71 protein-coding genes (2 of these 71 cut by a window edge) are annotated in these 51,029 nt (G+C 66.9%); 12 read left to right on the top strand and 59 right to left on the bottom strand.

All coding sequences use genetic code 11. The features are described from left to right. From ACFVU2_RS19510 to ACFVU2_RS19360, 31 genes are all read right to left on the bottom strand, one after another. On the bottom strand, positions 1-437 hold the 5' end (the start) of the coding sequence (locus ACFVU2_RS19510) for a hypothetical protein (protein WP_387877961.1). 493 nt of this gene lie to the left of the window's left edge; the window shows 437 of its 930 coding nt (coding positions 1-437); the start codon lies at positions 435-437; its stop codon lies beyond the left edge, outside the window. Between the two features lie 55 nt (positions 438-492). Beyond that, a complete protein-coding gene (locus ACFVU2_RS19505; RefSeq protein WP_387877958.1) occupies positions 493-1,116 on the bottom strand; it encodes a hypothetical protein in 624 nt (207 codons plus the stop codon). A 216-nt stretch (positions 1,117-1,332) separates the two neighbouring features. Further along, positions 1,333-1,713, bottom strand: a complete 381-nt coding sequence (locus tag ACFVU2_RS19500) for a hypothetical protein (protein WP_387877955.1) — start codon at positions 1,711-1,713, stop codon at positions 1,333-1,335. Positions 1,714-1,969: 256 nt separating this feature from the next. Then, positions 1,970-2,755, bottom strand: coding sequence for a CPBP family intramembrane glutamic endopeptidase (locus tag ACFVU2_RS19495; RefSeq protein WP_387877952.1), 786 nt, complete (start codon positions 2,753-2,755; stop codon positions 1,970-1,972). Positions 2,756-2,763: 8 nt separating this feature from the next. Then, the gene (locus ACFVU2_RS19490; protein ID WP_387877949.1) at positions 2,764-4,716 is read right to left on the bottom strand and encodes a DHH family phosphoesterase; all 1,953 of its coding nucleotides are present in this window, start codon (positions 4,714-4,716) and stop codon (positions 2,764-2,766) included. Between the two features lie 109 nt (positions 4,717-4,825). Next, positions 4,826-5,431: a hypothetical protein gene (locus tag ACFVU2_RS19485; RefSeq protein ID WP_387877946.1), complete on the bottom strand. Its 606-nt coding sequence runs from the start codon at positions 5,429-5,431 to the stop codon at positions 4,826-4,828. A 90-nt stretch (positions 5,432-5,521) separates the two neighbouring features. Then, the gene (locus ACFVU2_RS19480) at positions 5,522-6,226 is read right to left on the bottom strand and encodes a hypothetical protein (protein ID WP_387877944.1); all 705 of its coding nucleotides are present in this window, start codon (positions 6,224-6,226) and stop codon (positions 5,522-5,524) included. A gap of 2 nt (positions 6,227-6,228) precedes the next feature. After that, a complete protein-coding gene (locus ACFVU2_RS19475) occupies positions 6,229-7,518 on the bottom strand; it encodes a replication-associated recombination protein A (protein ID WP_387877942.1) in 1,290 nt (429 codons plus the stop codon). Further along, complete coding sequence (locus tag ACFVU2_RS19470) at positions 7,515-8,354, bottom strand: hypothetical protein (protein WP_387877939.1); 840 nt, start codon at positions 8,352-8,354, stop codon at positions 7,515-7,517. Before ACFVU2_RS19470 ends, ACFVU2_RS19475 begins: the two co-directional genes overlap by 4 nt. Before the next feature lie 3 nt (positions 8,355-8,357). Then, positions 8,358-8,510 carry a hypothetical protein gene (locus ACFVU2_RS19465; RefSeq protein WP_387877937.1) on the bottom strand — a complete coding sequence of 51 codons (153 nt, stop codon included), beginning with the start codon at positions 8,508-8,510 and terminating at the stop codon, positions 8,358-8,360. 12 nt (positions 8,511-8,522) lie between these two features. Continuing rightward, complete coding sequence (locus tag ACFVU2_RS19460) at positions 8,523-8,957, bottom strand: hypothetical protein (RefSeq protein WP_387877934.1); 435 nt, start codon at positions 8,955-8,957, stop codon at positions 8,523-8,525. A gap of 26 nt (positions 8,958-8,983) precedes the next feature. Then, complete coding sequence (locus ACFVU2_RS19455) at positions 8,984-9,511, bottom strand: hypothetical protein (RefSeq protein ID WP_387877931.1); 528 nt, start codon at positions 9,509-9,511, stop codon at positions 8,984-8,986. Further along, positions 9,508-9,684: a hypothetical protein gene (locus ACFVU2_RS19450; protein ID WP_387877929.1), complete on the bottom strand. Its 177-nt coding sequence runs from the start codon at positions 9,682-9,684 to the stop codon at positions 9,508-9,510. The genes ACFVU2_RS19455 and ACFVU2_RS19450 overlap by 4 nt, the downstream gene beginning before the upstream one ends. Before the next feature lie 16 nt (positions 9,685-9,700). Beyond that, complete coding sequence (locus ACFVU2_RS19445; RefSeq protein WP_387877926.1) at positions 9,701-10,243, bottom strand: hypothetical protein; 543 nt, start codon at positions 10,241-10,243, stop codon at positions 9,701-9,703. Between the two features lie 94 nt (positions 10,244-10,337). Beyond that, on the bottom strand, positions 10,338-11,066 hold the full coding sequence (locus ACFVU2_RS19440; RefSeq protein ID WP_387877924.1) for a hypothetical protein: 729 nt from the start codon (positions 11,064-11,066) through the stop codon (positions 10,338-10,340). Next, positions 11,063-11,269, bottom strand: coding sequence for a hypothetical protein (locus tag ACFVU2_RS19435; RefSeq protein ID WP_387877921.1), 207 nt, complete (start codon positions 11,267-11,269; stop codon positions 11,063-11,065). The genes ACFVU2_RS19440 and ACFVU2_RS19435 overlap by 4 nt, the downstream gene beginning before the upstream one ends. Before the next feature lie 209 nt (positions 11,270-11,478). After that, positions 11,479-11,802, bottom strand: coding sequence for a hypothetical protein (locus tag ACFVU2_RS19430; protein WP_387877918.1), 324 nt, complete (start codon positions 11,800-11,802; stop codon positions 11,479-11,481). Continuing rightward, positions 11,795-12,289, bottom strand: a complete 495-nt coding sequence (locus ACFVU2_RS19425; RefSeq protein WP_387877915.1) for a hypothetical protein — start codon at positions 12,287-12,289, stop codon at positions 11,795-11,797. Before ACFVU2_RS19425 ends, ACFVU2_RS19430 begins: the two co-directional genes overlap by 8 nt. Further along, complete coding sequence (locus tag ACFVU2_RS19420) at positions 12,286-12,630, bottom strand: hypothetical protein (protein ID WP_387877912.1); 345 nt, start codon at positions 12,628-12,630, stop codon at positions 12,286-12,288. The genes ACFVU2_RS19425 and ACFVU2_RS19420 overlap by 4 nt, the downstream gene beginning before the upstream one ends. Positions 12,631-12,653: 23 nt before the next feature. Beyond that, positions 12,654-13,325, bottom strand: a complete 672-nt coding sequence (locus ACFVU2_RS19415; protein ID WP_387877910.1) for a hypothetical protein — start codon at positions 13,323-13,325, stop codon at positions 12,654-12,656. Beyond that, on the bottom strand, positions 13,325-13,576 hold the full coding sequence (locus tag ACFVU2_RS19410) for a hypothetical protein (RefSeq protein WP_387877908.1): 252 nt from the start codon (positions 13,574-13,576) through the stop codon (positions 13,325-13,327). Before ACFVU2_RS19410 ends, ACFVU2_RS19415 begins: the two co-directional genes overlap by 1 nt. After that, entirely contained in the window at positions 13,573-14,052 is a 480-nt protein-coding gene (locus ACFVU2_RS19405) for a hypothetical protein (protein WP_387877905.1), read from the bottom strand. Before ACFVU2_RS19405 ends, ACFVU2_RS19410 begins: the two co-directional genes overlap by 4 nt. Continuing rightward, the gene (locus ACFVU2_RS19400; protein ID WP_387877903.1) at positions 14,052-14,525 is read right to left on the bottom strand and encodes a hypothetical protein; all 474 of its coding nucleotides are present in this window, start codon (positions 14,523-14,525) and stop codon (positions 14,052-14,054) included. The genes ACFVU2_RS19405 and ACFVU2_RS19400 overlap by 1 nt, the downstream gene beginning before the upstream one ends. A gap of 49 nt (positions 14,526-14,574) precedes the next feature. Further along, entirely contained in the window at positions 14,575-14,931 is a 357-nt protein-coding gene (locus tag ACFVU2_RS19395; RefSeq protein WP_387877900.1) for a DUF3846 domain-containing protein, read from the bottom strand. Positions 14,932-14,960: 29 nt separating this feature from the next. Beyond that, positions 14,961-15,125 (bottom strand): hypothetical protein, encoded by a 165-nt coding sequence (locus ACFVU2_RS19390; protein ID WP_387877897.1) that lies wholly within the window; start codon positions 15,123-15,125, stop codon positions 14,961-14,963. A gap of 77 nt (positions 15,126-15,202) precedes the next feature. Then, complete coding sequence (locus ACFVU2_RS19385; protein WP_387877894.1) at positions 15,203-15,610, bottom strand: DUF6283 family protein; 408 nt, start codon at positions 15,608-15,610, stop codon at positions 15,203-15,205. Then, entirely contained in the window at positions 15,607-16,077 is a 471-nt protein-coding gene (locus ACFVU2_RS19380) for a hypothetical protein (protein WP_387877891.1), read from the bottom strand. Before ACFVU2_RS19380 ends, ACFVU2_RS19385 begins: the two co-directional genes overlap by 4 nt. Further along, positions 16,074-16,454, bottom strand: coding sequence for a hypothetical protein (locus tag ACFVU2_RS19375; RefSeq protein ID WP_387877888.1), 381 nt, complete (start codon positions 16,452-16,454; stop codon positions 16,074-16,076). The genes ACFVU2_RS19380 and ACFVU2_RS19375 overlap by 4 nt, the downstream gene beginning before the upstream one ends. Next, entirely contained in the window at positions 16,441-16,719 is a 279-nt protein-coding gene (locus tag ACFVU2_RS19370) for a hypothetical protein (protein WP_387877885.1), read from the bottom strand. The genes ACFVU2_RS19375 and ACFVU2_RS19370 overlap by 14 nt, the downstream gene beginning before the upstream one ends. 96 nt (positions 16,720-16,815) lie before the next feature. After that, positions 16,816-17,313 (bottom strand): hypothetical protein, encoded by a 498-nt coding sequence (locus ACFVU2_RS19365; protein WP_387877882.1) that lies wholly within the window; start codon positions 17,311-17,313, stop codon positions 16,816-16,818. A 2,053-nt stretch (positions 17,314-19,366) separates the two neighbouring features. Then, the gene (locus ACFVU2_RS19360; protein ID WP_387877880.1) at positions 19,367-19,606 is read right to left on the bottom strand and encodes a hypothetical protein; all 240 of its coding nucleotides are present in this window, start codon (positions 19,604-19,606) and stop codon (positions 19,367-19,369) included. A gap of 391 nt (positions 19,607-19,997) precedes the next feature. On the opposite strand from ACFVU2_RS19360, the gene ACFVU2_RS19355 reads away from it, so the two are divergent. Both ACFVU2_RS19355 and ACFVU2_RS19350 read left to right on the top strand, forming a co-directional pair. Further along, positions 19,998-20,267, top strand: a complete 270-nt coding sequence (locus tag ACFVU2_RS19355) for a hypothetical protein (protein ID WP_387877877.1) — start codon at positions 19,998-20,000, stop codon at positions 20,265-20,267. 45 nt (positions 20,268-20,312) lie between these two features. Further along, positions 20,313-20,732 (top strand): hypothetical protein, encoded by a 420-nt coding sequence (locus tag ACFVU2_RS19350; protein WP_387877874.1) that lies wholly within the window; start codon positions 20,313-20,315, stop codon positions 20,730-20,732. Between the two features lie 15 nt (positions 20,733-20,747). Here ACFVU2_RS19350 and ACFVU2_RS19345 read toward each other — a convergent pair whose 3' ends face one another. Further along, positions 20,748-21,191, bottom strand: a complete 444-nt coding sequence (locus tag ACFVU2_RS19345) for a hypothetical protein (RefSeq protein WP_387877871.1) — start codon at positions 21,189-21,191, stop codon at positions 20,748-20,750. 318 nt (positions 21,192-21,509) lie between these two features. On the opposite strand from ACFVU2_RS19345, the gene ACFVU2_RS19340 reads away from it, so the two are divergent. Then, positions 21,510-21,692 carry a DUF1737 domain-containing protein gene (locus tag ACFVU2_RS19340; protein ID WP_387877868.1) on the top strand — a complete coding sequence of 61 codons (183 nt, stop codon included), beginning with the start codon at positions 21,510-21,512 and terminating at the stop codon, positions 21,690-21,692. 9 nt (positions 21,693-21,701) lie between these two features. Here ACFVU2_RS19340 and ACFVU2_RS19335 read toward each other — a convergent pair whose 3' ends face one another. Next, a complete protein-coding gene (locus ACFVU2_RS19335; RefSeq protein WP_387877865.1) occupies positions 21,702-22,352 on the bottom strand; it encodes an HNH endonuclease in 651 nt (216 codons plus the stop codon). Between the two features lie 33 nt (positions 22,353-22,385). Continuing rightward, positions 22,386-23,282 (bottom strand): DUF4429 domain-containing protein, encoded by an 897-nt coding sequence (locus ACFVU2_RS19330; protein ID WP_387877859.1) that lies wholly within the window; start codon positions 23,280-23,282, stop codon positions 22,386-22,388. 84 nt (positions 23,283-23,366) lie between these two features. Between ACFVU2_RS19330 and ACFVU2_RS19325 the strand changes: the two genes are divergently transcribed. Further along, positions 23,367-23,789 (top strand): ABC transporter ATP-binding protein, encoded by a 423-nt coding sequence (locus tag ACFVU2_RS19325; protein WP_387877856.1) that lies wholly within the window; start codon positions 23,367-23,369, stop codon positions 23,787-23,789. Beyond that, positions 23,786-24,382: a hypothetical protein gene (locus ACFVU2_RS19320; protein WP_387877853.1), complete on the top strand. Its 597-nt coding sequence runs from the start codon at positions 23,786-23,788 to the stop codon at positions 24,380-24,382. The genes ACFVU2_RS19325 and ACFVU2_RS19320 overlap by 4 nt, the downstream gene beginning before the upstream one ends. 16 nt (positions 24,383-24,398) lie before the next feature. Here ACFVU2_RS19320 and ACFVU2_RS19315 read toward each other — a convergent pair whose 3' ends face one another. Together ACFVU2_RS19315 and ACFVU2_RS19310 are read right to left on the bottom strand one after the other, a co-directional pair. After that, entirely contained in the window at positions 24,399-25,664 is a 1,266-nt protein-coding gene (locus ACFVU2_RS19315; protein WP_387877851.1) for a Y-family DNA polymerase, read from the bottom strand. Further along, positions 25,661-26,083, bottom strand: a complete 423-nt coding sequence (locus ACFVU2_RS19310) for a LexA family protein (RefSeq protein WP_387878185.1) — start codon at positions 26,081-26,083, stop codon at positions 25,661-25,663. The genes ACFVU2_RS19315 and ACFVU2_RS19310 overlap by 4 nt, the downstream gene beginning before the upstream one ends. 249 nt (positions 26,084-26,332) lie before the next feature. On the opposite strand from ACFVU2_RS19310, the gene ACFVU2_RS19305 reads away from it, so the two are divergent. Continuing rightward, a complete protein-coding gene (locus ACFVU2_RS19305; RefSeq protein ID WP_387877849.1) occupies positions 26,333-26,851 on the top strand; it encodes a hypothetical protein in 519 nt (172 codons plus the stop codon). 59 nt (positions 26,852-26,910) lie between these two features. On the opposite strand, the gene ACFVU2_RS19300 is transcribed toward ACFVU2_RS19305, so the two are convergent. From ACFVU2_RS19300 to ACFVU2_RS19275, 6 genes are all read right to left on the bottom strand, one after another. Beyond that, positions 26,911-27,249, bottom strand: a complete 339-nt coding sequence (locus ACFVU2_RS19300; RefSeq protein ID WP_387877846.1) for a hypothetical protein — start codon at positions 27,247-27,249, stop codon at positions 26,911-26,913. 94 nt (positions 27,250-27,343) lie between these two features. After that, complete coding sequence (locus ACFVU2_RS19295; RefSeq protein WP_387877844.1) at positions 27,344-27,949, bottom strand: hypothetical protein; 606 nt, start codon at positions 27,947-27,949, stop codon at positions 27,344-27,346. A 25-nt stretch (positions 27,950-27,974) separates the two neighbouring features. Next, positions 27,975-28,766 (bottom strand): hypothetical protein, encoded by a 792-nt coding sequence (locus tag ACFVU2_RS19290; RefSeq protein ID WP_387877841.1) that lies wholly within the window; start codon positions 28,764-28,766, stop codon positions 27,975-27,977. A gap of 177 nt (positions 28,767-28,943) precedes the next feature. After that, complete coding sequence (locus ACFVU2_RS19285; protein WP_387877838.1) at positions 28,944-29,222, bottom strand: hypothetical protein; 279 nt, start codon at positions 29,220-29,222, stop codon at positions 28,944-28,946. Further along, a complete protein-coding gene (locus ACFVU2_RS19280; RefSeq protein ID WP_387877835.1) occupies positions 29,203-29,805 on the bottom strand; it encodes a hypothetical protein in 603 nt (200 codons plus the stop codon). Before ACFVU2_RS19280 ends, ACFVU2_RS19285 begins: the two co-directional genes overlap by 20 nt. A gap of 17 nt (positions 29,806-29,822) precedes the next feature. Further along, positions 29,823-30,041, bottom strand: a complete 219-nt coding sequence (locus ACFVU2_RS19275; protein ID WP_387877833.1) for a hypothetical protein — start codon at positions 30,039-30,041, stop codon at positions 29,823-29,825. Between the two features lie 318 nt (positions 30,042-30,359). Here ACFVU2_RS19275 and ACFVU2_RS19270 point away from each other — a divergent pair, with 318 nt between their 5' ends. Both ACFVU2_RS19270 and ACFVU2_RS19265 read left to right on the top strand, forming a co-directional pair. After that, complete coding sequence (locus ACFVU2_RS19270; protein ID WP_387877831.1) at positions 30,360-35,045, top strand: LPXTG cell wall anchor domain-containing protein; 4,686 nt, start codon at positions 30,360-30,362, stop codon at positions 35,043-35,045. Between the two features lie 109 nt (positions 35,046-35,154). After that, positions 35,155-35,775 carry a hypothetical protein gene (locus ACFVU2_RS19265; RefSeq protein WP_387877828.1) on the top strand — a complete coding sequence of 207 codons (621 nt, stop codon included), beginning with the start codon at positions 35,155-35,157 and terminating at the stop codon, positions 35,773-35,775. 64 nt (positions 35,776-35,839) lie between these two features. Here ACFVU2_RS19265 and ACFVU2_RS19260 read toward each other — a convergent pair whose 3' ends face one another. Both ACFVU2_RS19260 and ACFVU2_RS19255 read right to left on the bottom strand, forming a co-directional pair. After that, a complete protein-coding gene (locus ACFVU2_RS19260; protein ID WP_387877825.1) occupies positions 35,840-36,856 on the bottom strand; it encodes a Fic/DOC family protein in 1,017 nt (338 codons plus the stop codon). Position 36,857: 1 nt separating this feature from the next. Continuing rightward, the gene (locus ACFVU2_RS19255; RefSeq protein ID WP_387877823.1) at positions 36,858-37,064 is read right to left on the bottom strand and encodes an antitoxin VbhA family protein; all 207 of its coding nucleotides are present in this window, start codon (positions 37,062-37,064) and stop codon (positions 36,858-36,860) included. Between the two features lie 141 nt (positions 37,065-37,205). Here ACFVU2_RS19255 and ACFVU2_RS19250 point away from each other — a divergent pair, with 141 nt between their 5' ends. Continuing rightward, a complete protein-coding gene (locus ACFVU2_RS19250) occupies positions 37,206-39,227 on the top strand; it encodes a hypothetical protein (RefSeq protein WP_387877820.1) in 2,022 nt (673 codons plus the stop codon). Between the two features lie 42 nt (positions 39,228-39,269). On the opposite strand, the gene ACFVU2_RS19245 is transcribed toward ACFVU2_RS19250, so the two are convergent. The 4 genes from ACFVU2_RS19245 to ACFVU2_RS19230 form a co-directional block, all read right to left on the bottom strand. Beyond that, positions 39,270-39,893 carry an RES family NAD+ phosphorylase gene (locus ACFVU2_RS19245; protein WP_387877817.1) on the bottom strand — a complete coding sequence of 208 codons (624 nt, stop codon included), beginning with the start codon at positions 39,891-39,893 and terminating at the stop codon, positions 39,270-39,272. Continuing rightward, positions 39,890-40,528: a hypothetical protein gene (locus ACFVU2_RS19240; protein ID WP_387877815.1), complete on the bottom strand. Its 639-nt coding sequence runs from the start codon at positions 40,526-40,528 to the stop codon at positions 39,890-39,892. The genes ACFVU2_RS19245 and ACFVU2_RS19240 overlap by 4 nt, the downstream gene beginning before the upstream one ends. Before the next feature lie 98 nt (positions 40,529-40,626). Then, positions 40,627-41,136: an NADAR family protein gene (locus ACFVU2_RS19235; RefSeq protein WP_387877812.1), complete on the bottom strand. Its 510-nt coding sequence runs from the start codon at positions 41,134-41,136 to the stop codon at positions 40,627-40,629. A gap of 29 nt (positions 41,137-41,165) precedes the next feature. After that, positions 41,166-41,444, bottom strand: coding sequence for a DUF4326 domain-containing protein (locus tag ACFVU2_RS19230; RefSeq protein ID WP_387877809.1), 279 nt, complete (start codon positions 41,442-41,444; stop codon positions 41,166-41,168). A gap of 317 nt (positions 41,445-41,761) precedes the next feature. On the opposite strand from ACFVU2_RS19230, the gene ACFVU2_RS19225 reads away from it, so the two are divergent. The 3 genes from ACFVU2_RS19225 to ACFVU2_RS19215 all read left to right on the top strand — a co-directional run bounded on the left by ACFVU2_RS19225 (position 41,762) and on the right by ACFVU2_RS19215 (position 44,404). Further along, positions 41,762-42,166 (top strand): hypothetical protein, encoded by a 405-nt coding sequence (locus ACFVU2_RS19225; protein ID WP_387877807.1) that lies wholly within the window; start codon positions 41,762-41,764, stop codon positions 42,164-42,166. Further along, complete coding sequence (locus ACFVU2_RS19220) at positions 42,163-43,464, top strand: hypothetical protein (protein WP_387877804.1); 1,302 nt, start codon at positions 42,163-42,165, stop codon at positions 43,462-43,464. The genes ACFVU2_RS19225 and ACFVU2_RS19220 overlap by 4 nt, the downstream gene beginning before the upstream one ends. 100 nt (positions 43,465-43,564) lie before the next feature. Then, positions 43,565-44,404 (top strand): class F sortase, encoded by an 840-nt coding sequence (locus ACFVU2_RS19215; RefSeq protein WP_387877801.1) that lies wholly within the window; start codon positions 43,565-43,567, stop codon positions 44,402-44,404. A 309-nt stretch (positions 44,405-44,713) separates the two neighbouring features. Here the strand turns inward: ACFVU2_RS19215 and ACFVU2_RS19210 are convergent, their stop codons facing one another. From ACFVU2_RS19210 to ACFVU2_RS19160, 11 genes are all read right to left on the bottom strand, one after another. Beyond that, positions 44,714-45,160 (bottom strand): hypothetical protein, encoded by a 447-nt coding sequence (locus ACFVU2_RS19210; RefSeq protein WP_387877798.1) that lies wholly within the window; start codon positions 45,158-45,160, stop codon positions 44,714-44,716. Positions 45,161-45,227: 67 nt separating this feature from the next. Next, entirely contained in the window at positions 45,228-45,908 is a 681-nt protein-coding gene (locus ACFVU2_RS19205; protein WP_387877796.1) for a hypothetical protein, read from the bottom strand. A gap of 281 nt (positions 45,909-46,189) precedes the next feature. Next, the gene (locus ACFVU2_RS19200; RefSeq protein WP_387877793.1) at positions 46,190-46,546 is read right to left on the bottom strand and encodes a hypothetical protein; all 357 of its coding nucleotides are present in this window, start codon (positions 46,544-46,546) and stop codon (positions 46,190-46,192) included. 113 nt (positions 46,547-46,659) lie between these two features. Beyond that, positions 46,660-47,070 (bottom strand): hypothetical protein, encoded by a 411-nt coding sequence (locus ACFVU2_RS19195; RefSeq protein WP_387877791.1) that lies wholly within the window; start codon positions 47,068-47,070, stop codon positions 46,660-46,662. After that, complete coding sequence (locus ACFVU2_RS19190; protein ID WP_387877788.1) at positions 47,037-47,351, bottom strand: hypothetical protein; 315 nt, start codon at positions 47,349-47,351, stop codon at positions 47,037-47,039. The genes ACFVU2_RS19195 and ACFVU2_RS19190 overlap by 34 nt, the downstream gene beginning before the upstream one ends. Positions 47,352-47,559: 208 nt before the next feature. Next, positions 47,560-48,117: a hypothetical protein gene (locus tag ACFVU2_RS19185; protein WP_387877785.1), complete on the bottom strand. Its 558-nt coding sequence runs from the start codon at positions 48,115-48,117 to the stop codon at positions 47,560-47,562. Between the two features lie 94 nt (positions 48,118-48,211). After that, positions 48,212-48,517, bottom strand: coding sequence for a hypothetical protein (locus tag ACFVU2_RS19180; RefSeq protein ID WP_387877782.1), 306 nt, complete (start codon positions 48,515-48,517; stop codon positions 48,212-48,214). Positions 48,518-48,697: 180 nt separating this feature from the next. Next, positions 48,698-48,931 carry a hypothetical protein gene (locus tag ACFVU2_RS19175; protein ID WP_387877780.1) on the bottom strand — a complete coding sequence of 78 codons (234 nt, stop codon included), beginning with the start codon at positions 48,929-48,931 and terminating at the stop codon, positions 48,698-48,700. Between the two features lie 170 nt (positions 48,932-49,101). Continuing rightward, complete coding sequence (locus tag ACFVU2_RS19170) at positions 49,102-49,518, bottom strand: hypothetical protein (protein WP_387877777.1); 417 nt, start codon at positions 49,516-49,518, stop codon at positions 49,102-49,104. A gap of 371 nt (positions 49,519-49,889) precedes the next feature. Continuing rightward, a complete protein-coding gene (locus ACFVU2_RS19165) occupies positions 49,890-50,390 on the bottom strand; it encodes a single-stranded DNA-binding protein (RefSeq protein ID WP_387877775.1) in 501 nt (166 codons plus the stop codon). 308 nt (positions 50,391-50,698) lie between these two features. Further along, positions 50,699-51,029: the 3' portion of a hypothetical protein gene (locus ACFVU2_RS19160; RefSeq protein ID WP_387877772.1), read on the bottom strand. It continues 11 nt past the right edge of the window; the window shows 331 of its 342 coding nt (coding positions 12-342); its start codon lies beyond the right edge, outside the window; its stop codon occupies positions 50,699-50,701.

The raw sequence follows: 51,029 nt of genomic DNA, 5'->3' as shown, positions 1-51,029 counted from the left end.
GTCGCGGCGAGGGTGTCGCGAGCGGCGATCACGTCGTTGATCAGCCACGCAGCACTGTGACGGGCCGGCGTGCCGGCCACAGCTGCGACACCGGCGCTGGCGGGGACGGCCTTGACGGCGTCCGCACCAGGGCGCGAGAGGTAGCTTCGGCTCTTCCAGCCCTCGCCACCGGGGAGGTCGACGCTCTTGACCTTGAGCAGGAGCTCGTCGGCGGCCTTGACGTCGGTGGTGACGTTCTCGGTCGCGGTGGCGTCGGACTTGATGGCTGCCGCGCACTCGCGGGCGGTCTCGGCCGATGCCGCGTTGGCGGCGCTGACCGAGCTGACGGTGATGCCGCCGGCGAGGACGATGGCGGCTGCGGCGATGATGGCCACCGTCCGCCTTCTGAGCTTGCGGGTGGGCGGCTTCGTGGTCTGGGTGCTGATCTGTTCAGCCATGGTCATCATCTCCTTCGTGAGGTCGGGTTGATCGGGTGCTAGGGGTCGTGGAGTGCTACTGACCGAAGCCGGGGCAGCTGGCCCAGAGGCCGGTCTTTGCGGCCTTTGCAGCGGTCAGAGCGTCGTAGTTCTGGTTCTTGGGGTTGCCTCCGGGAACGTCGGCCATGCCATTGCTGACCATGGTCGTTCCGTAGGAGCCGGAGATCGTGCGCGCGTCGAGGTGCCCGTAGTGATCGCCGTGGCTGTCGATGTAGTCGCCGTTCGCGCTCGGCCCGTCGTACATGAGGAACCACACCGATCCGGGTGTGATCGTGGCCTTCGCGAGGGCGAGCGCCTGGTCGTACCCGCAGGCACCCTTGGCCGGGGTGGCGATGTCGGTCACGTGGACGATGAAGTCCGTGCCGTAGAGGGAGTCGCCCTTGACGTCAGGGGTAACTTCGACGGTCTGGGCGTCGATGACCTTGACGGCCTTCACCATTCGCTGACCGGAGGTACCGCTGGGTCCCAGCGGGCGGATCTTGGACGCGTCGGTGACCGGGGTGGTCGAACCAGCGGCCGCGGCGGCCGCACCTGTGGTGGACGCGGTGTTCGAGGCGCCCGCTCCGCCGGCGCAGCCCGTGAGCAGGACGGCGACAAGGCCGGTGACGAGGACGGCAGAGGTCTTCTGTGCAAAGTTCATGGTGGTTCTGATCTCCCATTGGATGGCACGATTCCGTTGCTTTACCAGCATTCGAGGAACCGGCTGTGTGCGCTCTAATCATGCCTGAGGATGCCGCCGCAGAACGGCTCCGGCACCCCTATTGGGGGTTAGGACGAGAGGTGCGAGGGGCTCGCTGATGGAGCCCCTCGCGGGGTACCCGGGGCAGCCTCCGCTCGGGAGGCTCGGGGAGTTGGGTCAGGGACGACGAGCGACGTTCGTCGAGGGTGCGCTGTCGCTCTGGGTCTCGGTGAACGCGACGCGAGGCTTGGGGGCACCCTCGGGGGACTCGATGACGTAGAGGACGTCGAGTCCGTACCGGACGTAGCTGTCCATGCGGACGGTGTACTCGCGGAGCGTGAGGCGCATGTAGCCGGGGACCTCTGCCATCTCGGCGAAGAACCGGCGCGCCTTGTCCTCGAGCTCGGCCTGCGTGAGGCCCTCGAACTTGAACTGGTGGTAGAACCCAGGATCCATCGAGGGACGGCCGCCAGGCGTGACCATCGCACGCTCGACGTCGAAGGGACGTGGAGCCATAAGCTCGCCGGCGTCGTTGTAGTGAGTCGGGCTGATCTTCATGGCTCTCACCTCCTTGCACTGGGTCTTGGAAAGATCAGTGAGGAGCCTACAGCTGGACCAGCGGAAATGCCTCCTCACCCACCCACCCGGGTGACCGGCCCTCCCGGTCACCCACAAATCACTGAGACAGCAGGGTGCCGCCGGCATAGCCGGTCGGCTGAGACCCCGCTGTCTGGCAGCACAGCGCTATCGCGTGCAGGTGCCCGGCACCGCACGTCACATCAGACTCCGTCGGCGGGTCGCCCACTGCGACCCCTCAGGCTTGAGCTGGTTCCTCTTCCCGCTCGACCTGATAGCGGCCGGGGGTCAGCGCGAACAACAGCAGGGCCACCGCCACCAGCAGGGAGATGATCGTGGCGGGATTGGCGATGCCATCGACGAGCTTCGTGGGAACGAAGGACGCGGCGAAGTTGAACAGGATGTGCATCAGCACGACCGGCCAAAGCCGCTGGGCCGCCTCGTACACGAAGGCGAGAAGGATGCCGAGCGGCACCGTGAGCACGATCTGCACGAGGTTGCCGTGCAGAATCGCGAAGACCATCGCCGTGACGAACGCGGACGCCAGCGGCGACCAATGGCGCCGCAGCGCCGGGAAGGCGATTCCGCGCATGAGGGACTCCTCGCCGATCGGGGCGAGGATGAGCGCGGTGAGGACGACCAGCCACGCGGGGGAGTCAAGCTTGGCCGCGTTCACGGCGTCGAACTCTTTCGAGCCCCAGGTCGTGTAGACCCAAGCGGCCGCGGTCTGGCCCGCGAACCAGCACGCGAGAAGCCCGGCGGCCGCGGTCACCCAGAAGCTCACCGTTCTAGCTCTGGGTCGCGGCGGCCCCGCAAGCGGTGTCCCCGTCGAGCGCCAACGATAGGTGATCGCGAGTACGAACACGGCCACGTCGGACGCGGCCGCGCCAGCGACGACGTCGCCGGTGAGCACCGTGACCAGGAGGGCCACCGCCACGTATGCGGCGAGTGACCCTCCCAGGATCGCGATGGTCTTGGCCCATGCTCGAGCCCGGGGCGGCAGGGTCGCGAAGAGGCTCTTCATGGTCGAAGTCACTCCTCGCTGTTCGGGTCGTCGATCGGCGCCGCGGTCGGCTCGATCACTCGTTCGACGATTGCCTGGACGGACTCGTTGCCGCGGAACACGTTGACCGACAGCTTGACACGCATCCGCAGCATGCTCTCGCCAGGGATCGGGCTTTCCGCCAGGTCCCGCAGGTCCGCGTAGCGCTCGGCTGCGTTCCACCAGAGCACCTTCATGCCGATCGGCAGGACGATGCGCAGGTGCTGGTCGTCCGTTCCCAGCGTGCCGATCGAGCAGCGCGACAGGTCGACGGCGAACTCGATCTCGGGGCGCTCGAACCCGTGGCCGAAGGGGGCCAGGGAGTCGATGGCGCGGGTGAGGTCGAGCATCTCCTCGACGTCGGTAAGGCCGGCGTCGCAGTCGTCTTCCGGGCCCAGGACCAGGTCGGCGCCTTGGCCGGCCTCCAGCTCGCCGCTGACGAGCAGCTGCGTGTAGATCGACTCGGCGGCCTCGTGCATCAGCTCGGCGAACCGGACGAGCTCCGAAAGGCTCTTCACGCGCACGCCGCAGGCGTTCTCGTGGCCGATCGCGGTGAAGCCGAACGGCGTCATCGTGGAGATGATCGGGAACCACTGGGGGGAGCGGGCCGATCCACCGACCTCCGCAGTCGGGTCCGTCGGGCGACGAACGACGACGGTGGGGATGCCGGTGTCGCGGGAGACCCGCGAGGCGATGAGGCCGAGCATGCCGGTGGGAGCGTCGGTGAAGTAGACGCCGTGTTCGGCAAGCGGCTGGTCCTCGGTCCACAGCTTGGCGAGGTACTCCTCGCTCAGCTCCTTGCGCAGCTCGTTGATGTCGATAACGGCCTTGGCGTGCTCGTACTTCTCGGCCACCGTCGGTGCCGTGAATGCCCCGAAGGCGTCGTGCATGGAGCCGCCCACACGGCGGATCGCGTTGAACGCCGGCGCGAGATAGAACGCGTAGAACTCCTCGTTCAGCTCGTCCCGGGAGCGCAGCTTTCCTGCGGCGAAAGCGGGCTTGCCCTGCCAGTCGAGCTGCTGGTTCCCGTCCTCGTCGAGCAGCGGCTTCCGGTGCTCCTTGAAGGCCTTCATGACCAGGGCGAAGCCCTCGAAGGCGGACACGAATGCCGGGTGGTGAGCCTGGCTGCGCAACAGCGTCATCAGGATGCTGTTCTCGACGTCGTACTCGGTGACGGTGTCCTCGATCGGGATCGAGACGTAGAGCAGGCTCGCCAGCGACAGGGAGTCGCGGACCATCTTGCGGTTCTCGAAGTACAGCGGCATGACGTCGGAGACGGTGCCGATTCCGGCGAACAGCTTGAGCATCGAGATCTCGCCCTGCTTCTCCGGCGCGTAGCGATCGGCGTAGGCGGTGAGCACCTGGTGGAGGACGTATGCCCCGCAGATGCCCGGGTGCGCGTACGTCTCGGCGAGCCGGACGGGGTTGACCGAGATGTCGGCGACGCTCCCAGGCGGGAGCTCCAGGTGGTGGTCGGTGACCAGTGTGATGAGGCCGAGGTTTCGGGCCTCCTGGATGCCGTCGTTGCTGTTAATGCCGCCGTCGCAGGTGATGATCGCCGACGCGTTCGGGAACTGGGCACGCAACTCCCTGACGGCGTCCACGGAGATGTCGTGGCCGCGACGGTAGTCGGGGACGTACAGCTGCGCGTCGAAGCCGAGCTCGTTGAGGCCGGCCCAGCCGAGGACGCCGGAGGTGATGCCGTCCATGTCGAAGTCGGGCAGGACCACGATCTGCTCGCCGGCCAAGCGGATGCGGTGCAGCTCAGCGGCCATCCGGTCGACGTCCTTGAGCTCGTCGTGCGACGGGTCGTTGATCGACATGAGGTAGTCGTCGGTCCAGCCGCGCTTGCGGCACAGGATGCTGAACAGGGACTCGTCACGATATTCGCCGAAGGGCGGTATCCCGTTGACGAGGGTGTCCGTGATTCCGGGGTCGGTCATGGGCGCTCCTTCGCGGAATGGTGGGGGTGTGATGGTTCAATTCTACGACGAAGGCCGCTGTTTCTGCTCGTAAACGAGAAGAAACAGCGGCCTGTTCGAAGCGGGGAGGTCAGTCCTCGTCGGTCGGTTCGCTCACGTGGATGATGTTGCGCTGGTAGATGCCCTCGAAGCTCTGGCGCAGGCCACGCTCGGGGGTGTCGATGATCACGAGCGGCCTGCCGCTCTCCTCGAGCTGGGTCATCACCGCGCCAGGCAGCGTCTCCGGGCTGAAGTCGATGAGCTTCGCGTCGTTGTTGGCCATCGCCGGGATGAGCACGACGTTCGCGTCGACGTCGCCGAGCTCGGCCACCGGAATCTCCACAACACCTTCGGCAAGGGAGCGGAACCGCTCGGCGTCGGACGCGATGAACGGGTTGTGCAGCTCGTTGCGCTCGGACATCCACTCGATGTAGCGGTCGGCCTGGCCGTACTGCAGCGAGTCGTACGGCACCTTCTCCTTCTCGAAGGCCGCCGCGACGGCGAGCCCCGGGAGAGAGGCGAGGTCCACGAGTCCGCGCTCGACACCCAACGCTTCGATGAGGCGCGAGACGGTGTCGGTGAGCAACAGCGTCGACGCCCGGGGGTCGGCGAAGAAGGCAACGGTGCGCTCGGTCTTGACGATATCGGCCTCATCCCGCCCGGAGAGGCCCTCGATGTTTTCAGGGTCGTTCGTCATCTGAGTCCTTTCCTTGCTGGCGTGAGTGCAACACGCCATGTGTAATGCCCGATCTAGTCTGCGGTATCCCGCGGGCTTTTCCGCGCGCTGTCAGTACCAGAAGCCCTCGAAAACGAGCCCTTCGCCCAGTTCTCGTCGTAACCGAGCGAGTGTGGCGTCGTATTCCTCGAGGTTTTCGATGTCGGCATGCTTCCGCACCCAGGGGTGCGGTTGGTCTCCGGTCCCGCTGGCGATGGCGATCGCCTTGTCGTTCGTCGGTGAGCCGATCGTGATCGGCGCGGCGTACTGTCCCGAGCCCGACATGATGCCGGGGACGGTGACGAAGATCCGACTGGCGCCCGCGGCGAAGACCTCGTCGCGCTGCAACCATGCCCAGAGCTCCGGCCGGTCGAAGGTGTGGACCGTCGCCCGGTCGCCTGGGTCCACGAGCACGATGGCGTAGGTCCCGAGGCTCGGCTCGACGGTCTCTTCGACAGGAGGAAGGACAGCCTCTCGCTCCGAGGTCAGGCGCACTGTCAGGTGGTGCCAGTAGACGCCACGCCGAGCGTCGTCGGCCGCGGCCAGCTTCGCCGAGGCCTGGGCGTCATGCACGGCCTGCCGCTGAGCGTCGGAGAAGCCTCCAAGCTCCGTCTGCACGTCGAGCATCTCGTTCGAGCCGGACGCCACTAGCGCGTTGAGTAGCGGGGGTTCGTGGCGCCCAGCGCGCGTGAAAATCGCGCTCCGGTGCGAGGGGAACGCCATCTTCAGCAGCTCGTGGACTTCGTCGAAATGGGCAGCGCTCGCGAATCTCGCCATGGTCATTCCCTCTCGGTCTTCAGGTCCTGGATGATGCTCAGGCGCTTCCCGACGACTTGCTCGAAGCCGTTCGGGGTGGGTTCGTAATACGTGGCCCCAAGGGCTTCATCGGGGAGGTACTGCTGCGCGACGATTCCGTGCGGGAAGTCGTGCGGGAACAGGTAGCCCTGCCCGTGGCCCAGCGCCTTCGCGCCGGCGTAGTGCGCGTCACGAAGGTGCATCGGCACCGATCCGGTCCGACCCGCACGCACGTCGGCGAGGGCCGTGTCGATGCCCATGACGGCGGGCGATTTGGGGGCGGTGGCGACGGCCAGGGCCGCCTGGGCCAGGTTGATGCGCGCTTCGGGCATGCCGATGAGCTGGACTGCCTGTGCCGCGGCGACCGCGACGGGCAGCACGGACGGGTCGGCCATGCCGACGTCTTCGCTGGCGTGCACGACGATGCGTCGAGCGATGAAGCGCGGGTCCTCGCCCGCCTCGATCATCCGCGCGAGCCAGTGCAGAGTGGCCTGGGGGTCTGAGCCTCGCATCGACTTGATGAAGGCCGAGATGATGTCGTAGTGCTGGTCGCCGTCTCGGTCGTAGCGCTGGAGCGCGGCGCCGGTGACCTGTTCCAGGATCGCCCTGTCGAGGATCGGCTGTCCCGCCGCCCGCGCGGTCGCGATCGATGTCTCCAGACGGTTCAGCGCCTGGCGCACGTCGCCGCTGGCGAGGTCCGCGATGGCGTCGAGCGCTTCGTCCTCGGCAGTGACGCCGGCCGCGCTGAGCACGGGGTCATGTTCGAGCGCCCGTTCCAGTAGAGCCACGATGTCGTGGCGCTCCACGGGCCGCAGCACGAGCATGATCGACCGGGAGACGAGCGCGGCGTTGACCGAGAAGCTCGGGTTCTCCGTGGTTGCGCCGATCAGGGAGATGATCCCGGTCTCGACGGCGGGCAGGAGCACGTCCTGTTGCGCCTTGGAGAAGCGGTGGATCTCGTCGATGAACACCAGGGTCTGCGTGCCGTCGGCGTCCAGCGCCTTCTGGGCCGCAGCCAGCGTCTTGCGGACGTCGGCGACGCCGGCGGAAGTGGCCGAGAGCACTTCGAACTGCTTGCTGGTCTGCGCCGCGATCACGCTGGCGATCGTGGTCTTCCCGCATCCCGGAGGGCCGTAGAGGATCACCGACACGGCGCCGCTGCTCTTGAGCAACAGCTCGAGCGGGGAGCCGGGGAAGATCAGGTGCGATTGTCCGACGACCTCGCTGAGCGTGGTCGGCCGCATGCGTGCGGCGAGCGGCTGGTTCTGGTTCACGATTCCTCCTCGGGCGAGTCGCTGAGTTGACGGGCAGCCGCGATGACGTCCTCGGAGAGGGCGATGGGCTCGGGCAGGTCGCCGTACTTGACCCGGAACGACCCGATGGGCGCAGGCAGAAGCGGCGAATCATCGGGGAGCGCGTCGACGTACGTGCGTGCGGTTCGCGCATCCGCGGTTGCGGCTCGGAAGACGCTCCATCCCGCGGTTTGGTCGCGGCTGTTCATCAGTGCGTTGGCGAGCAGCCGACGAAGGCGCTGTCGCGGCTCGATGTACGCGTCGACCGTCTTGGTCTCGTCGAAGAGGATCTCGAAGGAGAAGGTCTCGCGCAGGCTTACAAGCTCCCAGTGCGGCAGGTGACCGAAGGTGTCGTCGGGATCGAGCACGGAGTCCCAGTCCTCGCGACGCTTGCGCCACTGGTCGTTCGAGAGATTCTCCGGCCGGTCGCTGTTGTTCCAGTAGCCGTACTCCTCGAACAGCCCGGTCGCCGCGAGGGCCTTGTCATACTCGGCGTTCATGTGGAACGGAACGGCGAGGACTCTGCCGTCAGACGCCTCGCCGAAGCAGATGGAGAAACGCAGCGGGTCGTTCAGGGCGTGGTGGGTCCCGATTTCGTTCTGCTCACGCAGCCACTGGGCCTCGGCGTCGTCGAAGACCAGGCGGTTCTCCGGTCCGCGCTCGCCCTCGTCGACGATCCTCACGATCTGCTCCGCGACGAGCGGAAGGCGGACCACAGCGAAGCTCGCGCGGATGGCCCGGGAGACGGTCTTCACCGCGTCGTAGATCGAAGTCTCGGGATCGGCGAGCCTGAGGCCGCTGTAGATCTTGGTGGACATGCGTCAGCCTCCTTCGGCCGGTTGCGGTTCTGTGAGGGCAAGCTCGTCTTCTTCGGGCCATTCGGCCCCGCAGCCGCCGCGCTTGTCACAGATCCAGCCGCCGTCGTCGACGGGGTTGCACCAGTGGCGGCAGACGGCACAGCGGTACTTCAGCACGGTGGTCTCCGATCAGTCGATCGCGTCGAAGTCGACCTTGCTGAGGTCCACGGTCACGGTCTTGTTCGTCTCCTCGTCCATGACGTCGAACTCGCAGGCGTCGTCGGGGTTCGCTTCCGTCCGACCGAAGACCTCGCGCCAGACTCGGGCGGCTGCCTGCTCAGGGGTGCTCCCGTTCCCGTCGATGCTCCAGGTGATGAACCACTCGTGCTGGTCGTCGTACGGCTCCTCCTCGCTGATCTGGGTCTCCGCCTCGGGATCGAGGTAGACCGTGCCGTGCTCGGTCTCGAAGGCCATCGTGCCGAAGACGAGGCCGGAGTCCGAGACGTCGCCGGTGATGAGCGAGAGGCCGCCGTGGTCACCGACCAGGCTGATGATCCCGCGCTCGGGATCGGCGATGATCGCCGGGATGTCCGCGACGCGGACGGTGGACTGAGTGCGACGCATGAGCGCTCCTTCGGTGTGGTCGGTGCTCAGGGCACAGGACGTGTGGTGGTGGGTAGGTCGAGCCCGTGATGGCGCGGGTCGAGCGATGCGGTGCCGCAGAAGCGGACCATCTCGCGGGGCACGTCGCACTCGATGACGAAGTGCTCGGGGTTCAGGGGGTCCTGGCGGTGGGGTAGGGATGCCGCGCCGGTGATGGACCAGATGCCCCAGATGGGCTCGTTGATCGCCCAGACGCCGCGCTCGTCGGGTTCGGCCGACGCGTAGACGCCGATCGGCTGGCCCAGCGGGATGGTGAAGCCGTAGTGGCCCTCGGCAGGGTCAGAAGCGAGCAGTCCGCGGGCGGCGATGCTGGCTCGGTTGCGGAGGGCCGAGGTGTGGAACACGATCTCGGGCATCGTCCGCTTCATCGCGGCGGCACGCAGCGCGGCGTAGTCGAGCGACGGGTCGTGCTCGAGCAGCGTCACCATCGCGTTCGCCAGCTCGGGGGCGAGCTCGTTGACGGATGCCTTGTAGTAGATGTGGCGCAGCGTCTCCTCGGGAGTGAGCCCGGTCACTCGCCGGCCTCCCGCCGCTGGTCGCGGATCGCCTGGCGCTCCCGTTCGGTACGGGTGCCCTTCCGCGGCCGCGGCGTGTGCGGCTGCGTCGCGCTGGAGCTGCCGAGGCCGTGCATCGCGCGGTTGAATTCGGGGTTGGCCACGCGATAGGTGTGGGTCTTCTTGTTGCCCATCGCGGGCCTCCTCTCGTCAGGTCAGGGTGTCGACAGGTCCGAGCACGAGCTCGGCGTAGTCGGTGATCAGGTCGATCTCGGCTTCTGTGGCAGCCGACCAGGCGGCGGAGAACTCTTCGGATTCGACGGAGAGCCCGGTCGTCTTCGAGCCAGCGACCAGCGTGGGCGCCGGTGGGTTCACGTGCTGTCGGCGATCGTCACCGATCCAGACCCCGTGCTCGCCGGTCGTCCGCTCGACCCAGGCGAGGGCGTCGAGAATGCAGGTCCTGGTAGGGCACACACGGGTCGATGCGATCGGCCTGGTCTTGTCGTAGCCGTTCGCCTGCGAGGCGTTCGTCACGATCACGTCGCCCGACGAACGGTCGTGATCGCAGCGGGGGTCGTCCTCTGCGACGCCCGTGATCTCGTCGTCGTTCTCGCCGTCCTGGAGGTACCAGTCGGCAAGGCAGTCGGTGGTGGTGAGGTCCTGCGTCTCGTGCGCCCAGTCACGGGCGACCGACTCCGGGACCTCGACGTGGCGGCCGTCGGCCAGGTAGGCGGTGATCGTCTGGGTGGTCATGGCTTCCTTCGTGTTCAATTTCGGTGTCGCGCGGACGCGAAGAGGCGGCCACCGCTTGTGCAGTGACCGCCTCTTCTGGGCTGTTCGTTTCGGTCTAGGAGCCGTATTGGGGCTCGTCGCTGCTCGGGACGCCTTCGTCGTGCCGGAGCTCAGGGAAGCGTCGGTGGAGTGCTTCGGTACGAGCGTCTCCGGCGGGACGATTCTTCTTCAGCTCGTCGCGGATGCTCGTGACGATCTGTTTTGCATGAGGTTTCGTGTCCTCGCGTCGAACGCGCGGGGCACCGTCGCGGAACATGCGGCGGGACAGGTACTGGTAGGTGGCCTGCTGAATGTCGTCTGCCATGTGCGTCGAAAGACGAGGGAGCTGGTCCGGGCGAACGGCCACACGGTGATTCGCGTTGCACCACTCGCGCAACTCGCTGTCACTGCTGACGAGAACGGCCGGGAGCTGAGCGTCATTCTCGGCCGCATCCATCAGGGAGATGATCGTGGAGTCTTCGTAATCCGACTTCCCGTACTTGTCGACCAGGCCGTAGTCGGTCAAAGGGATATGTCCCAAGGTGTGCTTCTCGGGACCGTAGTCGTCGTTGCTCATGATGAGCTCCATGTACTCGCGGACGACCGAGGGGTCGGCGCCGAGCTCGAGCAGCTTGTTGGCCGTCGTCTTGAGCATCAACTCGGAGAAGTAGATCGGCATGCCGTTGTCGTCGCAGAGCGCGCGAACCGCCGACTCGTGATGCCGACTCTGAGGATTGGCAGCGTCGATCAAGACGTTCACGTCGAAGACGACGGCTGCTTTCGGTGCCGCGCCCATGGAGGTCACGACTCCTCGGGCCGGTTCGGTGCCCCATCCGGCCACATGCGCCGGACGATGTCTTCGTGCTTGGCACGACGCTTCTGGGCGCGATCCAGCTTGAGCACGTCGATGATGAACTCGTTGATGGATGCGAAGCCGCGCTCGCGCAGAAGCTCGACGAAGTCGCTCTTGGCGGTCGGGTCGAGGTTCAGTTCGAGGTCAGGGTCCATGGATGCACTTCTTTCGGTTCGTTGCCTGCAACTTAATCGATGCGTGACCAGATTCGCGAGGAAATCGCGAAGTGGGTGGGAAGAGGCCAGAAGGGGGCCGGAAAGAGGGCGCTGGGCGGCCTCTCGGGACTGAGAGGGACCGTCGTGTGGCCACAGAGCGGTCACACGACGGTCACCTCATCGAGAGGCGAGCCAGACGACGGCCACCATCAGCGTCGGAGCAGGAAGTCCATCAAGCCCGACCGTTTCATCAGCTCGTGGGCGCGGTCGACGATCTTCCTGTACGTGCGGAGGTATCTCCGCCCGTCGTTCATGCCCGAGCGGAACCACCGAGCTTGCTGCTCGGTCAGCCCCGCAGGGAGGATGTCTCGCCGCTCCATGGCCCAGATGAATCCGGCCTGTAGGAACAGCTCACGCTCGGTGACGACAGCCTGAATGCTCTCGCTCTCGTGCTCGAGTGCTTCGACCTCCTCACGGAGGTGCTCAGCCAGGGGACCGGTGATGCCCGCGAGGGCTTCGCGTGCCTTAGCCATACAGCAACCCCCTACAGCTCGGGCACTCCTTGCCGTACAGCTTGACGGTGGCCATCCTGCCGTTGGCGTCAGCCTGGCCCAGGTCTCCCAGGTGGACACGGCGGAGCTTGCCGCCGTGCGTGCACTCAGCGTTGCGGCTGAAATGCCAGGTGGCCGTGGGCTTGTCCCACTCCTCGGAGTCGGCCGTCAGCTTGCGTTCCACCGTGTCGTTCAGCCAGCCGAGAGTGTCTCCGATGTCCTCGCTCATCGTGGCCTCCCGGTTCTCGGTCTCGATCTGTTCGACGACCGGGGCGCCCTCCACCGAATCCATGAGCTCGAACTTGTCGAGGAACGAGTGGATCGTGTGATGGGTACGACGTTCGGCCTGATGCGTGACTTGCCTCTGGTATCGGCCGACGCGGTCCACGAAGAGGATGCGTGTGATCGTGCCGTCCCTCTTGCGGCGCCAGGTCTGACCTTCCTGCACGAGATCCAACTCGGCGCTCATTCGATCGACCCTCCAGTCTCGTCAGCGACGCCGGCGAACCACCGGGAGGCGAGCCACGCGACCGCGGCCATCTTGTGCTCGTGTTTCGGCTCGTAGGAGCCGATCAGGACGGACAGGTGGCGGTACGCCATCTCGGCATCAACGCCGTCCTTCCGAAGGACACCGGCTTTCGGGAAGCCTTCGTAGAACCACCCGCGGGCGAAGGCGTCCCACGGGGCGCTACCCGTTCGGAACTCCTCGGGGATGGCATCCATCGGCGGCAAGAGGGCCCCGAGGTCGGCGGGGAATGCGATCTGCAGGTCAGTGACCTTGCTCGGCTGTGCGTAGGGCTCGTCGTTCACGTGCGCCATTCTCTCGTCGTGGGTCACTTCGACCGTCCCTGCTCAGGGCGCGGGTTCAGGGCGATGTGGCGGTGAAGCGGGCGGCCGACGCCTTCGAGCAGGCTCGTGATCTCCTCGGGGAACGTCACGTAGACGAAATCGAGGGACTCGATCCGGTCGAAGAGCATCATGGTCGCTTGCTGGCGAGGGATGCCGCGGCTCTGCAGGTAGAACAGCTCCTCCTCGTCAAGCACCGGCTGGCCGCCGAGGGCATGCAGTTCCGCGTCCGGATCGGAGGCGAGCCCCATCGGGTTCGTGGCGATCTGGTACTCGTGCGGCCACAGGTGCAGGTCGCCGGCCGGCGTCGCGATGACGGCTTGCTTGGGGTAGACCTTCAGTCGCTTGGTGATGTTCACGGCGCCGTCGTTCAACTGATGCGGGCGTGCTCGCCACATGCTGAGCAGCGGGAGACGGAACTTCTCCCGCACCGGCGTGTGCGGCTCCTCCAGGATCAGGATCCAGGCGCCCTCCTCGGGGATCGCCTTGTCGACCTGCTCCGGGAAGTAGATGGCAGGGTCGAAGCCCGCGGCGGCCGCGAGCTCCCAGCCCTCGTCCGCGGCTTCAGCACGACGGTCTTCGTCCCAGTCGAGCCACTCCGGAGTCACCTGGGTGCGCCGGTCGTCCGCGTACTTCTTGGGTGCGGTCCTGGTGACCATCAGCGGGAACCTCCTGACAGCACCGCCGCGACGACGGAGCCCTGGCTCCGGTACATCGGGTCCTCGCGATCCCAGAAGCTTTGGTCGCCCACCGGGCGCACGAGCTCGACGCTCAGGTCGACATCGGAGTCGAGCGCCTGGTCGTTGTCGTAGTGCGTGGAGACGACCAAGGGGAGCGCGGGGTCCAGTTTGGAAAGCGCCGTGATGATCTCCCCGACCGTAGGCGGGATCTGCGGCTGGTCCAGCGTCATCCGCGTGCCCACGCCGGGAGCGATCGTTCCTCCACCGGGACCCCCAGCTCGGTCGCGCGCCGGATGCCCTCCTTCATCCCCGGGCTGATGCCGCGGTCGATGTAGACGGCGACCAGGTCGACGAAGGGCAGCCAGCTGAAGCCGGCCAGCATGCCCAGCTCGCGCTCGTCCGAGTTCGTGTCGTCCAGGACGTAGGTCTGGGCGTAGAGCATGTGACTCGCCATCGGAGCCTCACCGCGCAGCAGCGAGTCGCGAAGAGCCTGGCGCCCGTACAGCTGGTTCATGCCGAGCGCGGTGCGGGACGCCCCGGCGAAGGGCGACTCGATGATCACCCGGGTCTTCTGCGCTACGGCGACGGACTGGGACGGCTTCGGCGTGGCGCTGGGCTTTTCGGCCGCGGCGAGGACCGCCGCCGCGCGCATTTCGGCGTCCGAGGTGATCGGTGTGACCTGGGCGAGGTGTGTCTGGCTACCCATCAGAGTGCTCCGTTCTTCTTCGCGAGGGCGACCCAGCGCTTCGCGTCAGCGTGTTCGAGCCCGAAGCATCGCGCGATGGCGTGCACCGGGAAGTCGCCGACGAGACGCGCCAGCCGGTAGATGAGCACGGCGGTCTCGATGTGTTCGGCGGTGGGTTCGCGGCGTGCCTTCTCGGCGACGGCCCGGCCGGCGCTGCCCTTGAAGTAGCTCTTGATGGGCGGGCGCTTGGCCAGCTCGGTGTTCTGCTCGCCGAGAGCCGTTCGTAGCGCATCCCTGCGAAGCGCGCCGAGGCGCATCTTGCTGAGCAGAGTCGGGGTGACGGCCACGACGGGGTGCTCCACGGCGACGCTGTGGTTGACGTAGACGCCGTTTCGCTCGTCATGCATGGTGCGGATGGTGACCGAAGGGCGCTCAGGCGTGGCAGCCACGGTCAGGGGCAGGAACTGCGGGGTGGTGATGGCGGGTGCCGACATCGTGGGTCTCCTTTGGACGATGACGCTGTGGAGTTGTGGAGGGTGGTTCTCACTTCTGAGAGAGCGGGCCGATTTCGCGCTCGACGGTGGCGATCTGCTCCGGGCTGAGGCCGAGGGTGTCCCCGTGACGGTCGACACCGCCGGTCAGCACTGCGGGCCCGACGAGCACGTCGGTGAACGAGCCGTACCGCTGGTCCCAGAGTCGCTGTGCTCGTGGGTTCCACGGCATCCCGCGGAGCTTCCCTTCCTCGTTGAGCCAGACGTGCACGTCGTCGTTCAGCTCGACGCATTCGAACGAGCCTTCGACGAGGTCGTGGAGTCGATCGGCGATCTCGTCCTGGGTCGTCTCGACGAGACGAACGGTGGTGGACGAGTCGACAGGGATGTGGATCACACGGATGCTCATGCGCCCGTCCTTTCCGATGGTGTGGTGGGTCATGCCTCTTCGGCGCGACGCTCGCGCTGGTCGAGGGCACGGTTGCGCGTGGCTCGGTTCTCCGAGCGCTCCTTGGGACGCAGGATCTCGCAGCACCCACAGGAGTAGGTGCCGGTGTGGCGGCGTGCGTGGCCGCCGCGCTTGTCGCGGTCGTCGCGGCTCATGGTGGCTCCTCTGGGTACGACGAAGGCGCGCAGCGATGTTCCGCTGCGCGCCTTCGTGTGGGTGATCGTGTGAGAGGTCAGTCCCCTCGGTGCTTGGCCTGGCGGATGAGCTTGTCGATGGCGGCCTGCGCCGCAGTGCCGGGGTCGACCACGTCCCTCAGGCCGTGATGGGCCGCGGCGGCACCGCTTTCGAACAGCGGCACGCGGGTCGTGTAGTCCCGCGAGTCCTCGTCGAGGTCGCCACGTGAGAGGCCAAGCCGCACGGCCAGGAGGTCCATCGGGTCGCGGTGGCCGAGCCACCCTGAGCACACGCATCCGTCCTGCAGGTGGCAGCTGAAGATCGCGGTAGCGGACTGCTCGGCGATGTCGCCGTCGTAGCGGGGGAGCTTCTCGTACTCCTCCGGGTGCCAGATCCCCGAGAGCACACCCTTGCGGTAAGGGCACGACGCACAGGGCGTCTTGCGGGGCTTGGCCGGCTGGGTCATGCAGTCGATTCTTCCGTGATGTTCGCGATGGCGGGGTTGAGCTGGAGCATCGTCTTCTCGCCGACGCGGACGCGGCCGTCGAGGACGAGCTGCCAGTTCCCGGCGTTCGTCTTGCGCCACAGGCTCCGCTCGGTGCTTCCGATCTCGATGTCGGCGATGAGGAAGTCGACATCCATCCATGCGGGCCGCTCGATGGGCACTCGCATGAGCACGCGCACCTTGGCGGACATGTCGCTCTCACGCTTCTTCCCGTACGCGATCGCGTCGCGAAGAGCCGCCTTCCGCGGTTCGTTCGAGGCAAGGGTGGGGGTGGAGACTCGGTACGAGCTTGCGCCGCTGGGCCGGGTCTCGCTGGTGATGTACCAGGTGCCGAGCACGCGCTCGGCGGCCTCGGCCTCGGTGATTCGCTCAGCCTGGTCCCACCAGTCGTTGGGGGTACCGGTGAGGGTCTTCTCGTTGGTCGTCATGCTGCTGGGTCTCCTGGTTCTGCGGCTGCTCGCCGCGCCCGGCGCTGTTCGATGAGCTGCTCTTGGATCGGGCGCAGCAGTAGGGCAGCCCGGACGTTCCGGACGGCGAATACGATGCCCGCTCCGACCCAGAGGGTCAGCACGTCGGCCGCTGTGACCGCGGGGATCCAGAACCATCCGGACTTCAACTCCGCGCCGACCACGGCCACGGCGACCCATACGGCAGCGAGGACGTTGACTGCGGTGATCAGGATCACGAGCTCGGCGCGTCCGCCGACAGCCCCGATCAGCAGCGGCTGGGCGAGCCGGTCGGCAAGCTCCCGGTCGGTGTAGGCGGAGACGTCGGACTCGGGGTTCTTGTGCTCACTGATCGGCATGGTCAGTCCCCGTTCTCGTGAAGAGCTTGATGGCCTGCTTCGTGGCCTTCTTCCGTGCCTTCATGGCCTGGTAGATGTCCCGGTCGCGTTCGTAGCGCCGGAGGTGGAAATCGCAGCAGGCGTGTTCAGGCGCAGGCTCGTCGGGAACCTTGGAACCCATGTACCGCTCGGTCTCAAGCAGCTTGTCCTCGAGGGCGTACAGCACGCTCTTACGCTGCTCTTCGGTGAGCTCGACGGTGATCGTCGTGGCGTCTTGTTCGGTCATTGGTGCCTCGATTCCGGTCTCTCGGTCGCGACGAATGCGCGGCGCGCATTTCGCGGAAATGATTTGTGAAATGGTGCTGGGGACTCGGCGGGTGGATCAGGCGAACCGCGGCCCGCGCAGGTGGGCGTTCACGTTGACCAGCAACGATCCCGTGGCGAGGTAGCCCCGCACTCGCGCGGCCTCCTGGAGGGACAGCCCCGACACTCGAAGGGTGACCGTCTCGGCCCGGATCTCGACCACGGCGTCGATGAGCTCGTCGAGCCGCTCGGGCGCCGAGTTCTTGGCGACGAATGCCTTGGCCTTGTGGTCGAACGACCAGCCGGCCATCGTGCGCAGCATCCGCTCGCGCACGGCCTTGTCGAGGTGACGCCGGCGGGGGTTCGCGCGGAGGGCGTCCTCGCGGATCAGCGCGTTCTTGCGCGCCTTGCGCTCAGCTCGTCGACGGTCCCAGAGAGGGCCGATCGTCGCCACGTACTTCGCTGCGGCTCGGTTGCCCTTCCTGGGCATCGAGAGCCGTCCGAGGTCGGGGACCTCGGGCAGCTCCTGCTGCGGCTTCCGCAGCTCGCGGAAGCCTCTGTTCTTGCTCTTGGACACGGCGTCTCGCCTCCTCGGTCAGATGGTCTGCAGGGTCGTCAGATGGCCCCTGCTCACGGACCCGTGAGGGACATCGAACCGACCCCCGGGTCGGCATCGCCGACCTCCTGTCGCCATGGCTCGCAGCCACCACCAGACGACGCGCAGCGGTGGGGTGGCTGCCAGCCGTCGGCACTTCCCTTGGCCACGTCTGCGGCATCGCCGCACCCTGGCTCCGCGACCGGCAGGGCGTGGTCAGCCGACGGTGTCCACGGGGGAGCGAAGCGGCGGAGAGGCATCGACGGAAGGCACCCGCAGACGCCACCGATGTGGCGTCGGAGGGCAAGGAGCGAAGCGACGCAGTAAGGGCCCAAGGAGCGCAGCGACGAGGGTGAGGGAACCCCGTCGACCGAGCGCAGCGAGAGTCGAAAGGGGTGCCCGAAGAGGTGTCGGCTGTGCCGACCGACGAGCAAGTTTCCATGCAGCGAAGCGGATTGGAAACGCGGCTCGGCGTCACCTCCCCTTATGCCCTTTCTCTTTCTCCCTCGCATCAGGAGCTTCAGCGAGTGATCGAGGTCGCTTTTTGCTGCTTCATCAGCGAAAACGGATGGTTCCACATCATCTGGTACCAGACCGGAATCCGTAGGACCCAAAGGGCGGGCTGGTACCAGTGGCATCCGTTTTCGTTGGAAAGTCGGGGGAGGGCTGGTACCAGGGTTAGGAGCGAAGTGACGCCGTGGTACCAGACCTGGAGCGAAGCGACGACGGGGGTGGTGGAGCCTGCGGAACCAGACCCGTATCTACCCCCGACGCCGACGCGGGCACGCGGCGGCCTTCACCCTGAAGCAGCGCAGGTCACAGCGCAGCGAAGACCTCCTTGGTTGCAGCTTTGGCCACCTCGGGGGTGGTGACGAAGGAGCCGCCACCGGTCTCGCGACAGCCGTGCAACGGCGCTCGTGAGGTTCTTCTTTCACCCCATCGGCCACGACTGTGGAGTGGCCAGGACCGTCACAGAACTGGTTGCCGGATACGGTCGCCAGACCTGCTTCGACTCACGGCGCGCGCTGTGCCTCGTGGCCTCCTGCGCCGCATTCCAGAACCAGCTGCACGGCACGCTGCAGACCTCGCATCAGAGCTCGTCCCAGCTCCGCCCCGGTGGGCGCCGTCAGCTTTAGCGAGCCTTCCATCACTGGCAGCTGGCTTGTGACCAAATATGGAACTGCGTCAGCGCCGAAGGCGCCAGTTCCGTTTTTGGGTGCAAGTCAGCGCCCCCTCGTCATCGGCCCTCCGGTGCCGCCCTTTAAGCGCCTTTTGCCCCAGGCCCTGGGTTCGCGTTCATGCCGCCGGGGCGAAGCCCCCGGGGGACGGCTTTGGCCTCATCGGCTCCTGCCGGCTGCTGTCCTGAGCTCGTTGCGGCCGCCGGCCGCCGCCAGCCCTGCGGTACCAGCACAGCACCATCCCTCGGCATCCGTGCTCGAGGATCTCCGTCGTCGACGACGTCTCATCGAAGGGGGCGGGGAGCGGCCCGTCCGATCAGCGAGTGGGTGCCCAATGGACCCCTGAACTTATCCCCATGGTGCACAGCGATCCCGGGACCGCGGCGCCCAGCTGGGGCGGAGGAGGACGGAGCAGTGAGGTACGAACGTCGCGACCCGACGCAGCACCGTGCTGGGGCGACTCGGGACCGGGCTCGCATAGGGGTCCAAGATCGCCTCATACGCTCCCCGCTCCCGCCCACCATTGCCCGTGCTGGGAGCATCATCCGGTGCGACAGGCACCGGGTTTCGTGCCCACTCCACGGTCACGGCGCGGTCACTCGTCGCCCCATCGTGACCGATCTGTGGCCAGTCGGTGACCGGGAACCGGTCACAACTGCGCCGCCAAGGCCGAAGCCGAGGCATCCGGGCGCGGAACGCGCGCTGTGGCCCCGCGCTGGCCAGGAACTGGACAGCATCTGTCCCACTGCCGGTCACTGAGGCCTAATCGGCGGTCGGTAGCAGCTCAGCGCGCCCCTCCGTGGGCGCGCAGGGGACGCCGCCTGACCGTTTCATGGCCAGGCGGCGCCCTCGCTGCATCATCGGCGGTTCTTGCGGCGCTCTTCCGCCGCCGCGGCGAACTCGCCCCACTGCAGGTCCCAGCCGACCATGTCGCCGGCGACGCAGTAGCCCCACTTCCACTCGAGCTCGTCGTCGGATGCGTCGACGGGCGGGATGAACGCGGGCGGGGTGTGCGGCATATCTGCCTCCAAGGGGTGGCGATGGTCGGGTGCTGTGGCGGTCATGGTCTGTACCTTCGGCAGGACGGGGTTGGGCATCTCTGGCTCCTTAGGGCCGGTAGCGGGCGACCCCTTCTGGATCGCCCTCATACCTGCTCTATGCGCGCCGATTTCGACGGCTGGGGTCACGAGTGCGGATCGCACCCCCGTTGCCTTATACGCACGAGCGGCGCGCGATCCAAAGGGTCCGCCGAAGTTCGTTGCACGGGTTCCGCCGAGCCCGGAGGACGAGCTCATCGCCTGGTTCGCTCTGTGGCTGTTCGGCATCCCTTGGCCTCATCGAGCGATGCCTCGTGTTGGGAGCGAAGCGCTGCACGAGGTATCGCGGCGCAGCCTTGGGGATCAGCACAGCGGCTCCGTCCGCCGGCGACCACTACCCGCAGCGGCCCGCTACGGTCGCGCCCGCCACGGCATCCGTAGGCTGGAGGGCATGACGAGAAAGGCCGGCGCACCGGCAGATGAATACGGCCTTCGGATCGTGGAGCGGCTCCGCGAGGCGATCGACCGCTCGGGCCGCACGGACAAGAGCGTCTACGAAGCCGCCCGGCTGAGCTCGAACTACTTCTACATCCGCATGCGCGGCGAGCGACCCTTCACCGTCAACGACATCGGCGCACTCGCGCGAGTGCTCGACCTTGACCCTCTGGTGCTCTTCACCGACGAACCGGCGGCTCGAGGGCGGGTGAGCGCCGAGGTCTGACCGCGACAGCGGTGTCCGCGGCGACCAGGGCGATACGATCGCCCTGTGTACGGACGACGGGGGAAGTCGCGCGCAGCGGTCGTCGCCGCCGTGCTTCTCGGCATCTCTCTGAGCGGATGCACGCCGACCGGTGGCGACTGCGCCGCAGACGTCACGCCGCCCAGGATCTCCGTTTACGTGGCCAATTGGGTCGCCGCCCACCCGGACACCGAGGTGCGGGTCTGCCTCGACGGAGTCTGCTCTACTGGCGACAACGAGGTCGTGGTCACCGAGTCGAGCTTCCACACACCGCTGAACGATCGCCACACCCTCGCGTTCACGGTCGAGGGGATCCGCGGAGGCTCGACCGTGGTCTCCTCGGTTCAGGCAGAGACGCCGGTGACGCGGGACCACTGCGGTCAGTGGAGCGCTCAGATGCAGCTGAGCCCGAACGGCGTGGTCTCGCCAGCCTTAGTCGCGCAATGAGGCGGCTCGCTGCGATCAGTGGTCCAGCGATGTCGACGTCGGGTCGACGAGGACGTTGAGCCCAAGGCGTATCGCGCCCGGCGGAGTCTGCGTGTCCGAGCTCACCACTCGAGCGCTCCCCGCGTCGGCCGAGGCGACACCGAACGGCAGCTTGCTCGTGCAGCTCTGCGCCCAGATCTTCGACGTGTCGGCCGGAAGGAGGAGCAGGCAGACGTCGCCGCTGGTCGATCGCGACAGGTAGTACGTGACCCCATCTGCCTGGCCGACCAACCGCGAGGAGCCGGCGGCGATGAATGCGTGATCGAAGCCGGGGATGTCCGTCGGGAGCACATCGGCGCGCTGCTGAGGCTGAGCGAAGACCGGGATCTCCGTTGCGGCGCCGGACAGGTTCGGCGCGACCGACCCAGTGAGAGCGCCCACGGCGATCGTCCCGAGGACGCCCAGGATGACGCCGGCCACAAGTCCGACGAAGATAGTGGGCCACCGGCGCGAGCCGCGAGTAGCCGGCGCGGGCGGCTCAGCGGCCGCTGTCCGACGATCCAGGTCGACGCTCATCGTTCCTCCCCGCAGGTGACGTTCGTTCCGCCAAGTATCCACGGTCGCGGTGGTGTGCTGGCGGAACTGAGTCGGAAAAACGAAGCCCCGACGAGCACGAAGCTCGCCGGGGCGACTGGGGAGTGAAGAGACGAACGGGGGGATCGGCTCTTCAGGGATCGATCGTAGCCGGGGTGGCCGACATGCTCGGCGCTGCGCGAGGCGTTGTGCCAGCATGGCGGCATGAGCGACGACAGCGCAGCACGCCTCCCGTACCGCCTCCTGACCGGCCCAGATGACTCCACCTTCTGCGAGCGAGTCAGCGACGCCATCGCGGAGGGCTACCAGCTGTACGGGTCGCCCGCTGTCACGTTCGACGGCGAGCGGGTCATCGCGGCGCAGGCGCTCATCCTCCCTGCCTTCTGAGCGACATGCTCAGCCGCTGATGCCGAAGGCGCGCATCCGCGCGTGATGGTACTGCGCGCTGGAGTAGGCGAAGCCGCGCGCCGCAGCGACGGCGACAATCTTGGGGTACGCGCCGATGAGGCCATCCCATCGAGGATCAGCGCTGGTCGCCAGGGTGCTCATCTGGTGCGCCTCGAGCAGCGCGTTCCCGCGCTGCGTGTTGCAGAAGGCATGGATCGTGCGCAGGTTCGAGAGCTCGCTGCTGCCGCCGCTGCTGCTCGGCACCACGTGGTCCGCCTCGGCGGCGACGGCCCAGTAGACCGGGTGGATCTCGCCGCGCTTGTAGTGCTGCTGGTACGGCAGTTCCTCGGGGAGCACGTCGCTGAGAGCGACGAGCACGCCGCGCGGGACAGCGCGGCCGCCGCAGGCTCCGCAGCGGAAGCCATCTCGGATGAGAGTCTGCGCTCGGTCGCGCTCCTTGATCGGAACGCGCTTGTGCACGCCGTCCGGCTGCTGCGCCCCCGCGAGGCTGACCTTGCCGAGCCAGCGCTCGCCCGCGATCGGCGAGACGCGCAGGCGCGCCAGGTCGAGGTCGTCGTCAACGAGGGCCGCTGCGACAACTGCCAGTACGTCTGCGTAGCGGTCGACGGCTGCGCCATCCAGGGTAAGTACGTCGGACACGTGTTAGAGCGTATCTGGAGACCTCGCGCGCGCTCAGCGACCAGCGAGCACGGCTGCTTTCGCGTCGGCGAACTCTTGGTCGCTCAGCACTCCCTGCTGATGGAGCTGGGCAAGGGAGCTGAGCTGCTCAGCGATCCCAGGAGATGGCGCGGCAGCCGCGGGTGCAGGCGCTTCGAGCGCCCCTGCAACGGCTGCGGCAGCGGTCTTCGCTGCCGTGTTGAACAGCGCCGCGAAGCGAGTGGCGTCGCTGTACTGATCGGGCTTCGCGGGAACGGCCCATGCCGCGAGCGGACCGTCGATCAGGAGGAACACCTGCCGGCTGTCGACCTTCTTCTGCATCAGCCCACCGCCGAGTGCTCCAAGCGCACCGAACAGCACGCCGCCCATAGCGACTCGGGAGAGGGTCGGGCGCCGATCAAGCTCGCCCGCCGTGTCGACCACGGCGTTCGAGCCTGCGATCGGCTGCGTGACGCCCTGGTACGTGACGCTCTCACCATCGAACGACAGCCCCGGGAAGAGCGCCGCGATCCGCTGGTCGTCCATCGCCGCCTGGAGCGCGCGGAACTCAGCGAGTGCGCCCTTGATCGTCGCGCCCTCGACGCCCTCCTTGTTCGTGAGGCCGCGACCGGCTGTCTTGTCTCCTGCGTGCGGCGTCCGGTCCACGATCAGGGCGAAGGCATCGGCGGCCGCGCGCGCAGTCTTCCCGGTCATGAAGCGGAAGATCGACTTGCCGTTCTTGGTGACGATCTCGATGTGCCCGTTCGTCGCGAGGTTGGCGGGCCTGAATGAGCGGTCGGTGATCTCCTCGAAGAGGATTCGTCGCTCCGACGTGCCCAGCGCGCCCTGTGATACTCGACCTGTCGCCTGGATCGTGACGCCCTCGTCGTCCACTGTGAGCGCGTAACCGTAGACACCTTTGAACTCGGGCATCGAAACTCCTCTGTGAGTGGCGATCGTGACAGTCCAGAAGATAACAGGAGCCGCGGCGTCGTGCAGTCCTGCGAGGATGGACCCATGACCAGCGACGAGCAGCACGCGAGCGCCCTTCGAGAATGGGCTCGCGGGTCCACGACTCTCGCCGCCGCGACCGAGCTGCTGATCCGATCGGGCTTCGCCCAGGAGGGGCGCCCCTGGGTGCGATACGACGAGCAGCACCAGCGGCCGTGGATCGCCTTCGACGAGATCCCCGACCTCATCGGGGTGATGTCCGGCGGCGAGAAGCGGCTCCTGTCGATCGCTGCGTCGCTCGGCGGATCGACCAGCATCGTCCTCGCCGACGAGGTCGCCGGCCTCGACCGTCTCCGGGCCGAGCTGGTCTCGATCGCCATCATCCACGCTGCCGGGTTCGCTGAGCCGACGATCGACTTCGTGGACGGCGACGACCAGCCGATCGAGGTCCCGCCGCTCGCGAGCTGGCCCGATGTGTCGGCACGATGATCGATCTCTCCGGATTGCCCGATCCCTCCGACCGCGACCAGGCCTGGGTCGGAGACGAACCCGCCTACGCGGTATGGTCCGACCGTATGCGCGCGGCGGACCTCGACCTCGATGCGCGCAAGCAAGTGGCTGCGAAGTGGCGGCTCATGCACAACTTCGGTGAGGAGGCGATCGACCGAGCCTCCCTTGAATGGATCGCCTCGCTCGGTCCGCTTCGCGAGCTCGGCGCAGGTTCCGGCTACAACGCCAAGCTCCTGTTGGACGTCGGCGGGGACGTGATCGCCACCGACCCGGAGCCCTGGATGCCGACGTGGACTCCAGTCGAGATCGACTCCTACGAGACCGCACCGCGCGACGGCCGGATTCCGCTCTTGGTCTGGCCATACATGAACGTGCCGAACCAGTGGCTGCAGTCGGACGACGCACCCTCCACCCTGCTCGTCATCAACGACGTCGAACCTCGCAACGTCGGGCGCGTACCTGGCTACAACAACGTCCTCGCCAAGTCGTGGGAGCTGATCGAGTCTCGCGAAGTTCGCACAGGGTGGCGCTACTACACCGACTACGTCCACCTCTGGAAGCGCGACTCATAGCCCGCCTGGCGACTCGTCAGCGAGCGAGCACGGTCGCCATCTCCGCCCAGTGCGTCGTGGCGCGCGGCGAGAGCATCTCGCGGCGCATCTCGAAGCCGGCGCCGAGCCGCATCCCGGCCATGCCGAGTCCGATGACTGTTTCCCCGTGGCGACGGTGGACCTTGTCGAGCAGGTCGCCGACGCCACGGTGGTCGTAGCTCGGCTGGAACATCGGCAAGAAGGAGTGCGAGCTGGCGGGGGAGAGGTTGTTGAGCATGACGCCCGCCCGGACGTACTTCACGCCGGGCCGCAGCTTCTCGCGCAGGCTCTCGGCGGCTGCCTTGGCGATCGCCACCGGATCATCGGTCGGCATCGCGAACGCCGCCTGCCCCCATGCCGAGACGTAGTTGTCGGCGTACGGCGACGACGCAGCGAACGCCGAGACGAGGCCGGCCACAGACTTGTCGCGGCGCATCCGCGCCGTGGCGCGCTGGGCGTAGACGGAGAGCACATGCTCGACGGTCGCGGGGTCGGTGACCGGATGCCCGAACATCCGCGAGCTCATGATCTGCTGCTTGACCTTGCGCTCAGGCTCGATCTCGATGCACGAGATGCCGTTGAGCTCGTAGACGATGCGCTGGACGACGACGCCGAACGCCTTCTTGATCATGGCGGGGTCGGCGTTCTTCAGGTCGAGCATCGTGTGGATGTCGCGCTCGGCGAGCCGACGCTCGAGGCGACCGGCGATGCCCCAGGTCTCGCTGGTCGGGTAGGAGGCGAGGATGCGCTCCTGCTGCTCGGTCGAGTAGTCAGTCCAGGCGCAGACGCCGTCGAGCTGCTTGTTGCGCTTCGCCCCGTGGTTGGCGAGCTTGGCGAGGACCTTGCTCGGGCCGAAGCCGACCGAGACGGGCAGCCCCACGTTGCGACGGACCGCACGGCGGATGTCGCGGCCGAGCGCAGCGAGGTCGGTGCGCTCCTCGTTGACATGGAGGAAGCACTCGTCGATCGAGTACTCCTCGACCCAGGCCCCGTAGCGTCCGACGAGCTCGTGCATGCGGGCGCTCAGGTCGCCGTACAGCTCGTAGTTGCTTGATTTCGCGGTTAAATTCCAGTGATCGGCGGCACCCTTGATCTTGAACCAGGGGGTCCCCATCTTGATGCCGAGCGCCTTCGCCTCGGCGGAGAGCGCAACCACACATCCGTCGTTGTTGCTCAGCACCACGACGGCTCGCGACGCGAGTGTCGGGTCAAAGACCCGCTCGCAACTCGCATAAAAATTGTTGCAATCGACGAGACCGATCATCGGTGGCGGTGGATGTTGAAGGTGACGACGCCCCAGATCACCATCTCGGTTTCGCCTTCCAGGGGAATGGACCGGAACGCCGGGTTCTCGGCGCGGAGGATCCAACCGCCGCTGGAGCGCGCGAGCGTCTTCAGCGTGAGCTCGCCGTCGACGATCGCGACGACGACGTCGCCGATGTCGGGCTCGATGCTGCGGTCGACCAGGATCTGGTCGCCGTCGAAGATCCCGGCGCCGATCATCGAGTCGCCGGCGACGTTCAGGATGAAGGTCGACGTGCGATCGAGGATGAGGTTCTCGTTCAGGTCGATCGGCCCGCGGTAGTGGTCTTGGGCCGGGCTGGGGAAGCCCGCCGAGACGGCGGCTGCGACCGGAGTGAGGACTCCGCCGGGCGGCGCGAACGCGTCGATCGGGCCGAGCACCTCGAGCACGTCTCTACCTCACATTCAGGACAGTTTCGAACACATGTTCGATAGGCAGAGTGTACGTCGGAGCGGCCGACACCGCGATGAGGTATATGGCGGACAGCCAGCTCAGCCGAACCTCGTTCCGCTGGGCCGCTCGCTGCGGCGATGAACCCCCCTCCCGAACTAGGGGTATCCGCCGAACGGTGTTTGTCAGGCCCCGCCAATAGGCTGCTGAGACCGCACGAAATCAGGGGGAATCCGGCCGTGAGCGCACACCCAGGGTGGTTCACCCATCCGTCCAACACCAACCTGCAGATCTACTGGAACGGTGAGCGGTGGTCGGGCTCGCGAGTCAAGTCGCAGGCGAAGCCTGGCGACCCGATCTACCCGGAGGGCACTCAGCTGCCCGCGGCACCTCCCGGGTGGAACGCGACGCCGAAGCCGGCGAGGAAGCCGATGGGCTGCTTCGGCTTCTTCCTCATCGCTGCCGGGGTCGTCGTCGCCATCGTGATCGCGCTCAACGTGTACGGGTCGTTCCGCAACGCGAACCCCACCGACGAGGACAAGCAGGCTGAGTCGCAGGTGGCGTGCGAGAACGTCGTGAAGAACAACCTCAAGTCGCCGAGCACGGCGAGCTTCTCGAACGAGACGGCGACGGGCACCGATGGCCAGTACACCGTCACCGGCGACGTCGATTCGCAGAACAGCTTCGGCGCCATGATCCGGAATCACTTCACCTGCGAGTCGGACGGCTCGACGGTCCATCTCACCTCGCTCGGCTGAGCTGACTCAGAAAGCGAGACCCCCGCGGCCCGAAGGCGGCGGGGGTCTCGTGCTCTGGACTAGAACGGCTGCTGGCTCCATCGGGCCTCGTGTGCGCGGAAGCCGACCTCGACATCGATCGCGATGGGATTCGGGTCGACGCTGGTCGTGATCACGATCGGGTCCGGGCGCTCGCGCAGCCAGATCTTGATGCGCGTCCGCTTCTGCGGTCGTCGATCGGTCGGCAGCTCCTCGGTGTGTTCGACCGCGGTGACCGTACCGATGTGGGTCTCGACCTCGACTTCGTCACCTCCGCCGTTGCGACCGCGGTAGGTGATCTTGACGACGATCGTGGTCGGGTCGCCGGTGAGGAGCTGCTCGAAGCCGGCGGCGTCGGTGAGCGGTATCAGGTCGGTCATGCGGACTCCTTCTGAGTCGATGGTGGGTTCAGAGCTGGGCGCCGGAGAGGACCCGGTACGACAGGGTGGCGGCGGGTTCGGCGCCGGCGGGGCGCTACCGGGTCTGGTACCGCGGGTGCAGCACCTCGTTCGGCCAGCCGAGGTCGGCGACCGTGAGGCCCCGTCGCGCGAGGTCCCTGGGGTGGCTCATGACCGTGGCTTGGTTCATGAGCGTGTTCTTTGCCTCGATGCTGTTCAGCAGCAGCGCGCTCCACACAGCGACGCCGAACTCGCTGAGCGTTGCGACGAAGACCGTCTCGATGTCGTTGAATCCTTCGACGAGTCCGATGATCATCGCCGCCATCACCCATTGATCGTTGGTGACCGCGTCGCCGTGCACGGCGATCAACGCAGCCTCGAGTCCTTCGCGGAAGTCTTCGCGGACGTGCTGCGGGTCGCGGCTCAGCCACCGCGGCTCCGGCTCGGGCTCGGGCTCGATCCAGAGGATCGTCACTTCGCCGAGCTGGGCCGCAGCTCCTGCGTCACCGTCGATCTCCTCGACGGCGGAGTCGATCCATCGCCAGTACTCGTCGACGCCCTTGCAGCGCTCGGCGACGGCCCAGCCGCGCACGATGCTTCCCACGGGGAGCGAGGCGTACTCGGCGGCGGTGCTGATGGTGTCGCCGACGGCGAGCTTCTTGGTGGGCGTCTCGGTGTCCAAGGGATCTCCGTTCGGGTGGGTGGGTTCAGAGGTTGGCGCCGGAGAGGATGTCCTCGAGCGAGCGCTCGACCTTCTCCAGTGCCTCGATGGCGTTCTCGATGCCGAACTCGGTGTCGACGACGGCGCGCAGCGCGCCGATGACCGGGCGGAGCACCGGGTGGTACTTCTTCGCCAGGCGTTCGATGGCGATCGGGTCGTCGCCGGCGGCCAGCTGGTGGCGCAGCGAGCCGGCGTTGTCGACCAGGTCCGAGGCCTTGACCAGGAGCGCGTCGAGCGCGGGGTGGCCGTCGCCGTCGAGGACGAGCTGGGCGAGGCGCTCGACGTGGTACTGGTAGTCGTCGCGGGTGTCGCCCGGCCGGTTGCTGACCAGGTCCACCGCCAGGGAGAGGCGGTGGCCGTAGCTCTCGCCGAGCCAGTCGAGCGCGGCGAAGTGGACGCTGCGTGGGTCGGTGACCTCGACGTGCTTGCGGCGGTTCTCGTGGAGGTAGACCTCGACGATCTCGACGGCGCGGTCCTCGACGACGTCGTGCAGCAGCGCCTGGGCGATGCGGACCGGGCTGGCCCCGGTGACGCCCCAGCGGATCAGCCGCAGCGCGTTGCGCAGCGGGTGCTCGATGTACGGCGTCCGCGGGAGGCCGTGGCGCACGCGGCGGGTCTGGTGGCGGTGCAGGTGGGTCGCGAGCATGGCGGCGCTCGTGATCATGTCGCGGTCCATCGGGTCTGCGACGACGCGGTCGATCTCGCGGGAGAGCTCGTAGGCGAGCATGGCGCCGTCCATCTCCTTGAGCGGGACGCGGGGGTAGATCGTGGAGAGCATGGTGGGCCCTTCTTCTTCACGTTGCGCCGCAGCGCCGGGTCTCGTGCAGAGGAGGAGTCCCCTGCGTCGAGGTCGTTCCCGGAGGCGGCTCCGCCGGCTCCACTTCTGACAGATCCGGGGAAAGAAGAGACCCCCGCCGCCGGTGAGGGCGACAGGGGTCTGATGGGAGGCGGTCGGCTACGACCTGGCTGGGTTCGCGTCGATCAGCTCGTACTCGACCGTGACGAACCGGTCATTCCGGATCTGGATCGGCTCCGCGCGACCGTGCATCCAGATCTTGGTTTCAGGGTGCGGCGATCTGGAATCGACTCGATGGTTGACCGACGCGACGTCGCCGAAGTGGGTCTCCGTGAAGTACGGCTCGCCATCCGACGACGCAAACATGGACACATGGAAGCGGACGCGCTTGTCGACGAGGCTCTCGAACTCGCCGGGCTCACTGATCATGATCTTCATGGCGTGCTCCTTCCTGGGCTGCTTCATCTTCACACACACCTCGCGCCGGGTCCTGCTTGCCCGTGAGCTGTGCGAGGAGCTCTTCGGGAGACAACGCGGTCATGGGCGCAGTGTGCGCTGCGCACAAGAAGACGCTGCTGCCGTCGGGGCCAGTCTCCCAATTGTGGGTCGTACCGACGCCGCAGTCATGGCAGAACTGCCCGAGCTGCTCACCGGTGAAGATCCGGGTGCCGAAGGTGTTGCAGTGCTTGCAGAAGCCCGCGCCGTTCATGTAGCCACGAGGCTCCCACTCGTGACTCGTTCGGCCGTCCACACAGTGGATCGCGCGCTGGTACTGCTGCCAGCAGGATTCCTCGCACGCTTCGGGGGTCTCACCTTCGCCTCGGATGAACGCAGCTCCGGGCGGATAGACCTCCATGAAGAGCGTCGTGTAGTTCGGCTTCTCCGGATTGCGGGAGAACACCACGCCGCGGCCGGCGGATACGACCGTCTCTTCGGGCCACGGGTGTTTGGCTTCGTACGAGCCGAGGGAACGGAAGCTGATCGTGGTGCCGATGTCTTTGCCGCTGATGATGGCCTTCATCCGGGTTCCTTCCTGGATCAGATGCGGGTCTCGTCGACGAGCAGGATGAGGTCGTCGCCGGGGTCCTGGTCGTCGGCGCGCCTCCAGGTCTCACCTGCGACGGGCACGCAGAACAGCCAGACGCCGTACTGGTTGAGCCGCCACAGACCGAAGTCGGCGGGGGAGCCGCCGCGGTAGATGCCCGGCTTCATGATGCGCTTGGGCGCGGGCGCGCTGGTGAGGGTCTTGTCGTTCATGGCGGACTCCTTCGACTGGTGCGGGGAGATCCCGCCTTCGAGGTCGTCCCCCGAAGGCGGCTCTGCCGTCTTCTCGGCTGTGCAGGAGCGGAATCAATCGGCGGTCCCGGCCCCCGCGAACGGGGGTGACAAAAGACCCTCGTAAACGTCATTTCTCCTCATTAACGAGCGAATTTGACGCAGGCATCGGGTAGGCTAGTGGGACGAGTCCGAGCAGCGGCAGCCCCGTCGATGCTCGGACTCGTTTCAAGAAGAGAGGCAGACCAGATGACGAACCCGAGTCGTTATGCGTCGAATCGAGCCGCGCTTCGTCGCGGCGTGCGAGCCCTCCTGGCCAGCGCGCTGGTCACAGGACTCGTCATCACCGGAGCCACCGCAGCGCAGGCCAGTGGCGTCGGCGGTGGTGGAGTCGGCGGTGGCGGCGGCGGGGGAAGCGACGGCGGCCCGACGCAGTACTGGGTGTTCACCGGTGATCAGCCGGACGCCAACGGCAACCCGCAGCAGGGGTGGGGGCAGGCCTCCATCGACTACTTCGCCTCGGCGATGGAGCAGTCGGCCAAATGGGGCGACCAGGTCGGCGGCGACCGCACCGGCATCAACAGCGCGTGCGGTCAGGCGATCAACGACGCCATCGCACGCGGTGGCGGCGCAGCAACGCAGGCTCGCGTCATCCAGGTCGGCACCGCCGTGAACTGGAGTGGCGGCCAGGCCTACATGGGCTGGGGTGGAGTCCAGGCCGACATGCAGGCCGACTACGAGAACAAGACGAGCACGAACTACTGGCAGCCGAACCTGCCCGGCTACAGCGCGGCTCTGCTGCAGCAGGTCCACGACACTTTCCAGGCCTCCGTGCCTGCGACTCCGCGCATCGTGTGCGTGGCGCTGAACGACACCGAGGCGGCCAACTACAACCTCTCGATCAGCACCGACAAGTCCTCGACGTTCTCCACCGCGGGCGCCTCGACTCCGGTCAGCGACGCGGTGCACGCGTCCCCATCCACGGGCATCAACGAGAACCTCGCGGCGACCGCGACGCTGACCTGGGGCGGCGTGGAGGGCAACCCGAAGTCGGCCAGCAAGAACTTCACGATGGCGAACAACGGCACGACGGCGACCCCGCTGTTCACTCCGGCCGATTTCGGCTGGACGGCGTGGCCGGCGGGGAACTTCTGGTTCGACGTCTCCGTTCCCAAGCAGGGCCGCATGAACGCGGCGGTCTCCGTCGCCGGTCAGAGCGACCCGCGGGAGAGCTGGAGCGCGAGCCCGGCCGCGCCGACGAAGGTCATCACCACGGGAACGCCGGGGACGCCGCTTGCGAGCGACGCGACGCTGACCTCGGGGATGTTCTACAACGCGCAGATCGCCGCGAACACGAACGGCTACACCAGCTCGATGACGATCACGGACACGATCGGCACCGACAAGGTCTTCATCGGCTCGGCGACCGCCGACGACGCGACCGCGGCGTACGTCCTCGACCCGAGCGGCAACAAGGTCGCTGGGGCGAGCATCGCGATCGACCGCAGCACGGCCGGTACCGTCAAGGTCTCCGGGACGGTGACCGGCATCCCGGCCGCCTTCCACGCCCGCGTGTACACACTCGTGGTTCCCACCTACGTGCTGCCGACGCCGAGCGACTACACGGTCCCGGATACCTCGCAGGTCTGCTACACCGCGGCGCAGACGGGCTGCATCGCGGGCAACTCGAAGCAGGTCGTGAAGGTCACCCCGGCGCCGGACAAGGTGTGGGTCCTCGACCCGAACGGCGGCCTCACGGCGGCAGACCCCGGCCAGACGAACCAGCAGGGCGCGGACAACAAGGTGTTCCTGATGGGCGACGCCGTCTCGGCGGTCGTCAACGGCCGGATCCCGGGGAAGCTCGGCCAGGCGATGACGAACTACCAGGTCGTCGACGACTGGACCCAGGCGGCACCGTACGTCGACTTCACCGACCCGTCGCAGGTGAAGGTCTACGCCGAGACCGCTCCGGGCTCGGGCAGCTACGTCAGCGTCACCGACCAGTTCACGATCAAGGTGAACGGCACTGTCACCACCGCGACGGCGCAGCCGTCGTTCCTGGCGACCACGAAGGGCCTGAGCGGCGACCTGCACATCAAGCTCGTCGTCACGGGCTCCTTCCGCAAGGACTTCAGCACCGGTGGCAACGTCGTGCAGCTCACGAACGCCGGGAGCGAGGTCTGGAACAACCAGACCGTCGCCACCAACACGCCGCCGGTCTACACATGGACGCCGAACCCGAACAAGCATGTCCTCGGCTCGGCGGACGAGTCCGGCGACAAGACGCACGCCGACATCAACGGCACCTCGGTGTGGCCGGGGCAGAAGCTCGAGTACTCGATCGGCGTAGACCTCCGCGTCCCGACGAACACCGCCTACGGCGTGAAGACCCTGGCTGTGCTCGATGTCTACGACCCGTACTTCACCCCGGACAAGACCTCCATCGAGTTCTGGGACTCCCGGGGCACGAACCCGCAGCCGGTCCCGCGTAGCGCGTACACGATCGTCCTCGATCCGACGAGCCACACCGCGACGATGACCTTCACCCCGGCCTGGATCGCGGCGAACGTGAGCCCGAACGGCGGCGACAGCGAGTGGCTGACGCAGGGCTGGCTGACGATGCGCTTCACCGGGACGGTGAACGCCAACGCGCCCGAGGGCAGCTCGATCAAGAACCAGGCGTTCCAGATCATCAACGGGGCGAGCACGGGCACCTCGGTGCCGACTGTGCAGATCCCGACGCAGAACCCGGACAAAGAGTCGCTGAGCTCGGCGCAGACCGACATCAACGGCAAGACCGTGGTGAAGGGCGACATCATCCTCTACCGGCTCACCCTCGACGCGAACCCCGCCCGGGCGCAGCTGGCGTACAACGTGCACAAGCTGGGCATGGTCGACACCTACGACTCGGCCTACCTGTCGCTGGACCCGTCCGCGATCAAGGTGACCGAGAAGGCCACCGGGAACGATGTGACCGCGAAGTTCAACGTCCAGGTGACCAACGGCACGGTGTACGTCTTCGCCAAGACGGTGGACACCCCCGACGTCTACGGCGGCCCGACGATCCCGGGCAACCCGCAGCCGAGCGACCTCGCGGCGTTCGACCAGGCGCCGATCCGTCCGCTGGAGGACCCGATCATCGACCAGACGCTGCTCGGGCAGCAGTACTGGGTCACGATGCCGACTGTGGTGACCCAGGAGGTCGCCGGTCACGTCATCCAGAACACCGCGCGGCAGAACATCCAGAACACGTACAAGCTGACGCGCACGGTCTCCAACCCGCTGGCGGCGATCGACCCGTCCAAGGACGTCGTCGTCTCCGACACCTCCGGTGAGCACTCGGTCAACCAGACCGAGGTGCACCTCTGGACGACGTTCAACTACCGGCTGAACAGCTCCGAGATCCCGGCGAACCGCGCGTACGCCGCCTCGCAGTGGTCGCTGACCGACGCCTTCGACAAGGCGCACGACCAGTACACCGGCGTGTGGGCGGTCTACGCGAACACCGACATTTATAACGGCTCGACGCTCGAGTTCGCCAAGGGGTCGCTGATCCAGGACTCCACCGGTGGCGGGGCGGCGACGGCGGCCCTGTTCAACGTCAGCTTCGACGAGACGAGCTACACGCTCACGGCGACTCCGACGCAGGCCTACCTCGACCTGATCGGCGGCCGCGGCGACCTCTCGAACGCGTTCGCGGTCTACACGCAGATGGAGCGGATCGCGCCCGCCGACAAGATCACCAACACGGTGCAGGAGAGCTACAACGGCGTCGCCCGCGAGTCCAATGTGGTCTGGACGATGACGAAGGAGTACCCGGCGCTGGCGGTGCAGAAGTACACGCTCGCCGAAGGCACCACGACCGGGGTGCACCGTGACGCCAAGACCGCGTACGCGGTCACGCAGGACGAGCTCGCCTCGGCCCCGCTTCCCGCCGGTTCACCGGACGGCGCCGCCGGGACGGTGATGCAGAAGGGTGTGCAGATCGGCATCCGCTTCAGCAACACCGGCGACACCCCGCTCACGGGCGTCAAGCTGCTGGACTTCACCCAGGACGGCCAGTACGGCGACCTGGAGGGCCTCGTCTGCGCGCAGCCCGCTTCGGTCACCCCCTCGTTGGTGAAGAGCAACCTGGCTCAGACTCCCGGCAACAACGGCACGGTCTGGGTACAGCCCTCCACCATCACCGAGCTCGCCTTGGGGCAGACGGTCGACTGCCAGGGCACGGTGCGCGGTCTTGCAGCAGGGATGTCGCACGCGGACACCGCCGTGGTGACCGCCCAGTCCGTGTTCACGCAGGCGCCCGTCAAGTCCGAAGACGTCTGGTTCGCCAAGGTCACCTCGACCCCGGGCATCGGGATCGTGAAGTACACGCTCTCCGAGGGCCCGGACGCCGGGAACCGCAACGACCCGAACGCGCCGTACGTGCTCAGCGACTCTGACGCGAAGAACGGCGTCAAGGTGGCCTTCAACATCACGAACACCGGCGACGAACCGCTGAGCAAGGTGGCCTTCACCGACGCGACGCAGGACGGCACGACCGGCACGGTCACCGGCATCCAGTGGCTGGACCCGGCCGCCGGCGGCGCGATCACCCTCGGCTCCGGCCAGGCGTACTCAGTCGCGGCCGACGGCACGGTGACGATCGGCGGCACGAAGTACACGCCGCGGCCCGTCGCCCAGCTCACCGACCTCGCCGTCGGCAAGGGTGTGCTGCTTGTGGGCACCCTGACCGGGATGAAGCCGGGCTCGAAGCACACCGACGTCGCTACGGTGACGGCGACCGCGCTCTACTCCGGTCTGCCGCTGAAGGGCAGCGACCCGTGGAACGCGGAGCTGCCCGGCGCCGGTGCGGTGACCGGTACGCCGATCACCCGCAGCGACGAGAAGTCCAGCCTGTTCGGCAGCGCCTCGCTGCTGCTGATGGCGGCCAGCGTCGTTGCGTACATCCTCCGCCGGCGCACGCGCCGCGCCAGGACCTCGTAGCGGCCAAGCCCCGGCCCCTCGAGTAAAAGCGAAACCCCCGCAGCCACGTGGCTGCGGGGGTTTCGTGTCTCAGAGAGTGCGGAACCGGTCGGACGGTACGCTCTGCGCTATGGACACAGCGACCGAGATCCTGCATGGCGAAGCTACTGTGATCGTCCGCCGCAAACTACCTGACGACTTGGGGCTCGGTGAGTACAGGTCCATCGTCGGTCGCCTCGAAGAAATGTGCGTGATGTCGACACTCCTACCGGAGGTGGCGCCGGCCGCGCGCGTGGGAGTGATGGCGGAAACGACCAAGAAGCCCGGGTTGCTTCGTGCTCAATACGGCAGCGACTTCTTCATGGTGATTTCTGTTGCACTCGGCCTCGCCGGTGGAATCAAAGCCCTCGCCTACGCCGTCAAGAGCGTCGCGGAGGCGGCTAAAGCCCTTGCCGAGGCTCGCGAAATCGACGCGAAAGTCAACGAAATCCTTGCGCGATCGACGCGCACGGAACATCGCAGCGCACAGGTTCAGCGGCGCCGGATCTTGCGGGACGAAGCGGGGTTCGACTTGGTAGTGGCGAAGCTCGCGGAGGCCTTGGATGAGGCCGGGTACGCGGATTCTGCGGAGGCTGTCCGCCGCCGCGATCGGGATGATCCTCGATACAACCTGATCGCGATGGTGCAAGGCCTCGCCGAGTGGGACCTCGATATTCAGGTCAAAGATGACGGCGACGAGAACGAATCCTGATCGTGACAAGAAGAGACCCCCGTAGCGACGGCCACGGGGGTCTCTTCAGGCGCGAACGGTGCTGTCAGAGCCCGGCTCCCAGGTCGGGCTCCGCTCGGTGCCGCGGGGACCTGACCGAATCGGCCTGCTCAGGCGTGAGCTCGGGAAACCGCCGGTAGAGATCGGCACGCATGGACCCCGGCCGGGAGGCCGGTCGACGAGGATCCCGAGGAGGGTCTACGGTGCGGTCCTCCTCGACGACCAGCTTCTGAGCGCCCAGCTCCATCGCGCGCTGCATGGAGTGCAGCCTCGACTGATGCGGCTCGTGCGCCTTGCTGGCCTCGATCGCGCGCTCCAGCTCCGGCTCTCGACGCGTGATCGCCTTGGCGAGCACCGCGGCAAGCGGCGCGTGGTCGAAGCCGTTGCCCTGGTGGTGGAAGCGCGCCTCGACGAACTCGTCGCGGATCGACTCCGGGTGGGTCGGGCTGAGCTTGGCCACGTCGAGCTCCCAGGCGGCCTCGTGGGCGAGTTGGTGGAAGAAGATCGTCTGCGCGCGGGTGTTGCCCTCGCGGAAGGCGTGGGCGACGTTCACCATGCCCCAGTGGTAGGCGAGCGCGTCGGCGAAATCGGCGGGGTCCTCGATGCCAGTGAGCATCCCGTCTTCCTGCAGCGCCTTGTGCTGCTCGTTCCAGAGCATCTCGATGCCCTGGTGCGGCGCGTAGTCGTAGCCGTTCTTCCACAGGTCGACATTGCGCGTCTCGCCGGCCCACTCGTAGACGTCCTGGAACAGGTGCTTGTGGATCGCCTTCATGTGCTCGAGACCGAAGTCGCCCGGGATCGGGTTCTGCTTCAGCTCGACCATCCGGAACGCCGAGAATACCTCCTCGCGCTGGGTGAGGACGTCTTGGTCGGTGCAGCCGTAGGGCTCGCTCTTGAGGCCGACCTTGTTGCGGAGGACGTCGGAAGCCATCCCGGGGATCAGGTAGTCCTCCCAGGCGATCTGCTCGGCATTCATTCCGCGGGTGCGGATCTTCTTGCCGATCCCGTAGAGCGGGGCAGGGAGCTTGCGCTTCGGCGGCTTGTCGACGGGGCGCTCGATCATCTCAGTCGAGACCCTGCTGCTTGCGGAACAGCGCGCGGGCCTCGTCCCCGGTGAGCTCGCCGGCCGCCTGCTTGCGCAGGAGCTCGCGCGCCTCGGGGTCGTCGACGCTGTGGCCGGCGGAGCCGAGCACACCGTCCACGAAGTTCAGGACCTTGGTCGCCTCGTCGGGTGTCGGCTTCTTGGCCGGCTCGGGGGTGGTGTTCGTCATGGGCGGGTCTCTCTTTCGTAGAATTCGCTCGTATATGAGCATAGTTGAGCAGTGCACAAGTCGGTCTAGCCACGAGCGTGAGCGGCGACGATAATGCCGCATGTCGCGCATCGTAGGACCACTTCGAGCAGGGGGTGCACAATGGCGCGTCGCGCACGGAGACAAATCGCACTCGCGGTATGCCTGGTCGCCTGTCTCACTGCATTGGCGGCATGCACTCCGAAGCTCGACTACGGCAAGGTGCCGATACCGGCCGGAACCGTTCCGGACAGCTCCGCGCTGCCGTCCATGCCAGCACCCACAGCGTGGTCGCCGGACGAGATAAAGGCGCTGGCCGATCCCGGCTATGGGAGCGACCTCTTGAACACCCTGAGCAGCGCCGATCTCACTCAGCGCGAGGCGGCGTTGCTGACCGTGATGAGCCAGTCGGGAATCGCCACCGTGGACCCCATGCTGCACAACCGTGTCATCTTGGGGGCCAAGCTTGAGTCTCACGGCATGTGGATTCAAGCCGGCCAGGCCGTGATACTCGCATCCGTTGCCGCTGAGGACAATCCACTGCCCTTGGACGCTCTCGCTGGCGCTTTCACCATGCCGGTTGCCGGCACCGGCGACACAGGGTCGGCGTGGCGCACCTACATGCTTTCTGCGTTGCAGAGCGCATCCACGCCTTCCGAGCTCGCTTGGCGAGACTTCGTGGAGGAGGGCGGTCCTCAATCACCGAGCATCACCGAGGCGCTTGGCTCGCAGGGTGACTATCAACTCACTGCACTTCAGGCGACTCTGCTGGAGAGCCGCACAATGGGCGACGCGGCAACAACGGCCAGTTGGTTGAAGTCCAACCCGAAGGCGGACCTTTCGAAGGTCTCATCGTCAATGCCACTCCACTACGGCATTGACGTAAAATCCGCCTCCATCCTGAAGATGGACAATCCCGCGGGCCCGTGTGGCGGACTCCCAATACCGGACTGGATTTACACAGCAACGTCAGCCGCCACAGGGAAGTTCTGGGACTGGGCCACAAAGGCGGTGGACATCGGAACCAAAGGGGCCGCAGGCAAGCTGCTCGTGTGGGCATCGGGCGTCGCAGGTCTTGCCGCGACGCTGACCAACTTCGTCCTGACGGCTGCCTTGTTGAGCAAGAAGATCGACGCGGACCACACGCCCATCACGCGAACGAAACGAACCGACCAGGACCAAGAGCGAGCCAACCTCACAGCCACCTTCTCCATCAATAGGTCGCCATTGCAGTGGGCCAACTGCCTGCGCGTGATAGCGGCGATCAAAACCCTCGACGCAGCAGTGCCCGACGCGGGCCCGTGGGCGAATACGACAGTGAACTGGAAAATCGATGACGGCCCCGCGGTCTTTGGTAGCGGTCAGCCGACGGCGAGCACGATCACCTCGGCTCAGGGCACGACGACGGTTGTTCTTGCCGGCAAACACCAGGACGAAGCAGTCGGTGCTGGCGCGACTCAAATGGCTGTTTCGGCGCATGTGGAGGCGTCTCCGAATCCCGACTCGATGAAGTCCGCGTGGGATCATCTGGCGCAGTGGTCGAGCAACCTTCTGGAACTCGCCTTTGGGCTTGAGAATCCGGTGGTCTGGTCGGACATCGTTGCCAAGGTCGTAATCGCAGGTATGAATCGATATGGCGCCATGCTGACCGCCCACCTAACAGTTCCGATGATCGACTGGACACCGCCTTCAGACTCCGTGACAGTCAGTATGGGCGGTGCATTGACGTCGCCCTCGGACGGGCAGACCCTCACCATCCCCGAGAGCGGCGCTCAACACTGGAAACTCTTCCAGGGGGCCTACGCCCCTTCCAATCAACAGGTAACCGTCATTTTCGGCGGACGAGATTGCCAGAACATCCCGGGGACCGTGAACGTGAGCGGACAGATATTCTCCATACCGCGGCCAGATAATTCCGGCGAGACAGACGTGTCAGTAGATCTTGAGTTTTACACCACCACTTCGATCACAACTAGCTGCCAGATTGGCTCCTACACCTTCGAGCCGGACGAGCAGGTGCTGGCGGCCGCTGGGGAAGTAACGATCCCCTCGTCGCAAAAAACCGTCGATGTGCCCGTGGCCGTGACCGATGCTGGATGGTCCACGCTGGTCGTCACGGTCACGAACCTGCCGGGTGGCCCGTAAGCACCCCCGCCCTGGTCGAGCAGTTCGACTAGAGAGCACCTGTCAGAGCACCTTGTACTTGAGCTCCTCGGCGGCGTACTTGACGATCGGATCAGCCGTCACATCCCAGAGCGGCGCGTGGAAGCTCGGCCGGTTCTCGAAGGCCGGGACGACCTCTGTCCGGCTGAACAGCGTCAGCGACGGCTGATTGGTGATCGCCGACTGCGACCAGAGCCCGTCGACCTGGTCGCCGAGCCTCTCATAGATCGCGCGTGCCCACGCCTGGGTGTGGCGCTTCGGACCCATCATGATCGAGGCCGCGGCGCCGTTGAGCACGGGCCAGTTCGTCGTCAGGTCCAGCAGCACGAGCTCGCGCGAGGGCTGCCAGGCGACGAGAGCCGGCCCACCCTGGGAGCGGGTGATCTCTCGTCGCTGCTGGTAGACCTCACCGAGGGCCGTCAGCGCATCCGTCGCGGCGTACATCACCCCGATATCGGTGTAGTAGTCCGCCGGCGGCGGGTGCGGGTCGAAGCGCATCTTGCGGATCGGCCCGTAGTGGCGCAGCTCGTTCCAGGCGAGAGCGTGAGGCGGCTCGGTGCGATAGACGCGCCAGAGCAGCCCGCTGTAGCTACGGAGGTGCCGTTGCTCGGTCCTGAACGCGTCCGGGGGAGTGGCCGGGACCTTCACGACTGCAAGAAGGAGTCGAGGATGTCGACGACCTCTTGCGGGTCTCCGCCCAGGCGCAGCCACTCCACCGGCGTGACCTCACGATCGTCGATCAGGAGGTCCTCCTGCGGCGTCGTCATGAAGTTCTGGACGCTCGCCGGGTGCATGTCGTGGGGCAGCGCGAGGATCACCTGCGACAGGCCGGGCAGCACGGGCTGCTTCGAGTCGTCGGTGAACTGCCACGCGGGAAGGCGTCGCTTGCCCGCGATCATGAAGCCGAGCAGGCTGCCCTTGCTCAGCCGGTGGCGGATGCGAGACGAGTCGATGCCCAGCCGCTGTGCGGCCTCCGTCGCGCTGAGCGATCCGGTGACCGCCTCCAGGCGGGTCCGGCGCTCGAGCTCGGCGAGGTCACCGCGTGCGACGCTGGCCTCGACCTCGGCGAGGCGCTCCGGTGTGAAGGTGCCCGAGCTGATGAGGAAGGCGACCTGCTCGTCGGTCAGGGCGCTGCCGCGCGGCTGGGTCTCCTTCAGAGCGTCCGCGGACTCACGGATCAGGACGACGACCAGTTCGGCGTCGCGACCCTGTTCCCGGGCGGCGTCCTTGAGGTAGCGCAGGGCCTCTACTTCTTCCGGTGCGGGTGCTGCTGCGATCGACATGGCGCCTCCTTCTCTCGAATTGTACGCTAACCGCACAGTCGAGTGTAAGTGCGAAAAGGTGTGCGCATCCGGTTTGACGGCATCTTCCAAGGTCGCGGTCACGCGCGCAGCACGCTCCTCTGGATCATGAGGATGCGGCCGAGCCAGTTCTGACCCTCGCCGTCGTGCCCGCTGCGGCAAGTGCACGTCCCCCAGAAGGTGTCGCACCAGTGGTTACCCTCGACGAGCTCGGCGTCGCCGGTCGCCAGCAGCAGCTGCGCCAGCTCGGGCACGGCGTACTTCGCCGCCTGCAGCCGCGCCATCACGCCCAGCTTGATCGCGTCCCAGTCGGGGCGCAGCTCGGTGATGATGCCGCCGCGGTGCGCCGGGCCGCCGAGGATCTTGGCCTCTCCGGGGGTCGGCGCTGCGAGGATCTGAGCCTGCTCAGCCGGCGTTCCGGACTTCAGCGCTTGGAAGACGTGCTCGGTCGTGCGACCGGTGAGGCCGGCAACGGTCACGCCGCCGGGCACGAACCAGAAGTTCGAGAGGAAGCGGTGCTCGTCGCGGAAGCGGGTGATGGGCGCGGCGGCGGCCTCCGGTGTCGGGCTCGAGGTGTACGGGTGCGTCATGATGGTCTCCTTCGTTTCGGGTAGTGGGTCTATCGCTCCGCCCAGCACTTCAGGACGTCGCCGTGGCACGCCTGGGGCGCGCAGAAGCAGCCGATGCGCTTCCCGCGCAGCTCTGGCAGCCGGGCGATGAGCTCGGGTCGTGAAGCGAGGTACGCCTCGTACTTGCGGATCACCTCCGCGCGATCGCCATCCCGGCCTATCACGAAGGGGTTCCCCCAGATCGAGCCGCGGCCGATGTAGACGTCGTAGGTCTCCTTGCGCTTGTTCACGACTCGGATGGGCACGGGGATGCCGGAGGTGGAGGTCATAGCGGCCCAGCTCTCTGCTCTGCGGATTCTCCGGATAACCCCGAGGCGGCACCCGCCGCCTTCGCCACCAGTCCTGACCAGACCCTGGTCACCTCCTACCCACTCCGTGGCCACAACGGCTCCAGAAGCCGGCCGAAAGCCCTTCGCGGGTGGGTTCTGGACCGGTTGTGCCCTCTACTGGGGTGCGCTGCGGCCGGAAAGTGACCACGACACGGCCACAGTGGCTTGCTGGTGTCGGTGGTGTCGTTTATGCTCGTTTATGCGAGAAAAACGCATTGTGAACCGTAAACCAGTAGACATGTAGAAAGGGGGGCGTGATGGCAGCCAGAAGCCAGGCCGAGGAGACCTCGGAGCGCAAGCGCATCTCCATCCCGAAGGCCGACGAGTCGGTGCTCACCTGGTGGGAGAAGCAGAACGACGTGGGCCTCTCCGTGCGGATGCTGATCCGCAACGAGATCGAGCGCAACGGATACGTCGATGTCGCGTTCGCGCCGGTGGCTCAGCTTCCGCGCCGCGGCCGTCCCCCGGGATCGGGCCCGGATGCCGCCGAGGCCGCCGAGAGCGAGGCCGAGCCGATCCAGACTCCCGCGGCTCCGGTCCACCTGGTCGCCGCGACCCCTGCCGCGCATCCCGCGCCGATTCCGCAGTTGCAGCCCGTCGAGCGCGCACCGCAGCCGAGCACCGGGGGCGCTGACCTGCTCGACGCCATCATCGGCGGATGACCCCGCCACCCCCATCAGACTTCGAGACCAACAAGGAGACCAGGACCATGGGCAACAAGATCAAGATCACCGGCGGCGTCGACGTCGGCAACGGCTACGTCAAGGCTGCGCTTCGCGGTGAGAACGGCAAGGCCGACAAGTTCGACATCCCCTCGGGCGTCGCGCTGGTGACCGGCGCGGTGGACCTGCCGACGCCGGACACGGCGGCCGTGGAGGTCGTCGGCGGCGACATCTTCAACGAGCTGGACGTGACGTTCGCCTCGCCGCTGGTGGGTTCCACCCACCGCCACCTGTTCGGTCGCCGCGCGCTCAAGGCGCAGACGCCGCGCTTCGAGGAGTTCGACGTCGTCTCGGGCATCAGCAAGGCCGAGCAGTCGCTGACCAAGGTCCTCGTGATGGGCCTGTTCGCGGGCAAGGCGCTGCGCGACTACGTGATCGAGCACGGCGCGCTCCCGACCGAGCAGCTGGATGTCGAGGTCCGCGTGGCCCTGGCGCTGCCGATCGACGAGTTCCGCGAGCACCGCTTCGCCTTCGCCGAGTCCTTCAAGCACGGCGCTCACCTGGTGACGGTGCTGAACTTCGAGACCCCGGTCATCGTCCGCCTCACGTTCGTGGACGTGCAGGTCGCGGCCGAGGGCGCGTCGGCTCAGTTCGCGATCCGTCAGCACGGAGTCGCGCTGGCCGAGCAGCTGCTGGTCGATGTACGCAAGCACGGTCAGGCGCTGGAGGGCATCACCGGCCAGGACATCTTCGACGCCACGAGCACGGTCGGCATCGACATCGGCGAGGGCACCGTGAACTTCCCGGTGTACTCGGGCGCGAAGTTCAACGGCGACGCGTCGCGGACCTTCGGCAAGGGCTACGGCACGGTGCTGAACAACTCGCTGGTGCCGCTGAAGCGCGCGGGCCTGCCCTTCAACTCGCGCAAGGCGCTGGCCGACTACCTGCTCTCCGAGCCGAGCCCGCTCAAGCGCGCCGAGCACGCGAAGGTCGCGGCGATCGTGGCCGAGCAGGCCGAGCTGTTCAGCGAGCAGGTCGTGGAGGAGTTCCGCAAGATCCTCGCGGAGGTCGGCCGCGACACCGAGGTCATCTACGTGTTCGGCGGCGGCAGCGGGTCGGTGCGTCCGTCGCTGCACCCGAAGCTGCTCGAGGTCGTCCCCGAGGGCACGCCGGTGCTGTTCCTGGACGTGAGCTACTCGCGTCACCTCAACCGCGAGGGGCTGCTGATCGCCGCGTCCCTGGTCGAGGACCAGGTCGCCGCTCAGAAGGCGAAGAAGCAGGCTCCGGCCGCCGCCTGAGCGATCGCCAAGCGTGGCCGCCGTCGCATCACAGCGCGGCGGCCGCGCCCTCGGCGTCCCTGCCTGACCATCCGACCCGATCCACAGAAACGAGCACGCGATGACGGACACGCCTCCTTGGGCGCGCGGTTCGAGCACCACCGGATTCACGCCTCCGACACCCACCGAGCACGTCTTCCCCTCCGAACTCCGTGTGACGACGAGTGCACGGCCGGTTGAGGCAGTGGCCCAGCGGAAGTCGAGCCGCCTCGTGACGGTGCTGCTGAGCCTCCTCGTGGTCGCGCTGATCGTCGCGGCCGGTGTGCTCGTCTGGAAGGCGTTCGCACCTCAGCAGGACGTGAGCGCACCGCTGCCCGCCAGCCAGTACTCGCAGCCGGCGACCGGCGTCGCGGTCGGGCCCACGGGGACCACTCCGGTTGCCACCCAGGACGGCGGCGGCCCGATGACGGTGGCCAAGATGGCGCCGAGCACGCTGTTCATCCCCTCGCTCGGCATCTACATGCCGGTGGAGGCGGACTCGACCTTCGTGGCCAGCAAGTACGCGGGCTTCGACCAGATTCGCATCCCTTCGAACCCGAAGCACGGCGTCTGGTACAAGGCCGGCGCTCCGATGTTCGGCGGCTCCGAGGGCACGACGCTGATCGCGGCGCACGTGAGCAACCACAACGGCTGGGGCGCGCTGCGCTACCTGTACAAGATCCGCGCCGGGGCGATGCTCTACACGAAGGACGCCGCCGGTCAGCTGCAGAGCTGGCAGATGACGCGGATGCGGGTGGAGGATCACACCGCCTTCCCGCAGGAGTACTGGTCCGCGAAAGGTGTGCGTCAGCTCGTCGTCACGACCTGCGGCGGCCACGTGGACAGCCAGAACCTGTTCACGCAGAACCTCTTCGCGATCGCATCTCCGATCGATCCGAAGCCGGCGCAGGTGACCGTGTGAGCGCTCTCGATGTGCAATTCGTATGCGCATCCAGCATGATGGTAGACGAGGCTGTTCACTGCGTGGATGTCGGAAGCGACTCCAGACGCGGCGGCCGGATCTCCACACAAGACTTCGCGGAAGACGGCTAGGGCTTCTCTTCCGTGAAATCGCCACCCCCTATCCGGCGGTGGCAAATCCTTCCGAGCACGTTCGGGTCGTGGTCGGATGGGCTTGAGGCCCCAGCTCTTCGGGTGAGCTGGGGCCTCCTCGTGTTTCTGCGGCGAAAAGAAGAACCCCGCACCCGGTGAGGGGTGCGGGGTTCTTCGGTCAGGCGTTGATCGCCGTGACCAGTTTGGTCGCGACATCGGGGGAGAGCGCCCAGACGACGTCCTCGTCCAGAGCCCACCAGGCTGCGGTGGTCTGGTACTTCGGCTTCCGGCCGGCGAAGTCCTCGCCGAAGCCGCTGCGCTCCTTGCCCCAGAACGGCGGTCGCCTGTGGTCGCCGGCCGCCCACGCTTCGAGGTCGTCGCGAGCCTGACTGAGCGCCTCGGGTTGCCCGACGAAGTGGACCTCGCGGGTCACGCCGTCGATCGTCACCTCGAGAGCGCGCGCCTCGACGGGCGCCTCGCGCAGCCGCTTCAGGGCCTTCGGCACGGTGCCGAACTCGAACTCCGCGGAGCCCATGTACTCGCAGGAGAACACGCGGTCGAAGCCCTGCTGCCGGTCGAAGGGATGCTCGTTGAGGCCGAGCCTCTGCACCAGGTAGTACGTCATTGCTCTGCTCCTTGGTCAGGCCCTGCCTCGGCAGGGGTTCGTGTTCGGACGCGGCTGCTGTCGCACATCACCACTCAGGACTCCAGAGCAGCTCCAGCGGCCCACCCTGCCTGAGCAGCGTTTCGCCCATGTGGAAGCCGTCGTCGCCCGCGCCGGCGTAGCGCTTCAGTTCTTCATCGTCGGTGACCTGCCAGAGGCCACCATACGGTCCGAGCCCACGGATCACGGCGCCCACCGGGAGTGCGTCGAGCTCGGCGGCCGTCGTGATGGCTCGCGGCTTCTTCGCGAGCTCAGCCCGGAGCCGGTCGATCTCGTCCGCCATGGCTGGGATCTCGTTGACGAGCGCCGTGACGGGCGTCCGCCAGTCGAAGCCCTGGTCGGGGAAGTTGAGCATCAGCCGGTGGTGGCGCGCCCGCAGCGCGTTCGTGTCGGCCTCGGCGTCCTCGCGTGGGCTGCCGGCCGCCTCGATGATCTCCTCGATCGTCTCGTCGAGCATCTCGAGGTTCTCGTTGTGCATGGCCCAGCGGGCACGCTCGATGAGCACAGTGGGCACTCGGCTCATGGGGGCGTTGGCCGCGATGGTCTCAGGAGCGATCGGGAACTGACGGTTCGTCGGCGCGAGCTGAGCGCGAAGACGCTCGATCTCATCGCACGCAGCGGTGAGAGCATCGGCCGCGATGTCGTCGAGCCGCCTGCGACGCTCGGTGGCGGTCTTGCGGAGCTCGTGGATGTCGAGCTGGTCGCTCATGGTCTTCTCCTCGGGTCGTAAATTGAAAGCCCCGCAGCCCGATGAGGGACTGCGGGGCCGGTGGGGCAGAGTGGGGGACACGGGAGCCTTGCACTCCATCTCCAGGGACCCGAACCCTGGTGCTCTTCTCGGATCGGACGCGCCCTTGGCAACGTCCCGACCGGGCCGAATGGACTCATCGGGGGGTCTCGCACCCTCACCCGCGGTCACGCATCGGTTGAACTACTGTGTCACCGCTTCACCCGTTCGGGGCTGTGCCACGAACGCAGTCGCTCCGCGGCTCAGATCTCGACCAGCGTCACGAGCACGGCGCCGGGGGTCCGGTCGCTCACCTGGTCGCCGGTGCTCGGCACGCGCCAGAGGATGGCGACGTCGTTGCGGCGCTGACGGATCAGCACGTGACGCCGGACGACGTACTCGGGGTCGAGGTCGCCTTCGCAGTCGATGCCGAGCGAGGCGAAGACGCGCGCGGCGTTGCGGAGGAACTCGCCCTTCTCGACGTGGCCCTCAGCGAGAACGCTGCGGCCGTGGTCGTAGGCGATCGCCGGGACGACGCTGCCATCGGGCAGGACGGTGCTCACGGCGGGGACGTTGGCGGGCACCTGGAGCAGCTCCGGGTGCGTCTGGGTCTGGATCATCGGAGTCTCGCTCTCAGGTCGTGGTTCAGGGATGATGCTCGAAACGCAGAAGCCGGCGGACCGAGGAGCGGAGTAGTCCCCTCGGGCCGCCGGCTGGCGTTGTTGGTGGATGCTCAGGCCTTCGACTCGGCGAGCTTCTCGCGGAGTCGGGCGACCTTCATGTCGTGCTCGTCGTGCTCATCGAGCTTGGTGATGGTGGTCGCGCTGGAGTTCAGCTGCAGACCGGTCTCGGCGTCGTACCAGAAGCCGCTGTCGGCCCGGACTTCGAGCTTGTAGGTGGTCGCCAGACCGCCCTGGGGCGCGACCTGGTGCACGGACCGGCGGAAGGTGTCGATGATCCGGCCGACGCCGATCTCCTCTACGACGTCGGGGTCTGGCACGTAGCTGGTCCCGTACTCGCCTTCGACGCGCTTCTTCCACACGGGGTGGTCGAGGTTGCGCTTGATCAGCACCCGGTCGCCCACCGCGAGGGTGGGCGCCGTGGCGTCGGTCAGATGTACTGCAGCTGCATCTCTCTGCGCCATGTCGTCTCACGCTCCTTGTCCTGGTTCTCGATGCGGAACTCCGCGACGGTGCCGTAGTGGCCACAGCCGTTGCGGTTCGCGCAGGAGATGGGGTCCTCGTCACCCAGGCCCTCGTCCTCGGTGAGGACGCGGCCGGGGAAGTGGTCGGGGTCGGGCTGGGACGCCATCCAGTCGTAGCCGTCGTCGCACAGGAGCGCGTTGACGGTGACCTGGATGACGAAGCGGTCTTCTTCGAAGCAGACGGGGCAGCGGATGCCTTCGAGGAACTCGGTGTTGGCCATGTCTCGGCGCTCCTTACTCGGTGTAGCCGCAGCTCGGGCAGATGGCGGTTCCGCGTCCGGCGGAAGCGGCGGGGATCATCTCGATCTCGTCGTTGGGGCAGGTCTGCATGGCTTCTTCTCCTTGGGAGGTGGTGCACGAAGTGGTGGGGGAGGGACCGCGCAGCGGAGTGCTTCGCGGTCCCTCGGTGGTGCTGGTGGCTGCCTGAGTTCAGGCGCTCGTCCAGCCGCAGTCCTCGCTGTTGAGGCAGCGGGCGATGCGACGCCTGGCGCCGGTGGTCCGGTCGCCGTAGCGGTTGCCGACCTCGAATCCGGTCGGGTTGACGGTGCAGCTCGGGCAGGTGTCGCCGCTGAGCTCGATGACCTTCCGGCCTTCGAGGACCCGGTACCCGGGGAGCCAGCCGCTGATCTCCAGCCGGTTGCCGTAGACCCGGATGAGGATGTGGTTCACGGTCTTGATGGCGCTCTCCAGCGTGACGTCGTCATCGCCGGCGATCTCGTCGATCTCGTCCGCGACCTGGTCGCCGATGCTCTCGGCGGTGCGCGTGGCCGGGTTCCCGGAGACGGTCGTGACGTCGAACATCGCCATCGCGTACTGGACGGTCTCGTTCGCGTAGTGCTTGTACTGCTCCTTGACCACCATGTAGCCGAGGTAGGCGGCGAGGCTGGTCGTCGCGACCCGGTAGCGGCCGGTCTTCGGCAGCAGATTGCGGACAGTCCTGGTGGCGGGATCCGCTGTGATGGCGGGCATGAGCGTGCGAGCGTTCATGGTCTTCTCCTTGGTGAGGTGGCTTTGCGGTGGGTGTTGCAGTGGTGGCAGCGGATCGGGTTGGTGCTGCGGGGGAGGGAGCGTTGGTACGCGCTCAGATCCCCTGGGTCTGCCAGTCGTAGATCGACTGCGACGGCTTCGAGGTGCGTGGCAGCGTGCGGATGCGCGCGACCTTCCTGGCTTCCTCGACGTCCCGGAGTTCGGGGACGATCGCGAGCTTGTGATTGGTCGGCACCGGCCGCGGCCGCAGCTCGATCACAGGAGCGAGACGCTCTTGGGCTGCAGCTGCGCGCTCTGCCAGACGACGCTGGTGGAGGTACATGGCCGTGAGCGGCGCGGCGATGATCAGCGCGAGGACGATCATGAGCAGCCACGACGTGGTGGGGTTCATCGGGAACATCGGGACTCCTCGGTGTCGGTTCGGCTTGGACAGGGGGTTTGCTCTGTCATGGGCTTTTCCGACACGGCTGTGCCGTGTTGCTCCACCCAGGGAGTTGGGCGTTGCAGGAGAACCAGCTATTCGCGGAACGAAGAAGCCCCGCCGGCGAGCGAACTCGAGGCGGGGCTTCGTGGGGATCGGTCAGCGGTGGGTGGCTCGCCGTTTGGGTCGCAGATCGCGCAGGACGAGCCATGCGACGAACCCGAGCGTGATCAAGCCGACGACGGTCAGCGCAATGGCAAGGGGGATCGTGACGAGCCCGAGGCTGGGCAGCACAAGCGTGAGAATGCCGAGCACGAAGGCGAGAAGGATGCAGCAGAGCGCATAGACGATCGCGGTGATGTCGTCGCCGGTGAAGAGCTTGTTCGTGGTCATGGCGTCCTCGCTAAGTCTCGGAGCAATGGTCGTTGTCGCAGAGGTCTCCGACACGGCTCTGCCGTGTTGCTCCACCCGGGGAGATCACCGGCCGTGGACGTCTGCCAGAGAACGAAGGAGCCCCGCCGACAAGCGCGAGCTCGCGGCGGGGCCTCAGCGGCGATGTGGTGTCAGCTTGCCTGCACGTCGTTCTTCGGGCCCTGGGCGCGGACGATGTCCAGGACCTTGATCGCGAGGATGATGATCGCGACGGCCGCCACGCCGGCGGCCGGGACGGCGACGCCGACTTCGTCCCGCGGATGGACCAGGGCGCTCAGCACGCCGCCGATCCCCGCGGTCAGAAGGATGATGCCGAAGACCAGCGTCACGATCTGCGCTCGCGTGATCAGGATGCGTTCGCGGGCGACCACGCCGAGCACGTAGCCGCCGAGGGCGGCAACGACCAACGCGGTCGGGACGTACCCGACGAGCTCGCCGCCGATGGCGATGAAGACGATGGTTGCGGCCAGGCACCCGGCGAAGAGGATCAGGCCGTAGGCGATTGCGAAGATGTCGAAGGCGTTGAAGGGGATCTTGGTCGTGCTCATGATGTTGCTGCCTCTCGCGGTGGGATGGTCGTGTCGAAGGCTTCTCCGACACGGCTCTGCCGTGTAGCTCGGGTGATCCACGCCTCGACGGGCACTATCGACAGCGGATGCGAAAGAGAAAGCCCCACCCGCGAGCCGTGGCTCGAGGTGGGGCATCTCGTTGCGATATTCACTTGTCTTGCAGGTCAGCCGATGACGGCGGTGATCCTCTGTGGAGTTCCTGTTCCTCCGGCGCCGATCTAATGCGGAACGCGGGACGGGATTCAGGGTGTTCGAGGGGCCTTTGGCTGAGCTGGTCTTGCAGTCGCGGCGACGCCCACTGTGACCGGGTGGGCGCCGTCGCGGCTGGTCTTGTTCGAGGCCGGGGTCGGTTAGACCGTGGCGAACGGGCTGGTCGCGTCGACGTCGACGCCCTGGGCGGCGGCGAGCTGCGCCTGGAGGCGAGCGATCGTCTCGTCCGCGGTCTCCTCGGCCGGCTGCGCGGGAGCGGCCGCGACGGCGTTGCGCGCGACACGGGCCTCCACGGTGGCCTTGGACTCGAGGAACTGCGGGAAGCCGTCGACCTCGATGGTCGGAGCCGGGTACACCGTCTCGCCGTCCTTCTCGTACGGCTCGCACGCGATGCGGGTGCCGACGGAGATCAGGTCGCCCTTGTGGACGCGGTCCCAGGAGCCGCGGCCGTTGACGGTCTTCGCGAGGAAGATGCGCACGGGCACGAACTGGGTCTTGGCCTTGCGGTCGGCGCCGGAGACGAAGTTGTCCTCGACGGCGATCGTGGTGAGCAGCACCTTGCTGCCGTCGGCGTTCGGGAACTCGCGGATGTCCTGCGCGACGCGGCCGGTGAGGACTCCGTTGTTGAGCGGGTTCGTCATGTGATTCTCCTTGATCAAGGGTGGTCTGATTTCTCGGGTGTGGAGGGTGTCCTCCGTCACCTGGTTCCCCGTAGGCAGCTGTGCTGCCCTGGGGTCGGTGCTTGGTCGCAGCGAGCCTGCTGCGGGTGATGTACTTGGGTGGTTGAAGGGGCGGCTCACGCAGTCGGATCTCACGACGCGGAGGACGGCGTAGCAGGTCGGTGATACCGCCCCTTCTCGAGGGCTTTGCTCTCAGGTGCTCTTCCGGTCTGCGCTTTGCGAAGACCTGGCTCTGCTCTTTCCTGATCCGGCCTGGGGCCGGGATGCGGTTAGAGCACTCGGGCAACGAGTGCTTGGAGGCCGAACAGGCCGACCTGTACTTCCTCACCGGTGAGCTCGACGAGACCCGCCTCCGCTAGCGCCTCAGGGGCGCCACGGAGCTCGGTCCAGTTGCGCAGCAGCACCTGGTCGGGCTCCAGCGCCGTGGTGGCGTCTTCTGCCTCTGCCTTCGGCACGGTGAGCAGCACGGGAGCCGACACCGCTTCGGGGTCGACGTCGATGAGGAACAGCGACTTGTTCGTCGTCGCGTGTTCGAGCTGGCCGCTGATGACCCTGCCACTGGGCAGCGTCAGCACGACCTCGGAGTCGATGATGCGCAGG

The organism is Leifsonia sp. NPDC058194 (genome assembly GCF_042883605.1).
In the GTDB taxonomy this organism is placed as follows: Bacteria; Actinomycetota; Actinomycetes; order Actinomycetales; family Microbacteriaceae; genus Leifsonia.
This window is presented reverse-complemented; position numbering and strand designations above follow the sequence as displayed.

Excerpts from the sequence above, each read along its gene's own strand:
- ACFVU2_RS19445 (WP_387877926.1), bottom strand. The coding sequence starts at position 10,243 with ATGACCACCCAGACGATCACCGCCTACCTGGCCGACGGCCGCCACGTC.
- ACFVU2_RS19180 (WP_387877782.1), bottom strand. The coding sequence starts at position 48,517 with ATGTTCCCGATGAACCCCACCACGTCGTGGCTGCTCATGATCGTCCTC.
- ACFVU2_RS19325 (WP_387877856.1), top strand. The coding sequence starts at position 23,367 with ATGACCAGCGACGAGCAGCACGCGAGCGCCCTTCGAGAATGGGCTCGC.
- ACFVU2_RS19370 (WP_387877885.1), bottom strand. The coding sequence starts at position 16,719 with ATGACCGAACAAGACGCCACGACGATCACCGTCGAGCTCACCGAAGAG.
- ACFVU2_RS19225 (WP_387877807.1), top strand. The coding sequence starts at position 41,762 with ATGGCAGCCAGAAGCCAGGCCGAGGAGACCTCGGAGCGCAAGCGCATC.
- ACFVU2_RS19275 (WP_387877833.1), bottom strand. The coding sequence starts at position 30,041 with ATGAACGACAAGACCCTCACCAGCGCGCCCGCGCCCAAGCGCATCATG.
- ACFVU2_RS19435 (WP_387877921.1), bottom strand. The coding sequence starts at position 11,269 with ATGGACCCTGACCTCGAACTGAACCTCGACCCGACCGCCAAGAGCGAC.
- ACFVU2_RS19230 (WP_387877809.1), bottom strand. The coding sequence starts at position 41,444 with ATGACCTCCACCTCCGGCATCCCCGTGCCCATCCGAGTCGTGAACAAG.
- ACFVU2_RS19215 (WP_387877801.1), top strand. The coding sequence starts at position 43,565 with ATGACGGACACGCCTCCTTGGGCGCGCGGTTCGAGCACCACCGGATTC.
- ACFVU2_RS19185 (WP_387877785.1), bottom strand. The coding sequence starts at position 48,117 with ATGAACGCTCGCACGCTCATGCCCGCCATCACAGCGGATCCCGCCACC.
- ACFVU2_RS19170 (WP_387877777.1), bottom strand. The coding sequence starts at position 49,518 with ATGAGCACGACCAAGATCCCCTTCAACGCCTTCGACATCTTCGCAATC.
- ACFVU2_RS19285 (WP_387877838.1), bottom strand. The coding sequence starts at position 29,222 with ATGAAGATCATGATCAGTGAGCCCGGCGAGTTCGAGAGCCTCGTCGAC.
- ACFVU2_RS19210 (WP_387877798.1), bottom strand. The coding sequence starts at position 45,160 with ATGACGTACTACCTGGTGCAGAGGCTCGGCCTCAACGAGCATCCCTTC.
- ACFVU2_RS19200 (WP_387877793.1), bottom strand. The coding sequence starts at position 46,546 with ATGATCCAGACCCAGACGCACCCGGAGCTGCTCCAGGTGCCCGCCAAC.
- ACFVU2_RS19430 (WP_387877918.1), bottom strand. The coding sequence starts at position 11,802 with ATGGCTAAGGCACGCGAAGCCCTCGCGGGCATCACCGGTCCCCTGGCT.
- ACFVU2_RS19195 (WP_387877791.1), bottom strand. The coding sequence starts at position 47,070 with ATGGCGCAGAGAGATGCAGCTGCAGTACATCTGACCGACGCCACGGCG.
- ACFVU2_RS19235 (WP_387877812.1), bottom strand. The coding sequence starts at position 41,136 with ATGACGCACCCGTACACCTCGAGCCCGACACCGGAGGCCGCCGCCGCG.
- ACFVU2_RS19250 (WP_387877820.1), top strand. The coding sequence starts at position 37,206 with ATGGCGCGTCGCGCACGGAGACAAATCGCACTCGCGGTATGCCTGGTC.
- ACFVU2_RS19410 (WP_387877908.1), bottom strand. The coding sequence starts at position 13,576 with ATGACGCTGGACCAGCCGCAGATCCCGCCTACGGTCGGGGAGATCATC.
- ACFVU2_RS19405 (WP_387877905.1), bottom strand. The coding sequence starts at position 14,052 with ATGGGTAGCCAGACACACCTCGCCCAGGTCACACCGATCACCTCGGAC.
- ACFVU2_RS19470 (WP_387877939.1), bottom strand. The coding sequence starts at position 8,354 with ATGTCCACCAAGATCTACAGCGGCCTCAGGCTCGCCGATCCCGAGACT.
- ACFVU2_RS19500 (WP_387877955.1), bottom strand. The coding sequence starts at position 1,713 with ATGAAGATCAGCCCGACTCACTACAACGACGCCGGCGAGCTTATGGCT.
- ACFVU2_RS19165 (WP_387877775.1), bottom strand. The coding sequence starts at position 50,390 with ATGACGAACCCGCTCAACAACGGAGTCCTCACCGGCCGCGTCGCGCAG.
- ACFVU2_RS19175 (WP_387877780.1), bottom strand. The coding sequence starts at position 48,931 with ATGACCACGAACAAGCTCTTCACCGGCGACGACATCACCGCGATCGTC.
- ACFVU2_RS19315 (WP_387877851.1), bottom strand. The coding sequence starts at position 25,664 with ATGATCGGTCTCGTCGATTGCAACAATTTTTATGCGAGTTGCGAGCGG.
- ACFVU2_RS19380 (WP_387877891.1), bottom strand. The coding sequence starts at position 16,077 with ATGACGACCAACGAGAAGACCCTCACCGGTACCCCCAACGACTGGTGG.
- ACFVU2_RS19220 (WP_387877804.1), top strand. The coding sequence starts at position 42,163 with ATGACCCCGCCACCCCCATCAGACTTCGAGACCAACAAGGAGACCAGG.
- ACFVU2_RS19280 (WP_387877835.1), bottom strand. The coding sequence starts at position 29,805 with ATGAAGGCCATCATCAGCGGCAAAGACATCGGCACCACGATCAGCTTC.
- ACFVU2_RS19505 (WP_387877958.1), bottom strand. The coding sequence starts at position 1,116 with ATGAACTTTGCACAGAAGACCTCTGCCGTCCTCGTCACCGGCCTTGTC.
- ACFVU2_RS19390 (WP_387877897.1), bottom strand. The coding sequence starts at position 15,125 with ATGAGCCGCGACGACCGCGACAAGCGCGGCGGCCACGCACGCCGCCAC.
- ACFVU2_RS19340 (WP_387877868.1), top strand. The coding sequence starts at position 21,510 with ATGAGCGACGACAGCGCAGCACGCCTCCCGTACCGCCTCCTGACCGGC.
- ACFVU2_RS19490 (WP_387877949.1), bottom strand. The coding sequence starts at position 4,716 with ATGACCGACCCCGGAATCACGGACACCCTCGTCAACGGGATACCGCCC.
- ACFVU2_RS19395 (WP_387877900.1), bottom strand. The coding sequence starts at position 14,931 with ATGAGCATCCGTGTGATCCACATCCCTGTCGACTCGTCCACCACCGTT.
- ACFVU2_RS19355 (WP_387877877.1), top strand. The coding sequence starts at position 19,998 with ATGACGAGAAAGGCCGGCGCACCGGCAGATGAATACGGCCTTCGGATC.
- ACFVU2_RS19460 (WP_387877934.1), bottom strand. The coding sequence starts at position 8,957 with ATGCGTCGCACTCAGTCCACCGTCCGCGTCGCGGACATCCCGGCGATC.
- ACFVU2_RS19360 (WP_387877880.1), bottom strand. The coding sequence starts at position 19,606 with ATGCCCAACCCCGTCCTGCCGAAGGTACAGACCATGACCGCCACAGCA.
- ACFVU2_RS19265 (WP_387877828.1), top strand. The coding sequence starts at position 35,155 with ATGGACACAGCGACCGAGATCCTGCATGGCGAAGCTACTGTGATCGTC.
- ACFVU2_RS19320 (WP_387877853.1), top strand. The coding sequence starts at position 23,786 with ATGATCGATCTCTCCGGATTGCCCGATCCCTCCGACCGCGACCAGGCC.
- ACFVU2_RS19450 (WP_387877929.1), bottom strand. The coding sequence starts at position 9,684 with ATGGGCAACAAGAAGACCCACACCTATCGCGTGGCCAACCCCGAATTC.
- ACFVU2_RS19190 (WP_387877788.1), bottom strand. The coding sequence starts at position 47,351 with ATGGCCAACACCGAGTTCCTCGAAGGCATCCGCTGCCCCGTCTGCTTC.
- ACFVU2_RS19290 (WP_387877841.1), bottom strand. The coding sequence starts at position 28,766 with ATGCTCTCCACGATCTACCCCCGCGTCCCGCTCAAGGAGATGGACGGC.
- ACFVU2_RS19415 (WP_387877910.1), bottom strand. The coding sequence starts at position 13,325 with ATGGTCACCAGGACCGCACCCAAGAAGTACGCGGACGACCGGCGCACC.
- ACFVU2_RS19240 (WP_387877815.1), bottom strand. The coding sequence starts at position 40,528 with ATGTCGATCGCAGCAGCACCCGCACCGGAAGAAGTAGAGGCCCTGCGC.
- ACFVU2_RS19205 (WP_387877796.1), bottom strand. The coding sequence starts at position 45,908 with ATGAGCGACCAGCTCGACATCCACGAGCTCCGCAAGACCGCCACCGAG.
- ACFVU2_RS19400 (WP_387877903.1), bottom strand. The coding sequence starts at position 14,525 with ATGTCGGCACCCGCCATCACCACCCCGCAGTTCCTGCCCCTGACCGTG.
- ACFVU2_RS19485 (WP_387877946.1), bottom strand. The coding sequence starts at position 5,431 with ATGACGAACGACCCTGAAAACATCGAGGGCCTCTCCGGGCGGGATGAG.
- ACFVU2_RS19480 (WP_387877944.1), bottom strand. The coding sequence starts at position 6,226 with ATGGCGAGATTCGCGAGCGCTGCCCATTTCGACGAAGTCCACGAGCTG.
- ACFVU2_RS19300 (WP_387877846.1), bottom strand. The coding sequence starts at position 27,249 with ATGACCGACCTGATACCGCTCACCGACGCCGCCGGCTTCGAGCAGCTC.
- ACFVU2_RS19260 (WP_387877825.1), bottom strand. The coding sequence starts at position 36,856 with ATGATCGAGCGCCCCGTCGACAAGCCGCCGAAGCGCAAGCTCCCTGCC.
- ACFVU2_RS19255 (WP_387877823.1), bottom strand. The coding sequence starts at position 37,064 with ATGACGAACACCACCCCCGAGCCGGCCAAGAAGCCGACACCCGACGAG.
- ACFVU2_RS19330 (WP_387877859.1), bottom strand. The coding sequence starts at position 23,282 with ATGCCCGAGTTCAAAGGTGTCTACGGTTACGCGCTCACAGTGGACGAC.
- ACFVU2_RS19495 (WP_387877952.1), bottom strand. The coding sequence starts at position 2,755 with ATGAAGAGCCTCTTCGCGACCCTGCCGCCCCGGGCTCGAGCATGGGCC.
- ACFVU2_RS19385 (WP_387877894.1), bottom strand. The coding sequence starts at position 15,610 with ATGACCCAGCCGGCCAAGCCCCGCAAGACGCCCTGTGCGTCGTGCCCT.
- ACFVU2_RS19375 (WP_387877888.1), bottom strand. The coding sequence starts at position 16,454 with ATGCCGATCAGTGAGCACAAGAACCCCGAGTCCGACGTCTCCGCCTAC.
- ACFVU2_RS19425 (WP_387877915.1), bottom strand. The coding sequence starts at position 12,289 with ATGAGCGCCGAGTTGGATCTCGTGCAGGAAGGTCAGACCTGGCGCCGC.